This is a genomic window from Pseudomonas sp. MB-090624 (assembly GCF_003205245.1).
Taxonomy (GTDB): domain Bacteria; phylum Pseudomonadota; class Gammaproteobacteria; order Pseudomonadales; family Pseudomonadaceae; genus Aquipseudomonas; species Aquipseudomonas juntendi.
The window spans coordinates 1-57,211 of the sequence record NZ_QJRK01000031.1 but is presented as its reverse complement, the minus strand read 5'-3'; the positions used below and the strand labels follow the sequence as shown (position 1 = coordinate 57,211).

The 57,211-nt window shown below is 60.4% G+C and carries 48 protein-coding genes, 1 tRNA gene and 1 pseudogene (1 of these 50 cut by a window edge); 26 read left to right on the top strand and 24 right to left on the bottom strand.

The genetic code is table 11. The features are described from left to right. On the top strand, window positions 1–237 hold the 3' portion of the coding sequence (locus DMX12_RS17780) for a hypothetical protein (protein WP_110679048.1). It extends 54 nt beyond the left edge of the window; only the last 237 of its 291 coding nucleotides appear in the window; its start codon lies off the left edge, out of view; its stop codon occupies window positions 235–237. A gap of 12 nt (window positions 238–249) precedes the next feature. Here the strand turns inward: DMX12_RS17780 and DMX12_RS17775 are convergent, their stop codons facing one another. Beyond that, entirely contained in the window at window positions 250–711 is a 462-nt protein-coding gene (locus DMX12_RS17775) for an Lrp/AsnC family transcriptional regulator (RefSeq protein ID WP_029887892.1), read from the bottom strand. A 420-nt stretch (window positions 712–1,131) separates the two neighbouring features. On the opposite strand from DMX12_RS17775, the gene DMX12_RS17770 reads away from it, so the two are divergent. The 7 genes from DMX12_RS17770 (at window position 1,132) to DMX12_RS17740 (ending at window position 7,612) form a co-directional block, all read left to right on the top strand. Beyond that, window positions 1,132–2,553, top strand: a complete 1,422-nt coding sequence (locus tag DMX12_RS17770; RefSeq protein ID WP_110679030.1) for an integrase — start codon at window positions 1,132–1,134, stop codon at window positions 2,551–2,553. Window positions 2,554–3,033: 480 nt separating this feature from the next. Continuing rightward, entirely contained in the window at window positions 3,034–3,249 is a 216-nt protein-coding gene (locus DMX12_RS17765; protein WP_110679029.1) for an AlpA family transcriptional regulator, read from the top strand. Window positions 3,250–3,561: 312 nt separating this feature from the next. Next, window positions 3,562–3,876: a hypothetical protein gene (locus DMX12_RS17760; RefSeq protein ID WP_110679028.1), complete on the top strand. Its 315-nt coding sequence runs from the start codon at window positions 3,562–3,564 to the stop codon at window positions 3,874–3,876. Window positions 3,877–3,976: 100 nt separating this feature from the next. Beyond that, window positions 3,977–4,591, top strand: coding sequence for a hypothetical protein (locus DMX12_RS17755; RefSeq protein WP_110679027.1), 615 nt, complete (start codon window positions 3,977–3,979; stop codon window positions 4,589–4,591). Continuing rightward, entirely contained in the window at window positions 4,588–4,830 is a 243-nt protein-coding gene (locus DMX12_RS17750) for a hypothetical protein (RefSeq protein ID WP_110679026.1), read from the top strand. Before DMX12_RS17755 ends, DMX12_RS17750 begins: the two co-directional genes overlap by 4 nt. Next, on the top strand, window positions 4,827–5,843 hold the full coding sequence (locus DMX12_RS17745; RefSeq protein WP_256598898.1) for a toprim domain-containing protein: 1,017 nt from the start codon (window positions 4,827–4,829) through the stop codon (window positions 5,841–5,843). Before DMX12_RS17750 ends, DMX12_RS17745 begins: the two co-directional genes overlap by 4 nt. Further along, window positions 5,840–7,612 (top strand): DUF927 domain-containing protein, encoded by a 1,773-nt coding sequence (locus DMX12_RS17740; RefSeq protein WP_110679024.1) that lies wholly within the window; start codon window positions 5,840–5,842, stop codon window positions 7,610–7,612. Before DMX12_RS17745 ends, DMX12_RS17740 begins: the two co-directional genes overlap by 4 nt. Before the next feature lie 427 nt (window positions 7,613–8,039). Here DMX12_RS17740 and DMX12_RS30010 read toward each other — a convergent pair whose 3' ends face one another. Together DMX12_RS30010 and DMX12_RS17730 are read right to left on the bottom strand one after the other, a co-directional pair. Continuing rightward, window positions 8,040–8,252 (bottom strand): hypothetical protein, encoded by a 213-nt coding sequence (locus DMX12_RS30010; protein ID WP_110679023.1) that lies wholly within the window; start codon window positions 8,250–8,252, stop codon window positions 8,040–8,042. Next, window positions 8,249–8,506, bottom strand: a complete 258-nt coding sequence (locus DMX12_RS17730) for an ogr/Delta-like zinc finger family protein (RefSeq protein ID WP_256598901.1) — start codon at window positions 8,504–8,506, stop codon at window positions 8,249–8,251. The genes DMX12_RS30010 and DMX12_RS17730 overlap by 4 nt, the downstream gene beginning before the upstream one ends. Before the next feature lie 127 nt (window positions 8,507–8,633). Here DMX12_RS17730 and DMX12_RS17725 point away from each other — a divergent pair. The 3 genes and pseudogenes from DMX12_RS17725 to DMX12_RS17715 all read left to right on the top strand — a co-directional run. Next, window positions 8,634–9,092 (top strand): annotated as a pseudogene (locus DMX12_RS17725) (GPO family capsid scaffolding protein); the annotation flags it as partial. 174 nt (window positions 9,093–9,266) lie between these two features. Beyond that, entirely contained in the window at window positions 9,267–9,992 is a 726-nt protein-coding gene (locus DMX12_RS17720; RefSeq protein WP_110679020.1) for a hypothetical protein, read from the top strand. A 627-nt stretch (window positions 9,993–10,619) separates the two neighbouring features. Beyond that, window positions 10,620–11,315, top strand: a complete 696-nt coding sequence (locus DMX12_RS17715) for a hypothetical protein (protein WP_110679019.1) — start codon at window positions 10,620–10,622, stop codon at window positions 11,313–11,315. An 83-nt stretch (window positions 11,316–11,398) separates the two neighbouring features. Here the strand turns inward: DMX12_RS17715 and DMX12_RS17710 are convergent, their stop codons facing one another. The 7 genes from DMX12_RS17710 to rpsU all read right to left on the bottom strand — a co-directional run bounded on the left by DMX12_RS17710 (window position 11,399) and on the right by rpsU (window position 21,645). Further along, entirely contained in the window at window positions 11,399–11,839 is a 441-nt protein-coding gene (locus DMX12_RS17710) for a hypothetical protein (RefSeq protein WP_110679018.1), read from the bottom strand. Window position 11,840: 1 nt separating this feature from the next. Continuing rightward, window positions 11,841–12,740, bottom strand: a complete 900-nt coding sequence (locus DMX12_RS29145; RefSeq protein WP_146226848.1) for an endonuclease/exonuclease/phosphatase family protein — start codon at window positions 12,738–12,740, stop codon at window positions 11,841–11,843. Window positions 12,741–13,096: 356 nt separating this feature from the next. Then, a tRNA-Ile gene (locus DMX12_RS17705) sits at window positions 13,097–13,173 on the bottom strand. A gap of 16 nt (window positions 13,174–13,189) precedes the next feature. Further along, the gene (locus DMX12_RS17700; protein WP_110679015.1) at window positions 13,190–16,933 is read right to left on the bottom strand and encodes a bifunctional diguanylate cyclase/phosphodiesterase; all 3,744 of its coding nucleotides are present in this window, start codon (window positions 16,931–16,933) and stop codon (window positions 13,190–13,192) included. Between the two features lie 296 nt (window positions 16,934–17,229). Further along, window positions 17,230–19,080 (bottom strand): RNA polymerase sigma factor RpoD, encoded by a 1,851-nt coding sequence (gene rpoD / locus DMX12_RS17695; protein ID WP_009682803.1) that lies wholly within the window; start codon window positions 19,078–19,080, stop codon window positions 17,230–17,232. Between the two features lie 67 nt (window positions 19,081–19,147). Beyond that, entirely contained in the window at window positions 19,148–21,127 is a 1,980-nt protein-coding gene (dnaG, locus tag DMX12_RS17690) for a DNA primase (RefSeq protein ID WP_110679013.1), read from the bottom strand. Between the two features lie 302 nt (window positions 21,128–21,429). Beyond that, window positions 21,430–21,645 (bottom strand): 30S ribosomal protein S21, encoded by a 216-nt coding sequence (rpsU, locus tag DMX12_RS17685; protein ID WP_003255575.1) that lies wholly within the window; start codon window positions 21,643–21,645, stop codon window positions 21,430–21,432. Between the two features lie 204 nt (window positions 21,646–21,849). Here rpsU and tsaD point away from each other — a divergent pair, with 204 nt between their 5' ends. Then, window positions 21,850–22,875: a tRNA (adenosine(37)-N6)-threonylcarbamoyltransferase complex transferase subunit TsaD gene (gene tsaD / locus DMX12_RS17680; RefSeq protein WP_009682801.1), complete on the top strand. Its 1,026-nt coding sequence runs from the start codon at window positions 21,850–21,852 to the stop codon at window positions 22,873–22,875. Between the two features lie 16 nt (window positions 22,876–22,891). On the opposite strand, the gene plsY is transcribed toward tsaD, so the two are convergent. Continuing rightward, the gene (gene plsY / locus DMX12_RS17675) at window positions 22,892–23,461 is read right to left on the bottom strand and encodes a glycerol-3-phosphate 1-O-acyltransferase PlsY (protein WP_110679011.1); all 570 of its coding nucleotides are present in this window, start codon (window positions 23,459–23,461) and stop codon (window positions 22,892–22,894) included. 74 nt (window positions 23,462–23,535) lie between these two features. Here plsY and folB point away from each other — a divergent pair, with 74 nt between their 5' ends. Then, on the top strand, window positions 23,536–23,892 hold the full coding sequence (gene folB / locus DMX12_RS17670) for a dihydroneopterin aldolase (protein ID WP_009682799.1): 357 nt from the start codon (window positions 23,536–23,538) through the stop codon (window positions 23,890–23,892). Further along, the gene (gene folK / locus DMX12_RS17665; protein WP_054911844.1) at window positions 23,883–24,392 is read left to right on the top strand and encodes a 2-amino-4-hydroxy-6-hydroxymethyldihydropteridine diphosphokinase; all 510 of its coding nucleotides are present in this window, start codon (window positions 23,883–23,885) and stop codon (window positions 24,390–24,392) included. Before folB ends, folK begins: the two co-directional genes overlap by 10 nt. Window positions 24,393–25,001: 609 nt before the next feature. On the opposite strand, the gene DMX12_RS17660 is transcribed toward folK, so the two are convergent. The 12 genes from DMX12_RS17660 to ltrA form a co-directional block, all read right to left on the bottom strand. Beyond that, on the bottom strand, window positions 25,002–26,108 hold the full coding sequence (locus DMX12_RS17660; protein ID WP_110679009.1) for a multifunctional CCA tRNA nucleotidyl transferase/2'3'-cyclic phosphodiesterase/2'nucleotidase/phosphatase: 1,107 nt from the start codon (window positions 26,106–26,108) through the stop codon (window positions 25,002–25,004). A 55-nt stretch (window positions 26,109–26,163) separates the two neighbouring features. Continuing rightward, a complete protein-coding gene (locus DMX12_RS17655) occupies window positions 26,164–27,732 on the bottom strand; it encodes a SpoVR family protein (RefSeq protein ID WP_110679007.1) in 1,569 nt (522 codons plus the stop codon). Continuing rightward, on the bottom strand, window positions 27,729–29,003 hold the full coding sequence (locus DMX12_RS17650; protein WP_110679005.1) for a YeaH/YhbH family protein: 1,275 nt from the start codon (window positions 29,001–29,003) through the stop codon (window positions 27,729–27,731). Before DMX12_RS17650 ends, DMX12_RS17655 begins: the two co-directional genes overlap by 4 nt. 175 nt (window positions 29,004–29,178) lie before the next feature. Then, window positions 29,179–31,101: a PrkA family serine protein kinase gene (locus DMX12_RS17645; RefSeq protein ID WP_110679003.1), complete on the bottom strand. Its 1,923-nt coding sequence runs from the start codon at window positions 31,099–31,101 to the stop codon at window positions 29,179–29,181. 284 nt (window positions 31,102–31,385) lie between these two features. Continuing rightward, window positions 31,386–31,718, bottom strand: a complete 333-nt coding sequence (gene glpE, locus DMX12_RS17640) for a thiosulfate sulfurtransferase GlpE (RefSeq protein WP_009685234.1) — start codon at window positions 31,716–31,718, stop codon at window positions 31,386–31,388. Window positions 31,719–31,732: 14 nt separating this feature from the next. Then, on the bottom strand, window positions 31,733–32,599 hold the full coding sequence (locus DMX12_RS17635; protein ID WP_009685235.1) for a symmetrical bis(5'-nucleosyl)-tetraphosphatase: 867 nt from the start codon (window positions 32,597–32,599) through the stop codon (window positions 31,733–31,735). Then, entirely contained in the window at window positions 32,599–32,979 is a 381-nt protein-coding gene (gene apaG / locus DMX12_RS17630; protein ID WP_029885942.1) for a Co2+/Mg2+ efflux protein ApaG, read from the bottom strand. Before apaG ends, DMX12_RS17635 begins: the two co-directional genes overlap by 1 nt. 204 nt (window positions 32,980–33,183) lie before the next feature. Next, window positions 33,184–33,987 carry a 16S rRNA (adenine(1518)-N(6)/adenine(1519)-N(6))-dimethyltransferase RsmA gene (gene rsmA / locus DMX12_RS17625; RefSeq protein ID WP_054911841.1) on the bottom strand — a complete coding sequence of 268 codons (804 nt, stop codon included), beginning with the start codon at window positions 33,985–33,987 and terminating at the stop codon, window positions 33,184–33,186. Continuing rightward, entirely contained in the window at window positions 33,984–34,973 is a 990-nt protein-coding gene (gene pdxA / locus DMX12_RS17620) for a 4-hydroxythreonine-4-phosphate dehydrogenase PdxA (RefSeq protein ID WP_009685238.1), read from the bottom strand. The genes rsmA and pdxA overlap by 4 nt, the downstream gene beginning before the upstream one ends. Further along, window positions 34,970–36,289, bottom strand: a complete 1,320-nt coding sequence (gene surA, locus DMX12_RS17615) for a peptidylprolyl isomerase SurA (RefSeq protein WP_110679047.1) — start codon at window positions 36,287–36,289, stop codon at window positions 34,970–34,972. Before surA ends, pdxA begins: the two co-directional genes overlap by 4 nt. Further along, complete coding sequence (locus DMX12_RS17610) at window positions 36,270–39,077, bottom strand: LPS-assembly protein LptD (RefSeq protein WP_110679001.1); 2,808 nt, start codon at window positions 39,075–39,077, stop codon at window positions 36,270–36,272. Before DMX12_RS17610 ends, surA begins: the two co-directional genes overlap by 20 nt. Window positions 39,078–39,220: 143 nt before the next feature. Beyond that, the gene (gene ltrA / locus DMX12_RS17605; RefSeq protein WP_110678999.1) at window positions 39,221–40,927 is read right to left on the bottom strand and encodes a group II intron reverse transcriptase/maturase; all 1,707 of its coding nucleotides are present in this window, start codon (window positions 40,925–40,927) and stop codon (window positions 39,221–39,223) included. A 1,123-nt stretch (window positions 40,928–42,050) separates the two neighbouring features. Here ltrA and DMX12_RS17595 point away from each other — a divergent pair. From DMX12_RS17595 to DMX12_RS17585, 3 genes are read left to right on the top strand one after another with little or no spacing between them, the layout of a single operon-like run. Continuing rightward, entirely contained in the window at window positions 42,051–43,070 is a 1,020-nt protein-coding gene (locus DMX12_RS17595; RefSeq protein WP_110678995.1) for an aminoglycoside phosphotransferase family protein, read from the top strand. Then, entirely contained in the window at window positions 43,067–43,738 is a 672-nt protein-coding gene (gene murU, locus DMX12_RS17590) for an N-acetylmuramate alpha-1-phosphate uridylyltransferase MurU (RefSeq protein WP_054906105.1), read from the top strand. Before DMX12_RS17595 ends, murU begins: the two co-directional genes overlap by 4 nt. A 1-nt stretch (window position 43,739) precedes the next feature. Beyond that, window positions 43,740–44,507 (top strand): TerB family tellurite resistance protein, encoded by a 768-nt coding sequence (locus tag DMX12_RS17585; protein WP_009685244.1) that lies wholly within the window; start codon window positions 43,740–43,742, stop codon window positions 44,505–44,507. A gap of 427 nt (window positions 44,508–44,934) precedes the next feature. On the opposite strand, the gene DMX12_RS17580 is transcribed toward DMX12_RS17585, so the two are convergent. Continuing rightward, window positions 44,935–45,933 carry an alpha/beta hydrolase family protein gene (locus DMX12_RS17580; RefSeq protein ID WP_110678993.1) on the bottom strand — a complete coding sequence of 333 codons (999 nt, stop codon included), beginning with the start codon at window positions 45,931–45,933 and terminating at the stop codon, window positions 44,935–44,937. 94 nt (window positions 45,934–46,027) lie between these two features. Here DMX12_RS17580 and DMX12_RS17575 point away from each other — a divergent pair, with 94 nt between their 5' ends. The 9 genes from DMX12_RS17575 (at window position 46,028) to trpE (ending at window position 56,921) form a co-directional block, all read left to right on the top strand. Beyond that, complete coding sequence (locus DMX12_RS17575; RefSeq protein WP_110678991.1) at window positions 46,028–48,415, top strand: PAS domain S-box protein; 2,388 nt, start codon at window positions 46,028–46,030, stop codon at window positions 48,413–48,415. 10 nt (window positions 48,416–48,425) lie between these two features. Beyond that, a complete protein-coding gene (locus tag DMX12_RS17570) occupies window positions 48,426–49,055 on the top strand; it encodes a response regulator transcription factor (protein ID WP_009685247.1) in 630 nt (209 codons plus the stop codon). Window positions 49,056–49,292: 237 nt separating this feature from the next. After that, entirely contained in the window at window positions 49,293–50,417 is a 1,125-nt protein-coding gene (locus DMX12_RS17565; protein WP_110678989.1) for an ABC transporter ATP-binding protein, read from the top strand. Window positions 50,418–50,457: 40 nt separating this feature from the next. Continuing rightward, a complete protein-coding gene (locus tag DMX12_RS17560; RefSeq protein ID WP_029885951.1) occupies window positions 50,458–51,492 on the top strand; it encodes an ABC transporter substrate-binding protein in 1,035 nt (344 codons plus the stop codon). A 60-nt stretch (window positions 51,493–51,552) separates the two neighbouring features. After that, window positions 51,553–52,800 (top strand): ABC transporter permease, encoded by a 1,248-nt coding sequence (locus DMX12_RS17555; protein ID WP_009685250.1) that lies wholly within the window; start codon window positions 51,553–51,555, stop codon window positions 52,798–52,800. 11 nt (window positions 52,801–52,811) lie between these two features. Further along, window positions 52,812–53,639 (top strand): ABC transporter permease, encoded by an 828-nt coding sequence (locus tag DMX12_RS17550; protein WP_054911832.1) that lies wholly within the window; start codon window positions 52,812–52,814, stop codon window positions 53,637–53,639. A gap of 241 nt (window positions 53,640–53,880) precedes the next feature. Next, a complete protein-coding gene (gene rpe / locus DMX12_RS17545) occupies window positions 53,881–54,555 on the top strand; it encodes a ribulose-phosphate 3-epimerase (RefSeq protein ID WP_029885954.1) in 675 nt (224 codons plus the stop codon). Beyond that, window positions 54,552–55,370, top strand: a complete 819-nt coding sequence (locus tag DMX12_RS17540; protein WP_029885955.1) for a phosphoglycolate phosphatase — start codon at window positions 54,552–54,554, stop codon at window positions 55,368–55,370. The genes rpe and DMX12_RS17540 overlap by 4 nt, the downstream gene beginning before the upstream one ends. A 69-nt stretch (window positions 55,371–55,439) precedes the next feature. Further along, window positions 55,440–56,921, top strand: a complete 1,482-nt coding sequence (trpE, locus tag DMX12_RS17535; protein ID WP_009685254.1) for an anthranilate synthase component I — start codon at window positions 55,440–55,442, stop codon at window positions 56,919–56,921. Window positions 56,922–57,211 lie beyond the last annotated feature (290 nt).

The following is a 57,211-nucleotide window of genomic DNA, read 5'->3' as shown; positions in this document are numbered from 1 at the left end:
CCCTTCTGCAACTGCGAAGCCAGCCACCCGCCGCTCTTCGCCATCCGCCCCGGCATTGACGCCGCCGACGCCTGGGTCCACGCCTGCCTGCTAGCCCGTGGCCTCAACCAGATTGCCTCTGACTACGCGCAACACCACGCGCCCGAGCGCAGCCGTGACATTGTCTGGTCGATGCAGCATTCTGCCGAAAGCCTGTCGGCCATCCTCGATGGCCTGCTCGACGGTCAGGAAGCCTGACCGCCAGCCCGCTCACAGCGGCTGACCGCGGTCCACCTTGCTGCTGAGGATGATCGACGTGGTGGTTTTCTCCACCCCGTCGACACTGCCGATCTGGTCAAGCAACTGATCCAGTTGTTCGGGTGAGTCCGTGCGCAGCCAAGCCACGTAGTCGAATTCGCCACTTACCGCGCACAACTGCTGCACTTGCCCCATGGCACTCAAACGCCGCACCACGTCCTTGCCGGAGCGCGGTTGCACCTTGATCCCCACATACGCTTGCAGCCCGCCACCGATCACACTTTGCCCAAGGCGCACACCGTAACCGGCAATGACCTTGGTCTTCTCCAGCCGCTCCAGGCGTGAATTGACCGTGGTACGGGCGATACCCAGCTGACGCGCGAGGTTGGCCACGCTTTCACGGGCGTTGATCTGCAGCAGAGCGATCAGCTGGCGATCGATTTCATCCAGGGTGATAAGGCGGGCATCCGACATGGCGAGTCTCTACGGTTGGCCCGCTAGCCTAGCCAGCCAATGCCAATCAGGGCAAGGCCAGCCGCCGCCGACGCGGTCCCTGTAGGAGCGGCCTTGTGTCGCGAAAGGGGTGCGTAGCGCCCCCAGGATTTGTGAATCAAGCAGATATCGCCGGGGCCAGAGCATGCTCCGAACATATAGCCAGGCACGAAAAAGCCGCGCATTCGCGCGGCTTTTCAGTAGCTGGTGGGCCCACACGGACTCGAACCGTGGACCAAAGGATTATGAGCGAGCTAAGGTGGCGTTTCTCGGTGTCGCGTAGCGTTCCTGCTATTCCATAAAATCCAGTAAAAACAGCTAGTTTCCACGTTCCTTTGTTTTCCGGCGTTTCAGTCAGTACCCTAGTTTTTCGTCCGAAACGGGGAAGGAACGGGGAAGGCAATGGCAAAACGTGCAAGATTGACCGACCTGGAAGCTCATGCGGTCAAGACCAGGAAGTCGGAACCAGTCGGTTCGCGAGGCAAAGGAACGTTGCTCCTGGAGCGCAAGGCATCCGGTGCCATTAACGCCTACTACCGTGAGAGAACGCCCACCAGCGATCAGCGTCTGCCGCTTGGCACGCTAGCCCGCAAGCCCCGGCCAGGAACAGGCGAGCGAACATTAGATGAGCTGAGGTCAGATGCTATGCGCCTGGCTGGCGAGGTAGGGGCCGCAGGCGGTATTGGAAAGTACCTGGAACACCTGGCAGAGCATAGCGCGGCGATGGAGGTGGAAAGGCTTAGGCTACAGCGCCAGGCGGAGGCTTTGGCGCGGCGGGGCACCTTTGGTGATCTGCTGGATAGCTACGTGAGCAAAATGGTGGCAGAGGGCAGGGTAAGCGCCAAGGAAATCGACAACATGTTTCGACTACATGTGAAGGACTACCATCCGGGGCTGGTAGACCGTGTGGCTGCCGACATCGAGCCAGAGGATATACAGCTCATCTTGGCAGGCGTGCTGGGTCGTAAACCTAAGGGGCGGGGGATTGGCCATAAGGCTGCGGGGACATCGGCCAACGGCATGCGCACGACGTGTGACAAGCTACGCCGCTACCTGCAAGCCGCCTTCAGCCATGCTGCAAAAGCCCACCTTGCTCCTGAGCGGATAGCCAATGAGGGCAAGGTCTTTTCGATCCGCTCCAACCCAGTGAGAGACATTCCTGTCACTCAAGGCACTGGGGCCGGTGACACCGAGTCGCTCACACCTGATGAGTTGGGAGCCCTTCTGAGGCACCTCGACACACTGCCCGTCAGGCACACGGCGATCACCAAGGCAGCCATTTACCTGGGTGGTCAACGCCTCACCCAGCTATGCACTGTGCCATGGGAGGCTGTCACAGACGACACGCTGTGCCTTATGGACGGGAAAGGGCGCAAGCTCCAAGCGTGGGAGCATTTGCTACCGATCACCGAGCGAATCGGCCAGATCCTCGAGCCGCTGCTAGATGACCGCATTGGCCCTGGGCCTTTCTCACTGACGCTCGGGAAGTCTGCTAATCCAAATACTGTCTCGGCCATGTTTATCGATGCAGGTCGATCACTTTCGGCAGCCGGTAAGTCCCGTGCGTTCACCTGGAAGAATGTCCGCGTGACGGCTGAATCACTCCTGGCACACCTGGGCGTCGGTGCTGAGGTGCGGGCTTGGCTGCTATCACATGGCCGCAGTGGAGTGCAGGCAAAGCACTACGACCGTTATAGCTACCTGCCGGAGAAGCGCGCGGCCCTGGAGCAGTGGGGTAGGTACTTAGATGGCCTGGTCAACGGCGATTCACCTGCCAATGTGGTGCTGTTAACCCGTCGTTCAAAAAAATCCGACGAACGGTAATTTCGTCTCGGTTAATGGATATGTGGCCCACATATCCGTGCATATCCCTCAGAGTGATAACCAGAAAGCTAAAACCCTTCTAAATCAGCTGCTTGACCGTCTTTTCTGCGCTCTATGCGCATTGTTTTAAGTGAGAAACCGTAGATACCATTCGATCACTGGATGACCTCCACGAACAGCTCTGAAACACCCGAATTAGACAGTGATGACCTGAGTGACTTCGTGGATATGTGTGTACTGCAGGCAAAAGAAACCCCGGTATTTGCCGTACCGGGGCTTATCAGATGAAGGCGATATCAGCGCCCTCCTGCGTACATGGAAAAACCAGTACACGTTCCGAGAGGTGAAGCGGTTGCAGAGATTTCGACTTGGGTCGTAAGCCCAGCCGGAACTTTATTGCGAGTGGGAGGGCCATGCAACATCTGCCATCCACCCGTGCTCCACCGTCTCGGTTTTTCATAGCGCTTAGAGAAATCGACGATGACGCCCGCCATTGACAATGCACCTGTTCCGAACGTTCCGCGTGCTGGTATCCGTGCCACCACCGAGCAGCTATGCACTCTTTACCAGATAAGCCGCACTACCTTCTGGCGCTGGACGAAAGCCGACAACTTCCCCGTACCTATCCGTGCTGGTCGCGTCCTGCGCTGGGATGCAGACGCCGTAGACGCCTTCCTCACAAACAGGAAGGGTTGAGCCATGCCGATTCGCACAGCGACCCCTCCGAGGGTTGCAAAGTTACGCGTGCGCCGCTATCGTTCTCTCGTCGCTGCCAATTCAGCGACCGGGTTTGGCGACCCGATTACTGTTAGGCGCACAGGCGCCCCCATCACGATTGCAGGCGCTTTTTTTGTGCCCGTACATCTTGTTTATGGTGGCTGTGCGCGGGAGACCCTCGGGTCTGCCGGGTGCCTAACGTCCCGGTTCGCCAACCTGCGCACAGCTGCCACCCTAAATCGTTTGGCGACGATCAGTGGCAGCTCCAACGCTACGTTAGGAGTACCACCAATGAAAGCCCTCATTCCGCCTGCAATCCGCGCACTCGCTCACCGTCGCATGGCTTTGAGCGCCCTCCGCGCAAATTCATCTCTCTCTGTACGTCTCAAGCGCTACAACGCCCACATGAACATTGTTCGAACCCTGGAAAGCCAAGGGTGCGCAATGAGCAAGCACCAAATCAACAACCCTGATGCCTTCGCCCCTACGGGGCTCAGCTCGCTACGCTCGACTCTTTACCAGCGTGGGCTGCTCGCCCACACCCCGGCAGGGCAGTGCCCTGCACCCATGGGCTGCAAATCGCCGCGGCTAAATCAGGCCGATTGATCACCTGGGGCACTGGTTGCCATTGATTTGAGCTGTTGCGAAGCGGGTTACAGGCGTATCAGCCCTGTGATCTTCCTCCCCTCACTACGGGACGATTGAGATGAACATTTTCCAAGAGCGCAGTGATGCGCTGAAGGGTTCGGCTTGCCTGGAAAAAGCCTTTGATGTGCTGCACCTGGACGCTCACAGCGCCCAAGTTGGGTATGTGAAGCCTGTTCGGACATATCGCTTGGTCGGCGACCAAGATAGCGTCCAGGCAGGCGACTACGGAATAGCAATTGGCGGAGACAGTGGCACTGCCATGACCGGCGAAAGCGGAACGGCAGTGGTAGGAGACAGGGGCTCAGCGCTGGCAGGAATGTTCGGGACAGCAAGTGCAGGGGAGTGGGGACGTGCCAGCGCAGGGGACGGTGGTGTGGCCTCTGTTCTTACTTGCGGTATCGCCATTGCTGGTCATTGTGGGGTAGCAAATGCCGGTGATTACGGTACTGCCTCTACCGGTGCCAAGGGTACGGCCAGCGCAGGAATCGGGGGAGCGGTCTGTGCCGGCGAGCAGGGGGAAATTCGCCTCAAGTATTGGGATGGTCGGGCGCAGCGCTATCGGACTGCTGTTGGTTACATAGGTGAGAAAGGTTTAGTAGCCGGAGTTTTTTACAAGCTGGACAAAAACCATCGCTTCATCGCCGTGGGTGCTTCCCAAGGGGGTGTCCAATGAAAATTGGCGTTAAAAGCTCCCCGCTTACGATAGAGCAGCTATCGCAGCTCTCTGGACAGTCCATCTCTTCTATCCGTCGTGAGATCAAGAATGGGGCCTATCGCACCATTCCAAAGACTGACGGCACAAAAGGCGTGCTCATCGACATGGAAGACTTGGCGCAGCAAGCAACGCAGCAAGCCGAAGAAGCTCTACGCCAAGCGCGAGGGACAAGCCTTCTCCGAAAGGAGCAGAAATGATGAGCCACTTGCGACCTGTTGAATTGATCCGTCATGCAGCAGCTGGAGCCCTGAGTGCGGCTGATGTGCTTTTGGCCGAGTGGCTTCCTGAAGGCAAGCGTAAAGGCCGCGAATGGGTGGCGGCGAACATCGCTCGCGGGGATCGGCAAGCCGGTTCCTTCGGTGTATCGCTCGACACAGGCCGGTGGAATGATTTCGCTGACAGCGGTGCCCATGGTGGCGACCTGGTGTCGCTGCTGGCCTATCTGCGCGGATGCGGTCAACTGGATGCGGCCAAGGAAGTGGACGAGCGCCTGGGCCTGGGCCTCTTCAAGCTTACGGTTACGGATGCTCAGCAGCTACAGGAACGCCAACAAGTGTCCGAGCGCGAGCGTGCCTCTTGGCGCCTGCGTGAACAACAGCTCCAGGAGGAAAAGCAGCTCCAGGCTGCCCGTGAAGCCGCGCAGCTCTGGAAAGTAGCGAAGGCCGCTGATCCACTGCACACCTACCTGTTGGCCAAGGGGGTGAAACCGCACTTGGTGCGCCAGTTGGGGCAAGGGAGGTTGGTGGTGCCGCTCTGTGATAACGGGCGCTTGGTGAACCTGCAGATCATCACGCCGGATGGCAGCAAACGCTTTCTGATGGGGGGGCGTGTCCAAGGTTGCTATTCGCCACTGGGCAAACTCTCCGAGGGATGCCGCCTGTATGTGTGTGAGGGTTGGGCAACGGGCGCCACGCTGCACCAAACCACCGGGTGTGCGGTGGTCTGTGCGATGAATGCCGGAAACCTTAAGGCTGTAGCCATGGCCATGCGTGAGCGCTATGGCGCCACGATTGACCTAGTTATTGCCGGTGACGATGACCGCAGCACGGCTAGTAATCCGGGAAAGCGTGCTGCCAACCAAGCCGCTCGTGCTGCCGATGCTCGTGTGGTTTTCCCTGAGTGGCCCTCTGACGCCCCCACCGCCCTATCCGATTTCAACGACCTGCACCTCTGGCTTGCGGGTCAATCCAACAAGAGCTGCAAGCCATGAGCACACATGAAAAGCCCCCGACCTTGAGTCTGGTGGGCGAGCCACAAGCACCTGCATTCGAAAAGCTGGAGCGGCCCCGCTACGCCGTTTACGAGCACCCTTGCACTGTGGAGGGCAAGCTCTACAAGGCCGGCACCTGGTATCACGGATTGAAGCAAAGCGGGCCTGACGAGAAGGCCATTCCAGTCGATCACTGGATCTGTGCCCCCTTGAATGTGGAAGCTGAAACGATTAATTCAGAGGACGGCACCATAGGCCGCTTGCTGTCGTTCACTCACCGGGGACGGCGCATCGAATGGGTCATGCCTATGGAGGCACTGGGGGGGAAGGGTGATGAGGTACTGAAGGTGCTGCTGAGTCGCGGCCTGGTCATCGAGCACCACCAGCGCCGACAAATCGTGCCCTACTTGGCCAGCCACCAGTCACCTGAGTTGGTGATCGCTACGACCAGCAAGCCGGGCTGGCATGAGTCGGGGGCGTTTGTACTGCCGTCTCGAGTCATTGGTGGGGACAACGTGCGTTTCCAAGACTCTGGCAGGGCGGCCAACATCTTCACCAGCAAAGGCACCGTCGACGGCTGGCAGGCCGAAATTGCCGCCCGGTGTGTGGGCAACCCCGTGTTGATCCTGTCAGTTTGCTGTGCCCTGGCGGGCCCTTTGCTCGCCAAGGTGGGGGTGAATGGGGGCGGCGTGCACCTGGTGGGTGATTCGTCGAGTGGTAAATCCCTTGCCCAGCTCCTCGCAGCGTCCGTATGGGGCAATCCTGGGGCGTTCGCCGCGTCCTGGGACGTATCGAAGGGCGGTATCGAGATCGAGGCCGCATCGCGTAATGACACCATCCTGATCCTGGACGAAATCAAGCGGGCTGACCCAAAGCGGGTTCAGGAAATGGCGTATGCCATCGCCAACGGCATGGGTAAGGGCACCATGACCAGGGAGCGAGAGGGTCGTGCCAAGTTGACCTGGCGTGTCCTGGCGCTATCCAGCGGGGAGCGTTCACTGTCAGACCACGCCGCGATTGGTGGCAGCAACGCCCACGCCGGTGCCGAGCTGCGTATGGTGGATGTCAATGCGGGTACTCGCGCACACCGCGCTTTTGATGACGTGCATGGGTTGACGGGGCAAGAGTTTCACCGGGTTGTGAGCGATGCCGTCACCCAGCATTACGGCCACGTAGGCCCGGCGTTCGTGGAGTCGCTGATTCAGCATCCGGAAGATCTGCACAGCGCGTTCCGGCAGGTACGGGAAGCCTTTACCACCGAGAGTTCACAGGCAGGCCGAGTAGCGGATCGCTTCGCAATCATGGCGCTGGCTGGTGAATCGGCTATTCGCCGCAAACTGCTGAAATGGCCGAAAGGGACTGCCATCAAGGGCTGCCAAACGCTGTTCAACGAATGGCTGCAAACTATGGGTGACGGTAGTGCAGAAGATCGTCAAATACTTAGTGGTATTAGCGAGTTTATCGCCCTGCACAGTGATAGTCGTTTCTCAGACATTTACGCCGAACATGCCAATGTAACTGTTCGTGAACGTGCTGGTTATTACCAGGTCGACTCCGATAAGCGCCTTTACTTGTTTAATCCACCTGGTCTTAAAGAGGCAGCATCTGGATTTAGCCAGGCTCGAATAGTACGCGCCTTGATCGGCGTGGAAGCCTTGGTACAAATGGATAGTGAAGACAATCGGTGGACGAAAAAGCGACGCACGCCAGGTGGTGGGAATTCCCGTTTTTACGTGATTGACCCCGATAGGCTAGAGAAAGAGGGGTAAGCCGGCCGCGCTCCCCTATAAGTCACGAGCGCAGTGCTGTTTTTGATCGGGAACACCGGGAACATCGGGAACGGCCAGAGAATACGGGGCTTCTGGCGTTCCCATTTAAAACACAAGAGTGGGAACATGGGAACACAACTCTGTTTAATAGGGTACGTCCCACCCATTCTGTTCCCGGTCAAAAAAATGCGGGAACAGAAAAATGCTCTGGAGGCCCCATTCTAGAAGGGTTTTCCCGAAAATCCCGCGTTCCCCGTTTTTTGAAATCAGACGCGGTAAATAGGGGGTGTCGGTGGTTTTTGTTGACAGATATCTGAAGCTTTGACCTACGCGAGCGTTTTGCACGCCAGGTGGTGGGGTTGACGCAAGCTACCGACCGGGGCCCCCACCCCCTTGGCGAGCCGCTTTGAGCCGTTGCCGTCTGGCATCAAATGATATCTGCACCGTACTTATCATCGCTGCCCGGTTTGATGCCGCCCGCCTGATTGATGAGATCGATAGTTGTCCAGGGGCCAGAGCGACCACGGAATATCCTTACCCCTTGACCTATTAAGCACCGCTCAACATCGGAGCGCCGTTGATAACCTGTAACCAGCTGAAGGTCCTGGAATGTCAGCACACCAGGTACGGCCCTAGTCATGGCAATAGGTCCAGCTGCTGGAGTATGTGTCTTTGCTGTTCCTCAGTGAGTTGCAAGATTCGATCAATAACTGTGCTCCCTACTGTCTTTAAATTTGAAGGCTTTAGAGTATGAGAAAAACTGAACTCTGAAACAAAGCTGTGCCCGCAGTGCGGCTCAAGACACATGCAATAGAGTTTTGCGTAGGTTGGTGATTCTTCTTCAATCCTGGAAATACGTGCCTTATTCCCACAAGATCCACAATAAATCCGCATTAGTTGCGCCTCAAAAGGACGGATAGCTGTCTGCTGTATGTTAATATTAACATGTTGGTGCGACATGCTGTGCATGTTTCCAGTGATGCACTTTTAGACTAACTACCTTCGCTAAGTGAGGCTCTTAATGCCCCGATCACTTGTTACTTCCTGGAAGCGTGTCGCTACGAGTGGCCCGACTGCTGACGGGCGAGAAATCAAAGCGCAGGATTTACGTGACTGTGCCGAAACCTATTCGCCATCTAAATACACCGCTGTTATCTGGGTCGATAACCAGCGCGGCAGTGGAGCGCACGGTACAGTTTACTCTGTACGCTTGGTCGATAATGATACTGGGCTTGCAAAGGGCCAAGTAGCATTAGAAGTACAGATGAAGCCAAACGCCCGCTTGCTCCAGTTGAATCGCGACGGAGAAAAGTTGTTTTCTAGCGTCGAGATAACGCCAAATTTTGCTGGGTCTGGTCGGGCTTATATGACAGGCCTTGCTGTTACTGATGAACCCACCAGTCTCGGAACCCAGGAACTCTATTTCTCCAAGAAAGCGAATAATGCCACCTATCGCACAAAGACCGTGCCGATGCGTACTGCACCCATGAGCAAGGTGCTGGCCGCAAGCCTGAAGCGCGTTACGCGGGAGGTTAGCGTTCAGGTGAGGGCCTTCAAAGAACGTAAGTATCAAGTCAGGTCAACCAAACGAGTGCTCTAACCGAACTTTTATATGGTTGCGTTAAATCTCACATAAACATTTAGGAGTAATTCTGTGGAAGCTAAAGCCTTTGATATCGAAAACCTGACACCTGAATTGCAGCGTCGCGTAAATTGCTTTGAAGCTAATAAAACTTCGTATGTCGATCTGCAAAGTGAGCTCGTGGAAGTCACGCAAGAGAACCAGCGTCTGCTACAGAAAGCCGCTGAGCTTGAAGGGCAAGCTAATCGTACTGATGCGTCTTGGAAAAGGCTCGCAGGAATGGGGGGTATCGACCATGCCAAAGTCAATGAAGAAATTGAGCGCGCCGAAAAGCTTAGAAAGGAAGCCAAAGCCATGCGTGCCACTGTTGAGGCGCGGGCCAGTCTTGAGAGAAGTTTGATTCTGCAATTGGCAGAGGTGCGTAATAAATTTGGCAATGAGCATAATTCACTTAACAATGCGTATTGGCAAGCACAGCTTGCAAGTATGCTTGCCCGTGACGGCTTGCGCGAAGAGCTGATGCAAATTTTTGCATTGACCAGAGCGCTATCTATCCGCGATCTGGAAGTGAATGACGGTTTGTTGCGTAACTGTAGCGGCTCGCGTGAGAGAGAAGAAAAGAAGAATGAACTTGTCTGGAGGGCATTCGGGAAAGAGTTCGAGAAGCTGTTTGGCGGTGCTGAGAAGGTCGCGCCACCGCCAGCCTTGGTTACTGTTCCTGGTTCACTCTCGAAAGAGGTGGCAGTGAACTCGCCCGCTGCGTTGCACAAGCTCAAGACCCTGAGCGCCAAACCCTGAGCCTACCCCCCACCTGGCGAGCAAAGCTGTTAGCACGATAGCTGCCGGGTCCGAGTGATCGGCCTCGGTGGCATTCGCGAATTTTTCGCAGTGTCCTTTAAGCGAGCCAAACTCATCATTCGGCGTCGCCGCAATCACCCCTGACGTGCAGTTGAGTGCAACTGCCCAATCCCTAGCGTCAGGCCTGAAACCCCTGCCACCACGGGCGGCGCTCGATTCATCAGCGCCCATTGGATCAGAAAAAGCAACGCCAAAATTGAGCGGTGCATTCTGAAAAAATCCGAGCGCACCCCTACTGCCATTGAGTCTAATGCCGCAGAGCGCGGCTACGAGCTGCCAGTTTCTCGTGCAATGGCTTTGCATTCCATTGCAAAACTTTGCACTCAGTGCAATAGCCGATCAGCTGCCAGAGCCCGTAGCGGGCCTGGGCTGGGCGTTCAATTGCACTACCCACGGCCATTGCACTTTTTTGCGACGGGTAGTGCGTCGGCGGGAGGGGGATAAGTGATTTTCCGACCAATTTTTTTTCCAAATGAGATTTTACGAGCGGGGCACCTCCCTCCCTCCCTTCCGCCAGCGAGCGCGTATGGCATACTGCCGCCTCTAGACCAAAGTAATGGTAGGAATATGGATATTGAAAGTTTCGCTCAGTGCTTGCAGTTCATAGATTTGAACAGTACGGCAAAATCATCGTTGGATAAGTATCTGCCGATAATAACTACGCTGCTTGGGACTGGAGTGGGCTTTGGACTAAACCAAATAGTGACTTTGCGCAAGGAGGGTAAAACTAAAAGCAATAAAGTAGATTGCTGTTATGAAGATATTCATGAACTGCAAGATATTTGCAAGCATATGCTTAGGGAACTGTCGGAAATATCCGAGCATTTAGAACGGAAGAGTCGTCCTAGTGGACACAATTTGCATTCCAGCATAAGTTTGCCTTTGCTTGAAAAGTACTACCCTGAGATTTCGCATACGTTTACTGTAAATCAAAGATATTGGGTTAAGGTAATAACCAGAAAGTTGGGAGAGGTGAATGAGGGGATTGATTCGCTTCTGGCTATGCGCGATGAAAAATCGCTATATCGAGTCTCGATAGATGTAATAAATTTGCAGGCTAGTTTTTTGGAGTTGTTGAAGCTAAGTCTGTGGGTCTTGGCTGGAGAGCAGCTTGAGTTTTCTGAGGAGTATGAAATGCTCTCAGAGCTGGATATTAGTGAAAATAGAATAAAAGCTTTGAAAAGGCTTAAAGAGAATGCGGAAAAGGATGACTCGGTCTTAGGGCTCTCGGCATACAAAAGCGCGGCTGCGGGAGCGAAATAGGGGATTTATCGTGCACTTTACTAAGAGAGATATTTGCGCACAGAAACCCGTCGTCTGACGGGTTGCTCTGGATTGTGCGGAGATCAAGCGTCAGGCTTCAGCTTTCGCTTCATCAGAGAGTAGAGTTTTTCTCCAACATCGGGGCGACTGAGTAAGTGCTGAAGCGCCTGTTCAAGTGCTTCCTTGTTCTCACAGTAGTTTTCAGATTCATCGCTTACAATTTTGCAAGGATAACCATTAGGGTCTAACTTCCAGCCAGCGATTTCAACGGCATCCTTGTTTTCAGCAAGTGGATTTTTTGCGCCGATAAACTGATAGTCAGGTTTTGGCTGCCCCCCTGAAATTCCTACTAAAACTGAGAAAGGATTTGTTTTAGTGTATATGTGGATCTCTAGTTTTCCATCAAATGCCTGGAGGAGTTGATCGTTCAAGTTGCTAAATACTGAGCGAATCTCAGCTTTATTCCTTTCCGCCTGTTGGGCGGCTCCTAAGCCTTTTTCTAGAGAACTAATAAAATCAACCATGTTAAGCTACCCTTTCAATTGTTCCATATACCGGTAAGTGGTCAAATTTTGAGGACGAGTCTTTTACCAGTTGAGTGTAGTCCGAAAATTCGAGGATGTGCTCACAGTCGTTTGCTAAGCGCCACTCTCTCGCATCTACAAACGCATGTGAAAAAATCACTTGGTCAAAGGTGTGCCAACGGGTTACTTCTCCGGATTTATAGTAATAGCTTCCAGCAATTGGGCTCTCACTTTGAGGTTTGGATAAATATTTCCAAAATGGATTGTAAAGCAAATGTTGCCTACGATGGACTAGATCTATATCTCGAGAAGCCATCAATTGTTGGCTCATCGATTCATCAAAGGGTTCATCGTTGTAATCGCCAAGCAGCACAACGAAAGGGTTTGCCGATCCACTAACAATTATGTCATCTATACTGTCGCGCAATCTCATGCCGAGCAAGTGTCGCTTGGCATCATGCTGGTGGCACCACAGTCTACTTGGCCAGTGAGAAATATAGATATGGAACAGTGATTCGGAGCCAGAGACGAAAAGCTCTAGTTTTTTTGCTACTTTTAGGGTTGAGCTCCCACGGTCCGAGGTGATGTCTTTTGATGAGTAAATATAGATTTTCTTACTGTTGTAAATGTAGCAAACATCGAAGCTCGATCTCCCTGCCTTGGAGATCTCATTCACGAATATATAACCCTCAGTTTTACATTTTGAAGATATGTAAGCGAAATCCTCGTTAGACATCTCACCTAAAGCTATCAAATCGGCGTGGCTTACTGCCATAAGGTACAGAATCACAGAGCAGGCCACATCTCGTTGCTCTAGAGTTGAACGAGTAACAGCCGATGGAGCCAAACTTGTGTTCCACCAGGCAAAGGTAATTTTCTGTTGAGCATCATCAGAGCTCATTTCTCTACAATCCATGCTCACCCAGTCCATCGGCGGGTTACTAGCCCCGCATCAGCCAAATCTGCATTTATTGACGATCGGAATGATACGCCGCAGGCTCGCACTAAAGGAACCCAGCTGATTAGCTCATCATGATGAGGAATCGAAGATTCTGCAGGCAAAAGGGAGGTTAGATCCTCAAGCGGAGGTAGGAGACGTGCGTTGGGGGCTCTTGTTGCTCGCTGTCTTTGCACAAGCATAGGCAGCGGTTTCCGCGGTCGCAGCGTAATGTGGACGAAACGGGGACGAAACGGGGAAAATTATGACCCAAAAACACCAATGGCCTACGGTTTTTAGACGTAAGCCATTGATTTTATTGGTGGGCCCACACGGACTCGAACCGTGGACCAAAGGATTATGAGTCCTCTGCTCTAACCGACTGAGCTATAGGCCCTCAGTAAGTGGCCGGATTATAACGAGGGTTTCGCACCTGTGCCATCTGAAAGATCCGATAGTGCTATGCGAAGGAACGAAGCGGCGAATTCCTCTGGCGGCAGTGGCAGGCTGACGATGTAGCCCTGGATCTGCTCGCAGCCTTCCGCTGCCAGGAAACGCTGCTGCGCCTGGTTTTCCACCCCTTCGGCAATGATGGTCAATTGCATGCTGCGGCCCAGCGCGATGATCGCCCGGGCGATGGCTGCATCGTGGGGGTCGTCAGGTAGGCCGCGGATGAACGACTTGTCGATCTTGAGGATATCCAGCGGCAGGCGCTTGAGGTAACTCAGCGATGAATAGCCCGTGCCGAAGTCGTCAATGGCCAACTGCACGCCCAGTTTCTTCAGCTGGTGGAGCACGACCAAGGCTTCTTCGGCCTGGCTCATGATGAAGTTCTCGGTAATTTCCAACTGCAGGTCGCCCGCCTTCAGGCCGTAGGTCTTGAGTAATTGCTCGATGCGCTTGGCCAGGCCGTGATGGCGCAATTGGGCGCCTGCCAGGTTGATCGAAAGCGGGCCGAACGCTTCATAGTCCCGCTTCCAGCGATGCATCTGCCGGCAGGCCTGCTCCAGTACCCAGTCACCCAACTGCAGGATGGTGCCGTTCTCTTCGGCCAGGTGGATGAAGTGCTCGGGCGGCACCTCACCGAAGGTCGGGTGGCTCCAGCGGATCAGTGCTTCGGCGCCGACCAGGCTCTGGGTCTTGAGGCTGAGCTTGGGCTGGAAGCACAGGCTCATTTCATTGCGCTCCACGGCGCGGCGCAGTTCATGCTCCAGGGCAATGCGTTCGCTGGCCTGGGCGGTGAGGTCGCGGGTGTATGCCTCGACGCGGTTGCGGCCCTTGGCCTTGGAGCGGTACATGGCGGCATCGGCGTTGCGGATCAGCGTGGCGACGTCGCTGCCGTCTTGTGGATACAGGCTGATGCCGATACTGGCGCTGGTGAAGAACTCGTGTTCGCCAGCCTGGAACGGTGCGTTGAAGCAAGCCAGCAATTTGTTGGCGATGGAGCTGGCGTCGCTGGGCTTGTGCAGGCCGGGCAGCAGGATGATGAACTCGTCGCCACCCAGGCGGGCCACGGTGTCGACGTCACGGACCTGCTCTTTCAGGCGCTGGGCGATGCCTTTGAGCAGCAGGTCGCCGACAGGGTGGCCGAGGCTGTCGTTGATATGCTTGAAGCGGTCAAGGTCAAGGAACAGCACCGCACCCTGTCGGTTGGACACCTGCGCACAGGCCAGTGCAGCCTGTAGGCGGTTCTCGAACAAGGCGCGGTTGGGCAGGCCGGTCAGTGGGTCGTGGTGGGCCTGGTAGTCGAGCTTGGCCTGGGCATGCTTGAGGCTGGAAATATCAGCGAACACTGCGACGAAATGGGTGATTTCGCGCTCGGTGTTGCGCACCGCGCTGATGGTCAGCCAGCTGGGGTAAAGCTCCCCGCTCTTGCGTTTGTTGAAGATCTCGCCTTGCCAGTGGCCTTCAGCGGTCAACTGGTGCCACATGGCGGCGTAGAAGGCACTGTCGTGCTGGCCAGAGGCGAGCAGGCGCGGCGTTTGGCCGAGGGCTTCGATTTCGCTGTAGCCGGTAATTTCGCTGAACGCACGGTTGACCGCGCTGATGCGCTGGTCGATGTCGGTAATCAGTACGCCCTCGGCAGTGTTCTCGAATACCGTGGCGGCCAGTTGCAGTTTTTCCTGCATGAGGTGGCGTTCGGTAATGTCGCGGGCGATGGTCAGCATGCAGTCGATCCCGGCAATCGGCAGTGGCCTTGCCGAGAGTTCGCACAAGCGAATTTGCCCGTCGCTGCGGCGAATGTGGCAAGTGAAATCACGCACGAAGCCGTCGCGGTTCAACTGGTCGACCAGGCGTTTGCGCTCGTTGAGGTCGACCCAGATGCCAAGGTCCAGCGACGTCTGGTCGATGGTCGGGTTCAGATCGTAGCCGGTCAGGCGGCAGAAGCCTTCGTTCACCTCCAGCAGCAAGCCGTCACTCTGGCGCGACAGCAGCAGCCCGTCGGGTGAGGCATGGAAGGCCTTGGCGAATTTTTCTTCAGAGGTTTGCAGTTGCTGCTGGGTTTCCTTGAGCTGGCTGATGTCGCGTACCGCCACTACCAACGCGGGGGTGCCGTCGAGCTCGAAGGTTTCCGCCGAGGTCAGGCCGGTAAACAATTGGCCATTGCTGCGGCGGAAGGTCATTTCCAGGTTGCGGATACCGCCTTGGTGCAGGCGCTCCAGCACCCGTGGTCCGCTGCCTTCCACGCCCCACAGGTTGAGCTCGGTAGCGGTACGGCCGATCACCTGGTCCGGCGCCAGGCCGATCTGTTCCTCGAACGCCTCGTTCACCTCCAGCAGGCAGCCATCGCTGTGGCGTGCGATAAGCAGGATGTCGGGGCATTGCTGGAACACCGAGGCGAATTTTTGCTCGGACAACCGCAGGGCGTCCTCGGTGCGCTTGGTTTCGCTGATGTCGATCATCAGGCCGCGCATCACGGGGTGGTGGCCATGTTCGATCATGCTGACGATGTTGCGTACCCAAAGCGCTTGGCCGTCGGCGCGGATGACTCGGTAATCGAGGCTGTGGTCGCGCCCAGCGGCGGTTTCGCTGTCGCAGTACGCCTGGGCCCACAGGGCATCTTCCGGGTGCAGTATGCTGCGCCAGAAGCCCGGTTTCAGCCAGTCGGTCAGCGGGTAGCCGAGCAGGCCCTCGGCGTGGGGTGACACATAGCTGTAGGTATAGTCATTGGCGTCGGCTTCCCAGGCAATGGCTGAAAGGCTTTCGACCAGCCCACGGTAGTGGTATTCGCTGCTGCGCAGCTCCTGCTCCAGGGCAATGCGGCGGGAAATTTCCGAGCTGAGCCGGCGGTTGATGCGGATGACAATGGCCAGTACGCCCATCAGGAACAGCACGGTTGGCAGGCCGTACACCAGCAAGTCGGACCAGAACATCCGCTGGTCAACCACATTGCCCACCCAGCGCTGCTGGATCTCGCTGATTTCGCCGCTGCTCATGTCGGCCATCACTTTGTCGAGAATGCCGACCAGTACGGGATTGTTGCGCGGCACGGCCATGGCCAGCTGATAGCGATAGGGTGTTTCACCGCTGACATACAGGCCATCGAGCTTCAGCTGGCGCAGGCTCCAGATACTCGATGCCAAGTCCCCGACCACAGCATCCACCTGGTCGGTGGCCAGGGCCTGCAGCGCCGAGCTGACGTTAGGCAGTGCCACCAGGTTGAGGTCTGGGTGGTGGGTGCGCAGCAACTCATGTGGCGCATAATTTTCGACTACGGCAATTTTCAGCCCATACAGGTCTTGCAGGTTGCGCGGTTGAGCGCCGCCCTTGTGGGCGAGGATCACGATGGGAAAGTCCAGGTAGGGCCTGGTGAAGGACAGGTAGGCCTGGCGTTCTGGGGTCGACATGATGCCGGGCAGCAAGTCGATACGGTTTTCGCGTGCCTGTGCCAATACCTCGGTCCAGTTACTGGGCTCGACCGGTTTCAGTGTCACGCCCAGGCGTTGCTGGATCTTGGCGATGTAATCGGCGGCCAATCCCTGGTAGCGGCCCTCCTGGTCGCGAAACTCGAACGGCGGCCAGGAGGCATCTACGCCCAGGCTCAGCTGCGGGTGGGCAGCCAGCCAGGCTTGCTCCTCGTCTGTCAGGGTAAGGGCGCCGGCCGTTGTGCTCCAGACAATCAGGATCAGCAACAGGATGGCCGGCTTCAGGGGCATGACGGCCTCGCTTTCAGGTGGTCTGAAGTCGAGTGTAGACGGGCATTGCTGCTGGTGTGCGGAAGAACAAAAGGCCTTTTGTCAGATACAACAGTGCCTTGAGAAAAAACCAGGCCTGGGCCTAATGCGAGTCAGTTAAGTAATTTGGGGTCGCTTTGCGACCCTTCGCGGGCACGCCCGCTCCCACAGGGGATCGCGCATTTCTTGAGTGGGAGCGGGCGTGCCCGCGAAGGGCTGCAAAGCAGCCCCAGTAACGCTTAACTAACAGGCATTAGGCCTGGGCCGGGGTTTGTTCATCACTCGTCGAGGAAGGAGCGCAGGTGCTCGCTGCGCGTCGGGTGGCGCAATTTGCGCAACGCCTTGGCTTCGATCTGACGGATCCGCTCACGGGTCACGTCAAACTGCTTGCCTACCTCTTCGAGGGTATGGTCGGTGTTCATGTCGATACCGAAGCGCATGCGCAGCACCTTGGCTTCGCGTGCGGTCAGGCCCGAGAGCACGTCACGGGTGGCTTCTTTCAGGCTCTCGACCGTGGCTACATCGATCGGGGACTGCATGGTCGAGTCCTCGATGAAGTCGCCCAGGTGCGAGTCTTCGTCGTCACCGATCGGGGTTTCCATGGAAATCGGCTCTTTGGCGATTTTCAACACCTTGCGGATCTTGTCCTCAGGCATTTCCATGCGCTCACCCAGCTCTTCCGGGGTCGGTTCGCGACCCATTTCCTGCAGCATCTGCCGGGAAATACGGTTGAGCTTGTTGATCGTCTCGATCATGTGCACCGGAATACGAATGGTGCGAGCCTGGTCAGCGATCGAACGGGTGATTGCCTGGCGAATCCACCAGGTGGCGTAGGTCGAGAACTTGTAACCACGACGGTATTCGAACTTGTCCACCGCCTTCATCAAGCCGATGTTGCCTTCCTGGATCAGGTCGAGGAACTGCAGGCCACGGTTGGTGTACTTCTTGGCGATGGAGATAACCAGACGCAGGTTCGCCTCGACCATTTCTTTCTTGGCGCGGCGGGCCTTGGCTTCACCGATCGACATGCGACGGTTGATTTCCTTGATCTCGGCAACGGTCAGGCCGGTTTCGGTCTCAAGGTCGATCAGCTTTTGCTGGCAAGCGACGATGGCGGCGTCCTTTTCACCCAGGGCAGCAGCCCATTTGGTGTTGCGCTTGGCCAGGTCACCGCTCCAGGTCTGGTCGGTTTCGTTGCTTGGGAACATGCGCAGGAAGTCGGCGCGCGGCATGCGGGCGTCACGCACGCACAGCTGCATGATGGCGCGTTCTTGCTGGCGCAGACGGCTCAAGGCGTCACGCACGCGCTCGACCAGTACCTCGAACTGCTTCGGTACCAGTTTGATCGGCATGAACAGGTCAGCCAGGGCCTGCAGGGCCTCGATGCTTTCCTTGTGGTTGCGACCGTGTTTCTTCAGAACCTTATTGGTGACCTGAAGCTGGTCGTTGACCGCACCGAAACGCTGTGCGGCGACAACGGGGTCGGGACCGCTTTCGGTCTCTTCTTCGTCGTCACTGCCTTCGCTTTCTTCGTCTTCCTCGTCCGACTCTTCCTTGGCCGCTGGGGCCTTGGCGCCGATGACTGGCACCTCGTCGGTAGGCGCTGCAATATTGTCGTCAGGGTCGATGTAACCGCTGAGAACATCGGACAGGCGGCCACCTTCGGCGGTGACACGGTCATATTCGCCGAGAATGTAATCGACAGTGCCCGGGAAGTGGGCGATGGCGCCCATGACTTCACGAATGCCTTCCTCGATACGCTTGGCGATTTCGATCTCGCCTTCGCGGGTCAGCAGCTCGACCGTACCCATTTCGCGCATGTACATGCGCACCGGGTCGGTCGTGCGGCCGATATCGGTTTCAACTGCCGCCAACGCAGCAGCGGCTTCTTCGGCCGCGGCTTCGTCGGTGTCGGCTTCCGCCAACAGAAGGGCATCCGCATCCGGAGCACTCTCGAATACGTTGATCCCCATGTCGTTGATCATGCGGATGATGTCTTCCACCTGTTCCGGATCTGAAATATCCTCAGGCAGGTGGTCGTTGACCTCCGCGTAAGTCAGGTAGCCCTGCTCACGACCGCGGGTGATCAACTCTTTGATACGAGACTGCTGTTGCGCTTTTCCGGACATAACACCCTATCCACTGAAGGTCTTGGCGGGCAAAAAACAAGCCGAGGATTATACCCGAGCATGGGCCTCACGCGCCAGATGAGGTCGGCGTTTGTGCGGGAACATTCCGGCTCAGCAAGGCGAGGAGCTGGGTTTTTTCCTCGCTGGTCAATTCGCTTTGACGTGATTTCCTGAGCAGTTGTTCCAGGCTGCGCTCGCGTTGGCGGGCGGACAAGCTAGTAATGGTGTCGAAAAACTGTTGTTCAAGGTTGTCGGCCACGATCAGCCATTCCTTTTCTGCCAAGGCCCGCAGCAGGCGGCCCTGTTCGGTGCCATGCCAGCGTGCAATCAGCTGCATTGAGCTTAGCCCAGGATTTTTCTGTGCGGCTTCGATCAATGCCACCAGCAGTTGGCTGTACAGGTGCTCTTCGTCGGCAAAGTGGCTGGCATCTTCCACCTTGCCCGCCAGCAGCGGGTGGTGCAGCAGGGTGCGCAGGGCCGCCAGGGTAGGTGGTTCGACCGGCGCCGGCACCCGTGGCGGCGCTTCATCGCGCTGCCAGTTTTTCCCGCCCTTGCGGTTCTTGTCCCATGGTTTGTCGCCCCACGGCTTCTTGCCGCCGCCCTTGTTGGGCTTCCAGGCCTGCTCCTGCTGGAACGGCGCCGGCTCGAACTGCGGCATGTCACCATAGTCGGGGGTGTAGCTGGCCATGGCGTCGTAATCGTAGCCAGGGTCGTAGTCCGGCATGCTGGTGGGCGCGGGTGCATGCTGGGCCAGTTGCTCGACCTGTTGAGGGTCGAGGCCGGTGATTTCTCTCAGGCGGTTGCGCATCAGCTGGCGCAGGTTGGCGCCGGGAATCTTTTCGATCAACGGTGCGGCCAGGGTCGCCATGTGGGCCTTGCCTTCCAGCGAGCGCGGGTCGGCTTCGACGCCCAGTTGCTCGAAGAAGTAGTCGGCCAGCGGCTGGGCGTGCTGGTTGATGCGGGCCATGAAGGCGTCGGTGCCTTCGGCGCGTACCAGGCTGTCTGGGTCTTCGCCTTCAGGCAGGAACAGGAAGCGCGCCCGACGGCCGTCCTGCAGATTGGGCAGCGCCGATTCCAGCGCGCGCCATGCCGCTTTGCGCCCGGCCTGGTCGCCGTCGAAGCAGAACAGCACGCTGGGCACCACGCGGAACAGGCGCTTGAGGTGTTCTTCGCTGGTGGCGGTGCCAAGGGTGGCCACGGCATTGCGCAAGCCTTGCTGGGCGAGGGCGATGACATCCATATAGCCCTCGACAACGATGATTTCGTCGAGGTTGCGGTTGTGCTTGCGCGCCTCGTACAACCCGTACAGTTCCTGGCCCTTGTGGAATACCGGGGTTTCCGGGGAGTTCAGGTACTTGGGTTTGTCGTCGCCGAGCACCCGGCCACCGAAGGCGATGATGCGCCCGCGGCTGTCACGGATGGGGAACATTACCCGGTCGCGGAAGCGATCGTAGCGCTTGCCGCTTTCGGCGTTCTCGATCAGCAGGCCGGCATCGATCATCACCTTCTGCTGCAGGGCGTCGGCGCCTAGGTGCTTGAGCAGGTTGTCCCAGCCGGGCGGGGCGAAGCCCAGGCAGAAATCGCGGGCAATTTCCCCGGACAGGCCACGGCCTTTGAGGTAGTCCACCGCCGCCTTGCGGGTCGGGTGGCTGCGCAACGCCTGGCGGTAGAACTCGGAGGCTGCATCCAGCAGTGGGTATAGTGGCGAATCGGTGGGCTGGCGTGGCTTGTTGTCACGGCGCCCTTGTTCGCGGGGCACTTCCATGCCGGCGGCGCGGGCCAGCTCCTCGACGGCCTGGGGGAAATCCAGGTTGTCGTGGTCCATGACAAAGCCCAGGGCGTTGCCACCGGCGCCGCAGCCGAAGCAGTAGTAGAACTGCTTGTCGGGGCTGACCGTAAAGGAAGGGGTTTTTTCCTTGTGGAACGGGCAGCAGGCGGAGTAGTTCTTGCCGGTTTTTTTCAGCTGGACGCGCGAACTCACCACATCGACGATGTCGAGGCGGTTGATCAGGTCGTCAATGAAGCTCTGGGGAATCAGCCCGGCCATGGCAGTCTCGTCATCTGGCAACTGGCAAGTCTAATCGCTCGCGCGCCGAATGGGGCGGGTGCCGCTTGATATGGTGCGAGGAAATGTGTGCTCGCCGCCGGCCACTAGGGGCCCGTCAGTCTGACGTGCACGTCTGGTCATGGAACAGCGAAGACCAGCTCTGACGTTTCAGGCAGGTTGCCCGTATGCAGTTCGCGTGAAGCTTGTGCGGGGCCTTGGGCTGGCTGCCCAAGTGTAAAACGACCACTGCCATCGCCCGGCGTTAGCCGGGCAGGGCAGAAGCTTTGCGTTGAACGCCTGTATTAGTACAGACGAACGGCGCGGCGCTGTTCGCGCTGAACTTTCTTGGCGTGACGCTTAACAGCAGCAGCTGCCTTGCGCTTACGCTCTGCGGTCGGCTTCTCGTAAAACTCGCGGCTACGAACTTCAGCCAGTACACCGGCTTTTTCGCAGGAGCGCTTGAAACGACGCAGAGCTACGTCGAAGGGTTCGTTCTCTTTAACTTTGACGGCTGGCATCCAGGGCTACCTTAATTCATTACCGGGGTAGACGTGCTCCTGGCAAAACAAAGGTGTGCTGGAGAACGTCGGTTTTCAAGGGTTGCGGATGTTAACCCTTAGCAAGCCGGAATGCAAAGCCTCTGATCGAAAACCGCTGGTCGGCACTCGGCACGGGGACTATCATGCGCGGCTTCGAATTCAGCCCCCACAAGGGACGAGCCCATGCTAGTACTGGGATTGGAAACATCCTGCGACGAAACTGGCGTCGCATTATACGACAGCGAACGCGGTTTGTTGGCCGACGCGCTGTTCAGCCAGATCGACCTGCACCGCGTGTTTGGCGGTGTGGTGCCCGAGCTTGCCTCGCGTGACCACGTCAAGCGCATGCTGCCCCTCATCCGCCAGGTGCTGGACGAGGCGGGCTGTGTCGCCACCGAAATCGACGCCATCGCCTATACCGCCGGCCCCGGCCTGGTCGGGGCCTTGCTGGTGGGGGCGTCGTGCGCCCAGGCGCTGGCATTTGCCTGGGACATTCCGGCAATTGGCGTACACCACATGGAAGGCCACCTGCTGGCGCCCATGCTGGAGGAGAACCCGCCCGAGTTTCCGTTCGTCGCTTTGTTGGTGTCCGGCGGCCATACCCAGCTGGTTCGGGTGGATGGCATCGGCCAATACGAGCTGCTGGGCGAGAGCCTGGACGATGCCGCTGGCGAAGCCTTCGACAAGACCGCCAAGCTGATTGGCCTGAATTACCCGGGTGGCCCGGAAATCGCGCGCCTGGCCGAGCAGGGCGTGCCTGGGCGCTTTGTGTTCCCCAGGCCGATGACCGATCGCCCTGGCCTGGAATTTAGCTTCAGTGGCCTGAAGACGTTCGCCCTGAACACCTGGCAGCAGTGCAAGAATGCTGGCGACGACGGCGAGCAAACCCGTTGCGACGTGTCGCTGGCATTCCAGCAGGCCGTGGTAGAGACTTTGACCATCAAGTGCAAGCGGGCCCTCAAGCAGACGGGCCTCAAGCGCCTGGTCATCGCCGGTGGCGTAAGTGCCAACAAGGCCTTGCGCGCCTCGCTGGAAGAGATGCTGGCCGGCATGAAGGGCAACGTATATTACGCGCGGCCGCAGTTCTGCACCGACAACGGCGCGATGATCGCCTATGCCGGCTGCCAGCGGCTGCTGGCCGGGCAGCAGCAGGGCCTGGGGATCAGCGTGCAGGCACGCTGGCCGATGGAGCAACTGCCACCGCTGTAACGGTGGGCGGCAAGGTTCAGAAGTGGCGTTCGCGCCCGGCAAACAAATCGCGCAGGTTGCTGCGGTGGCTCCAGACGATCAAGGCGGTGAGCACCGTGATCGGCAGCAGGGCTTCCGGCTCGCGCCAGGCCAGCAATGGCAAGGTCAGCGGGGTGGCGATCAGCGCGGCCAGCGAGCTGGTACGGGTGAGGTAGAAAATCAGCAGCCAGGCGCCAACCGCCAGCAGCGCGGCGGGGAAATACAGGCCCATGAGCATGCCGGCAGCCGTCGCCACGCCTTTGCCACCCTGAAAGCGGAAGTACACTGGAAACAGGTGGCCCAGCACTGCATACACGCCTACCCAGGCCTGTTCTTGCAGGTCCAGCCCGGCGAGGCGGGCGAGCAATACTGGCAGCAGGCCCTTGAACAGGTCGCCAAGCAGGGTCAGGATCGCCATTTTACGGCCTGCCAGGCGTAGCATGTTGGTAGCGCCGGCATTGCCTGAACCACTGGAACGCGGGTCCGGGCTGCCTGAGAGGCGGCTGAGAACAATGGCGAAGGACAGCGAGCCGAGCAGGTAGGCGAGCAACGCCAGTAACCAAAACATGCTAACTATTCCGGGCGAGGACGCCCTGATTCTAACGGCGCCAGTCGCCCTTGTCGTGCTGTGGAGAGAAGTGCTTGGACAGAGTGTTCATCGAAGGCCTGGAAGTCGATACCGTTATCGGTGCCTATGACTGGGAGCGGGATATTCGCCAGTGCTTGCGCCTGGACTTGAGCTTTGCCTGGGACAACCGCCCCGCGGCGGCCGGCGACGACCTGAACCTGGCCCTGGATTACGCCAGCGTTTCGGCGCGTATCCAGGCATTCGCCGAGCAGGCCCGTTTCGAGCTGGTGGAAACTTTTGCCGAGCGCCTGGTGGCTGCCTTGATGGAAGAGTTCCACATCCCGTGGGTGCGGTTGAAGCTGACCAAGCCTGGCGCGGTGCCGGCGGCCCGTGGCGGTGTTGGCGTGGAGATCGAGCGCGGATGTCTCTGAGCACGGTTTACCTGGGCCTTGGCAGCAATGTCGACCGTGAGGCGCATTTGTGTGCCGGGCTTGATGCGTTGGCCGCGATTCTCACCGACATGCGCTGCTCTCCGGCTTTCGAAAGCCAGGCGGTGGGGATCAAGAGCGGGCCATTCATCAATTTCGTGGTCAGCGGGCAAACCGCGCTGCCGTTGATCGAACTGGACCGCAGGCTGAAGTTCATCGAGGCCGACAATGGCCGTTATGCGCCTGACCGCAAAGGGTTGCCGCTGGATATCGACGTGCTGATGTATGACGACCTGCATGGCAACTTCGATGGGCTGGTACTGCCCCGGGCAGAGATCTTGAAGAACGCCTTCGTGTTATGGCCGCTGTCGCTGCTGGCGCCGGAACTGGTGCATCCGGGGGCGGGCAAGACCATGGGGCAGTTGTGGCAGGACGCGCAGATCGACCAAGTGCTGGCACCGGTTGCCTTTGAGTGGCGTGGGTTGCAGTTGACGCCGGCGTAAGCCTATTCCGGCCTTTTCGCGGGCTTGCCCGCTCCCACAGGTGAATCGCGCAGGCTTCTAATTTTGAGAAAGACAGTTGCTCGTGCAAGTCCGGCGGCAACTTCAAGCCAGCGCAGGCCCCTGTGGGAGCGGGCATGCCCGCGAACACCGGCGGAGCCGGTGCCAGGCACAGCGTCGCCTGCTTCGCGGGCAAGCCAGCTCCCACGGGGATCGCATCAGGGCTGACAGGTGTTTGCCACAAGGTATGCAGCGCCTGTTAGAGCGAGCGCCGCCCGCGCGGCGCATCGCGAGCTGCGCTCGCTCCTACGTTTGTTTCGGGCCAATTATTCCTGTGGGATTTGCGCGCGAACGCCTTGGCGCATGCCTCAAAATCGCGTCGTACGAACAAGGCGGCCGCGCGCATCTGGCACAGGGGTTACTGGCCCGAAACAAACGTAGGAGCGAGCGCAGCTCGCGATGCGCCGCGCGGGCGGCGCTCGATCTCACAGGCGCTGAAGGTGCTGCGGCTACCCTTGCCAGAAACCATAGAATCTCCCACAGGGGCTGTGTTGCCTTCACGTTGGCGCGCTACCTATGGGAGCGGCTTTGGTCGCGAAAGGGCCGGTAGCACTAGCGGTGCCGGTAAGCCTCAAGCGCTTTCAGCCGCTGCGCTTTGAGCGCTTCGCCCAGTGCCTGGCCAGTCAGCCCAGCCTGCACAAGCGGCTTCACATCCACCGCCCGCGCCGCTGCCGCAGCGCCACGCAAATACTCGCCCTGTGGATAACCCGCTTTGCAATTCCCCAGTGCCACCATCTCGCAGGCAGCCAGGAAATCCTCAAACCGCTGCGGGCGCCGGTACACATCGAACTTCTGCAACAGCGCCAGCAGTGACATGGCAGGCAGCTGCAGCGCCTGATCAGCCTGCACCAGGCACTCACCCGTCAGCAGGGCCAGCTCCTGGCATTCCCGCGGCGCCTTGAGGCGTTGGTTGACGGTCTTGATCGAGGCGGGGGGCAACTGGTGCAACAGGCAGGCCCAGCGCACGTGCAGGGGCTGGTGATGCGCAGCTGCTTGTCCCAGCGCAGCCAGGGCTTGGGGGGCGCTATCAAGCTCAGGCAACAGTTCCCGGAGGGCGGCGCACGCATGCAGGACCTGGAAGAACACCTGCGGCTGCGCCTCCATCAGCGCGCGCTCGATCTCCTTCCAGCTGCGCTCTGCAGTCAAGGCCTGCAATTCGCCCGAGGCACTGATCTGGCGCATCAGCTCCAGGGTTTCATCGGCGACCCGAAAGCCCAAGGGTGCATAGCGCGCAGCAAAGCGCGCCACCCGCAGCACACGCAGGGGGTCTTCAGCGAACGCTGGGGAAACGTGGCGTAACAGGCGTTGGTCCAGGTCCCGCGCGCCCTGGTAAGGGTCATGAACCTGCCCGGCCTCATCCTCGGCCATGGCATTGATGGTCAGGTCGCGGCGGATCAGGTCTTCTTCCAGGGTTACGTCGGGGCTGGCATGGAAGGTGAAGCCACCGTAGCCGCGCCCGCTTTTGCGTTCGGTACGGGCCAGGGCGTATTCCTCGCCGGTTTTCGGGTGCAGGAATACCGGGAAGTCGGCGCCGACCGGGCGGTAACCCTTGGCCAGCATTTCCTCGACGCTGGCACCGACCACCAGCCAGTCGATATCGCTGACCGGTCGGCCGAGCAGGCGGTCACGTACGGCACCGCCAACCTTGTAAATGTGCATGAGCAACTCTCCATAACTGCCGACAGCATAACCCGCCGGCAGTCATGGCGTGGCTTCAGAGATGGTGAATCACCGCCAGGTCCATGCGGCCGTATTCGCCGCCGTCGCCGTGCTCGCCGCGTGGCGGCATGTGGTGGGTCTTGACCACCTGCTCGCCTTGCACGGTCTCCAGGTGGATATCGAAGCCCCACAGCCGATGCAGGTGCTTGAGGACTTCGTCGGTCGAGTCGCCGAGCGGTTTGCGGTTGTGCTGCTGGTGACGCAGGGTGAGGGAGCGGTCCCCACGGCGGTCGACACTCCAGATCTGCACGTTCGGCTCACGGTTGCCCAGGTTGTACTGGGCTGCCAGCTGCTCGCGAATGAGCCGGTAACCCGACTCGTCGTGAATGGCCGGTACCAGCAGATCGTCCCGTTGGTCATCATCGAGAATGCTGAACAGCTTGAGGTCGCGCATTACCTTGGGCGACAGGTATTGCAGGATGAAACTCTCGTCCTTGAAGCTGCTCATGGCGAACTTGATGGTAGAAAGCCAATCACTGCCGGCAATGTCGGGGAACCAGTGGCGATCCTCTTCGGTTGGGTTCTCGCACATGCGGCGGATGTCGGTGTACATCGCAAAGCCCAGCGCGTAAGGGTTGATGCCGCTGTAGTACGGGCTGTCGAAACCAGGCTGGAACACCACACTGGTGTGCGACTGCAGAAACTCCATCATGAAGCCTTCAGTTATCAGCCCCTCGTCGTACAAGTCGTTCATCAGGGTGTAGTGCCAGAAGGTTGCCCAGCCTTCGTTCATCACCTGGGTCTGGCGCTGCGGGTAGAAATACTGGGCTATCTTGCGCACGATGCGCACCACTTCCCGTTGCCAGGGTTCCAGCAGCGGGGCGTTCTTTTCGATGAAGTACAGGATGTTTTCCTGCGGCTCGGCGGGGAAGCGCCCTTCATCGCGGTCATTGCCCTTTTCGGCGCTTTTCGGGATGGTCCGCCACAGGTCGTTGATCTGCCGCTGCAAGTGTTCCTCGCGCTCCTGTTGCCGGCGCCGCTCCTCTTCGGCAGAAATAGGGTAGGGCCGCTTGTAGCGGTCTACGCCGTAGTTCATCAGGGCATGGCAGGAGTCGATCAGATCTTCCACGGCGTCGATGCCGTGGCGTTCCTCGCACTGCGCGATGTACTGCTTGGCGAACACCAGGTAGTCGATGATCGAGCTGGCATCCGTCCAGGTGCGGAACAGGTAGTTGCCTTTGAAGAAGCTGTTATGCCCATAGCAGGCATGGGCGATCACCAGTGCCTGCATGCACATGGTGTTTTCTTCCATCAGGTAAGCGATGCAGGGGTCGGAGTTGATCACGATCTCGTAGGCCAGGCCCATCTGACCACGGCTATAGGACTTTTCCGTGCTGAGGAACTGCTTGCCGTAGGACCAGTGGTGATAGCCCAGCGGCATGCCGACGGAAGCGTAGGCGTCCATCATCTGCTCGGCCGTGATCACCTCGATCTGGTTGGGGTAGGTGTCCAGGGCGTAGCGCTCGGCCAGGCGGCTGATTTCCCGGTCGTAGGTCTGGATCAGTTCGAACGTCCATTCGGACCCGGTGGAAATGGGTTGGCGTCTCTGTGCTCTGGCGGTCATGTGGCTAACCTGCGCTGGAAGAGTTCACGGAAGACCGGGTAGATGTCGCCGGCCGATACCAACTGCTGTTGGGCAAACGTGTCGGGGAAGGCCTCGCCGATGCGTTCGTATTCGTACCACAGCGCCTGGTGCTCACGGGGGGTGATTTCGACGTAAGTGTAGTACTGCACGTGCGGCATGATCTGCTTGGCCAGGATATCGCGGCAGATTGGCGAGTCGTCGTTCCAGTTGTCGCCGTCGGACGCCTGGGCAGCATAGATGTTCCAGTCACTGGCCGGGTAGCGTTCAGCCATGATCTCCTGCATTAGCTTGAGTGCGCTGGAAACGATGGTGCCCCCGGTTTCCCGCGAGTAAAAAAATTCTTCCTCGTCCACTTCGCGGGCACTGGTGTGGTGGCGAATGAACACGACTTCGATGCGGTCGTAATTACGCTTGAGGAACAGATACAGCAGGATGAAGAAGCGCTTGGCGATGTCTTTGGTCGCCTGGGTCATCGAACCGGACACGTCCATCAGGCAGAACATCACCGCCTTTGAGCTGGGGTTGGGTTGCTTGACCAGCAGGTTGTACTTGAGGTCGAAGGTGTCGAGAAACGGCAGGCGGTTGATGCGTGCCTTGAGGCGCTCGATTTCCTGTTCGATTTCCTGGATATCGGTGAAATTGTCCGGTTCCTCTACGCGCAGGCGCGCCAGCTCTTTCTGTGCTTCGCGCAGCAGGGCACGGCTGCTGCCGGTCAGGGCGATACGTCGGGCGTGGGCCGAGCGCAGGGTGCGCACGATGTTGATGCGCGACGGGTTGCCTTCGTTGGCGATACCGGCGCGCACAGTTTTGAAGGTGTCGGCACCGGTCAGGTGGCGTTTGACCAGGTTGGGCAATTCGAGGTCTTCGAACATGAATTCGAGGAACTCTTCCTGGGTGATCTGAAAGACGAATTCGTCCATGCCTTCGCCGGAGTTGCCGGCCTTGCCACGGCCGCCGCCCCCCCCGCCGCCGCCTTGCGGCCTGGGTATGTGTTCACCGGCAGTGAACTCCTTGTTGCCGGGGTGCACGATCGTCTGTTTGCCCCCGCGGCCATGGTGCAGCACCGGTTCGTCGATATCACGCCCGGGAATGCTGATCTGTTCGCCGTGTTCCATGTCCATGATGGAGCGGCGGCTTACCGCCTCTTCGACGGCCTTCTTGATGTGTTCGCGGTACCGCCGCAGGAAGCGCTGGCGGTTGACCGTGCTCTTGTTCTTGCCGTTCAGGCGGCGGTCTATAACGTAGCTCATGGTCCCTCCGGTAGCTGGAGCAGCTGCAAGCCACAAGCCCTGGACGCCAAGCGGTAAGCTTCAAGCTGCAAGTAAAAACAGCCATCGCTGCCGCAGATGCTGGCGCCTGGCATGCGCCGGCGCCAGCCAGCTTGTGGCTTGCAGCTTGTAGCTTGGCACTAGGCGGCTTGCCGCTTTATTGCGATTTCCTGACCCGCAGGTACCACTCCGACAGCAGGCGCACCTGCTTGTCGGTATAACCACGCTCCACCATTCGGGTGACGAAGTCGTTGTGTTTCTTCTGGTCCTCTTTGCTGGCTTTGGCATTGAAGCTGATGACCGGCAGCAGGTCTTCGGTGTTGGAGAACATTTTCTTCTCGATCACCACCCGCAGTTTTTCGTAGCTCAGCCAGCTTGGGTTCTTGCCATTGTTGTTGGCGCGTGCGCGCAGTACGAAGTTGACGATCTCGTTGCGGAAGTCTTTCGGGTTGCTGATGCCGGCCGGCTTCTCGATTTTCTCCAGCTCTTCGTTGAGCGCGATGCGGTTGAGGATCTCGCCGGTTTCCGGGTCGCGGTATTCCTGGTCCTGGATCCAGAAGTCGGCGTACAGCACATAGCGGTCGAAGATGTTCTGGCCGTATTCGCTGTAGGACTCCAGGTACGCTGTCTGGATTTCCTTGCCGATGAACTCGATGTAGCGCGGTGCCAGGTACTCCTTCAGGTAGCGCAGGTAGCGTTCGCGCACTTCTGCAGGGAACTGTTCCTGTTCGATCTGCTGCTCCAGCACATACAACAGGTGCACGGGGTTGGCGGCAATTTCGTGTGGGTCGAAGTTGAACACCTTGGACAGGATCTTGAAGGCGAAGCGGGTCGACAGGCCATTCATGCCCTCGTCGACGCCGGCCGAGTCGCGGTATTCCTGAATCGACTTGGCCTTCGGATCGGTGTCCTTGAGGTTTTCACCGTCGTACACGCGCATTTTCGAATAGATATTGGAGTTTTCAGGCTCTTTGAGCCGCGACAGCACCGTGAATTGCGCCAGCATTTTCAGCGTGTCCGGTGCGCAATGGGCCTTGGACAGCGAACTGTTGACCAGCAATTTGTCGTAGATCCTGATTTCGTCGCTGACGCGCAGGCAGTACGGCACCTTGACGATGTAGATCCGGTCGATGAACGCTTCGTTGTTCTTGTTGTTACGGAAGGTGTGCCACTCCGATTCGTTGGAGTGGGCCAACAGGATGCCGGTGTACGGGATGGCCCCGAGGCCTTCGGTACTGTTGTAGTTACCTTCCTGGGTGGCGGTGAGCAAGGGGTGCAGGACCTTGATCGGCGCCTTGAACATTTCCACGAATTCCATCAGGCCCTGGTTGGCCCGGCACAGTGCCCCCGAGTAGCTGTAGGCGTCGGCGTCGTTCTGTGGGTATTCCTCGAGCTTGCGAATGTCGACCTTGCCGACCAGAGCAGAGATGTCCTGGTTGTTTTCATCGCCCGGTTCGGTCTTGGCAATGGCGATCTGGTTGAGGATGGAAGGGTAGAGCTTGACCACTTTGAATTTGGAAATATCGCCGCCGAACTCCTGCAGCCGCTTGGTGGCCCAGGGCGACATGATGGTGTTGAGGTAGCGCCGCGGGATGCCGAACTCTTCCTCGAGAATGGCCCCGTCTTCGTTGGCGTTGAACAGGCCCAATGGCGATTCGAACACCGGTGAGCCCTTGATGGCGTAGAAGGGTACGCGCTCCATCAGCTGCTTGAGTTTTTCCGCCAGCGACGATTTACCGCCACCTACCGGGCCCAGCAGGTAGAGGATCTGTTTCTTTTCCTCCAGGCCTTGGGCGGCGTGGCGGAAGTAGGACACGATCTGGTCGATGCACTCTTCCATGCCATGGAAGTCGGCAAAGGCTGGATAGCGGCGGATCACCTTGTTGGAAAAAATGCGCGACAGCCTGGAGTTGGTAGAGGTGTCGATCAGCTCTGGCTCACCGATGGCCAGCAACAGCCGTTCGGCCGCCGATGCGTAGGCACTGCGATCCTCTTTGCACAGCTCGAGGTACTCCTGCAGCGAGAGTTCTTCCTGGCGCGTTGACTCGAAACGTTGTTGGAAGTGGCTAAAAATACTCATGACGTCACCTCGCTCGATACGTGGAGACGACGCCGGATCAGTCAGCTGATGCTGGCAAGCAACCGGGTTCGCCAGTTGCTTTATACCCCCCAGAACACCCTGTTACGCTACCGATGACCCGCACGCCGGTGTACCGGCTCTCCCCTTTTTTGGATGGCCTGAGCTTAAGCGTAGTTGGTTATCTGCAAGGTCAAGGGGCGAGGAGTGCAGAAGTTACGAACGACCGTTCGTCAGGTAAGCCGCAAGCCCGCGCAGGACGCGGGCTGCAGTAAAAATGAAAATATTTATTCGGCAGCGCCTTGGGCTGTCTCGGCCGGGTAGGTGGTGCGCCACAGTTCAAACCCACCGTCGACGCTGTACACGTCCGAGAAGCCCTGGCCTACCAGGTAGGCGGCAGCGCTCTGGCTGGAGTTGCCGTGGTAGCAGACCACCAGGGTGGGGGCGTCGAGGTCGGCATTGCGGATGAACTCGGCAACCGAATGGTTATCCAGATGCCGGGCGCCGGTAATGTGGCCGGCAGCAAAGGCTTGCGAGTCACGGATATCGACCACGACCGCACCTTCTTGCTTGCGAAGCTCCAAGGCCTGCTCGGGAGGGATGCGCTTGAATTCGCTCATGGGTACTACTTCCTTCAGGTGTGGTCATTGAGTGTAGTGGGTTGTGCCGGCTGGCGCAGGGTGCCGTCGGCGGCGCAGTCGCAGCGGTGGTATTGGCCGCTGTCGAGGTTGTACAGGGTCATGGCGCCGCCCCACACGCAGCCGGTGTCCAGGGCGATGACGTCAGGCTGGTCGACGCGCCCTTCAAGGGCGGCCCAGTGGCCGAAGATGATCTTCACGTGCCGCGAGCGGCGGTCCTTGTGGGCAAACCAGGGTTTGTAGCCTTTGGGCGCGGTGCCCAGGCCTTCCTTGCTTTTCAGGTCGAGTTTGCCTTCTGCGGTGCAGAAGCGCATGCGCGTGAAGTAGTTGGTGATGACCCGCAGGCGCTCGATACCGGTGAGGTTCTTGCTCCACTTGTTCGGCTCGTTGCCGTACATGCCATCCAAGTACAACTTCAGGCGAGTGTCATCGCGCAGCACCTGTTCCACCTCGTCTGCCAGCTTCAGGGCCTGGCCGAGCGTCCACTGCGGCGGGATGCCGGCATGAACCATGGCAACGCCCCGCGCCTCATCGTAGTGCAGCAGCTTTTGCTGGCGCAGCCAGTCGAACAACTGATCCGCATCTGGCGCTTCGATGATCTCGCGCAAAGTGTCGCTTTTCTTCAGGCGCTCGACGTTGTGCCAGGCGGCCAGCAGGTGCAGGTCGTGGTTGCCCAGCACGCAGACCAGGGACTGGCGCATGGAGTACAGAAAGCGCAGCGTTTGCAGTGACTCGGGGCCGCGGTTGACCAGGTCGCCCACCAGCCACAGGCGGTCCACGGCGGGATCGAAGCGTACGCGTTCGAGCAGGCATTTGAGTGGCTGCAGGCAGCCCTGCAGGTCGCCGACGGCGTAAGTGGCCATCAGTGCAGGGCCCCGGGCACCGCTAGGCGAAACGGGGCGATCTCGGCATCGAAACGTTTACCGTCTTCGGCAAACATCTGGTAGCTGCCCTGCATGGTGCCTACGCGGGTGCTGATGACAGCCCCGCTGCTGTAGGTGTGGCTCTGGCCCGGCTCGATATTGGGCTGCTGGCCGACCACCCCGGCGCCGCGCACTTCTTCGACCTTGCCGTCACCGTTGGTGATCAGCCAGTGGCGCGACAGCAGTTTGGCTTTCAGCGAGCCGTTGTTCTGCACAGTGATGGTGTAGGCGAAAGCGAAACGACTGTTTTCCGGGTCGGATTGCTCTTTGAGGTAGCGGGTCACGACGCTGACGTCGATTTGATAGCGGGGGTCGGACATGCAAGGGCCTTGGGCGAACTGACGCAATAATGCAGTCTAGGCCATTGGCGGGGGGGAGGGCCAGCGGTGGAAGGGCTGGGGGTTTTGTGTTGTCTGGGCTGGCCTCTTCGCGGGCAAGCCCGCTCCCACAGGATTCCACCGCATTTGAGGGGTGATTTACCTGTGGGAGCGGGCGTGCCCGCGAAGAGGCCGGATCAGGTCGAATCAGGCTCTGGGCTGATCGGCCAACTGATCGGCCAGGCGCACGAAGGCGGCCAGGTCCAGCTGCTCCGGGCGCAGGCTGCCATCTACGCCGGCAGCTTCGATGGCCGCGCTGTCGAGCAGGCCCTTCATGGTGTTGCGCAGTGTTTTGCGGCGCTGGTTGAACGCGTCACGCACCACCCGCTCCAGCAGTTGTGCATCTTTGGCCGGGTGAGGCAGCACTTCGTGCGGCACCAGCCGCACGATGGCCGAATCCACTTTCGGTGGCGGGTTGAACGCCCCAGGGCCAACGTTGAACAGGTGTTCCACGCGGCAGTGGTACTGCACCATGATCGACAACCGCCCCCAATCACCACCGCCAGGGCCGGCGGCCATGCGCTCGACCACTTCCTTCTGCAGCATGAAGTGCATGTCGCGGATCAGCCCGGCATGGCTGAGCAGGTGGAAGATCAGCGGCGTGGAGATGTTATAGGGCAGGTTACCCACCACCTTGAGGCTGCGCGGCGGGACGCCCAGCTGGTTGAAGTCGAACTTCAGGGCGTCGCCCTGGTGCAGGCGGAAATTGCTGCGGTCGGCGAACTTGTGCTGCAGGATCGGCACCAGGTCCTTGTCCAGCTCGACCACGTCCAGTTGCGCGCCGCTGCCCAGCAGGCCCTCGGTCAGGGCGCCCTGGCCCGGGCCGATTTCCAGCAGGTGTTCGCCAGGCTTGGCGTGGATAGCGCGCAGGATACGGTCGATGATGCCGGCGTCGTGCAGGAAGTTCTGGCCGAAGCGCTTGCGCGCTCGGTGTTGGTATTGCTCGTTCATGGTCGGTTCTCGGCCATCTGGTAGGCGGTTTCCAGCGCGACGCGCAGGCTGCCGGTGTCGACCTTGCCGCTGCCGGCCAGGTCCAGAGCGGTGCCGTGGTCAACCGAGGTACGGATGATCGGCAGGCCCAAGGTCACGTTCACGGCCGCACCAAAACCCTTGTACTTGAGTACGGGCAGGCCTTGGTCGTGGTACATCGCCAGCACCGCGTCGCAGTGCTCCAGATATTTGGGGGTAAACAGGGTATCGGCCGGCAGCGGCCCGCGCAGGTCCATGCCTTCAGCGCGCAGGCGGGCCAGGGTCGGCTCGATGATGTCGATTTCTTCGCGGCCCAGGTGGCCGCCTTCACCGGCATGCGGGTTGAGGCCGCACACCAGGATGCGTGGGGCGGTGATGCCGAACTTGTCGCGCATGTCTGCATGCAGGATGCGGGTAACCCGCTCGACGCGCTCGGCAGTGATGGCGTCGGCGATGTCCCGCAGCGGCAGATGGGTGGTAACCAGGGCCACGCGCAGGCCGCGGGTAGCCAGCATCATCACCACTTGTGCGGTTTGGGTCAGTTCGGCGAGGAATTCGGTGTGCCCGGAAAAGGCGATGCCGCTCTCGTTGATCACACCCTTGTGCACGGGGGCGGTGATCATCCCGGCGAAGTGCCCGTCCAGGCAGCCCTGGCCAGCACGGGTCAGGGTTTGCAGCACGAACGCGGCGTTGGCCGTGTCGAGCTGGCCCGGTGTTACCGGGGCCGCCAGCGGGGTATCCCAAACATACAGGCTGCCCGCTGGCGCTGGCTGCTCGGGCCATTGGCCCGGGGCAACCGGCAACAGGTCGACAGCCAGCCCCAGCTGGGTGGCCCGCTCGGCGAGCAGGTCACGGCTGGTGATGGCAATCAGGGGGTGGGGCTGGGCGTCTGCGGCGAGCAGCAGGCACAGGTCAGGACCTATGCCGGCCGGCTCGCCGGGGGTGACGGCGAAGCGCAGGGGCTTCACTGGGCGGCCTGGTCGGCGCCAGGCAGCTTGATTTCAACGTAGGCTTCGTCGCGGATCTGGCGCAGCCAGGTTTGCAGCTCTTCGTCGTATTTGCGGTTACGCAGCACGTTCAGGGCCTGTTGCTCACGCGCCTGCTCGGTGCTGTCGGTGGCCCGACGGCCCAGTACTTCCAGCACGTGCCAGCCATACTGGGTTTTGAACGGCTTGGTCACGACGCCTTGCTGGGCGTTGGCCATCTGTTCGCGGAACTCAGGCACCAGGCTGTTCGGGTCGACCCAGTTGAGGTCACCGCCGTTGAGCGCTGAACCCGGGTCTTCCGAGAAGCTCTTCGCCAGTTCGGCGAAGTCTTCGCCGTTCTTGATGCGTTCGTACAGGCGCTCGGCCAACTGCTCGGTGGCCGCGTCGCTGCGGATCTCGCTTGGCTTGATCAGGATGTGGCGCACGTGCACTTCGTCGCGCAGCACGTTCTCGCTGCCGCCACGCTTCTCTTCCAGCTTGAGGATGATGAAGCCGTTGGGGATGCGGATCGGCTGGGTGATTTCACCCACCGGCATGCTGCTGAGCATCTTGGCGAAGTCTGGTGGCAGCTGGGCCGCTTTACGCCAGCCCATTTCGCCGCCTTCCAGGGCGTTTTCGCTGGCGGAACGGGCGATGGCCAGCTGGCCGAAGTCCGCGCCTTGCTTGAGTTGCTGGTACACCTCGCCCACCTGGCGTGCAGCCTTCTGGATGTCTGCCGAGTTGGCGGCTTCCGGGGTGGGGATCAGGATGTTGGCCAGGCGGTACTCTTCCGACATCTGCATCTTGCCCATGTCGGAGTTGAGGAAGTTCTTCACTTCCTGCTCCGACACCTGGATGCGCTCGGCCACGCGGCGTTGGCGCACGCGGCTGATGATCATCTCGCGCTTGACCTGGTCGCGGGCGTCGTCGAACGACAGGCCGTCATGGGCCAACGCTGCGCGGAACTGGTCCAGCGACATGCCGTTGCGCTGGGCAATGGTGCCGATGGCCTGGTTCAGTTCTTCGTCGGTGATGCGAATGCCGGAGCGTTCGCCAATCTGCAGTTGCAGGTTTTCGACGATCAGGCGTTCCAGTACCTGCTGTTCCAGGGCGCCGGCGGGCGGCACGCTGCCGCCGCGCTTGGCAATGGTTTGCTGAACCTCATGCACGCGCTGGTCCAGCTGGCTTTGCATGACCACGTCGTTGTCGACGATGGCCACCACGCGATCAAGCGGCTGTACCGCGGCATGCACCGCGCCACTCAGCAAAGCGACGCCCAGCAGCACTGGGCGCAGTCGATCAATAAGCTTGGTCTTCACGTTCACGGTAACCTTGAATGCCTTGGTCGAGGAAAGATTCGACCTTGTTGCCAACTACACCACCGAGGCCTTTCAGGACGATCTGAAGGAAGACACCGTGGTCGCCTTTTTCGTTCTGCGGAAGGGCCTGGCTGAAATCGTCGTAGTCGATCCAGTACCGGTTGACCAGACGCAGCTTCCAGCAGCAGTTGTCGTATTCGAAACCACCCATGGCTTCCAGGGTGCGGTTGCGGTTGTAGTCATGCTGCCAGCGGGCAATCACGCTCCACTGTGGCACGATCGGCCAGATGACCGAGAAATCGTGCTGCTGGATCTTGTAGTAATCCTTGATGTAGTTCGGATCGCCTGGGGTGCCATAGTCACCGCCGCCCACCTTCCAGGTACCCGTTGTCGAGTCGTAGGCGATGGTGTCGTTACGGTAGCGGTAGCCGAGGTTGACGATCTTGTTCGGGTTGTCTTCAGGCTGGTAGTGGAACATCGCACTGCCCGAGCGGGTGCTGCGGCTGTCCGGGTCCCAGTTGAAGTCCGAATTGAAGCGCCAGTCGCGGTTGAAGTAGTAGTTGTACACCAGGGCATATGGCGACACGTCGGACTGCGAGTCTTTGCGGGTGCGGTAGTCGATACCCGGCAACTGTACCTTGCGGTCTTTGAAGTAGTAGGCCTGGCCGATGCTGAAGTTCTGGCGCTCGAAGCCGTTGTCTTCGATCCAGCGTGTGGTGACACCCAGCGACAGCTTGTTCTCGTCGCCGATGCGGTCGGTGCCGCTGAAGCGGTTGTCGCGGAACAGCGAATCGTAGCTGAACAGGGTTTCGCCAGTATCGAACAGCGGGATGTCCTTCTGGTCCTTGTACGGGACGTACAGGTAGAACATGCGTGGTTCGAGGGTTTGACGGTAGTTGTTGCCGAACAGCGAGGTATTGCGGTCGAAGTACAGGCCGCTGTCGACGCTGAAGATCGGTACATCGCGGCTTACGGAGCTGTCGTAGCTGCCGTAGGCGGCTGGATTTGCAGCTTCCAGGGCGATTGCATCGGCCTTGCCTTTGCTGTCGAGGTCCAGGTCGTACTGGGTGTAGGCATATTTCAGCTTGGGCGTCAGGAACCCATAGCTGGCCGTCATCGGGTAGCTGATGGACGGCGCCACATTCAGGCGCGTGCCGTTGGCCCGCTCGATGCCTTGAATGTTCTGATCAAGGCGACGACCTTCTGGCCCGGCTGTGAGGTCGAGGTTGCCATCCTTGTCGAACACGGTGTCGTTCTTCAAGTCACGCTCGAAGCGTACCGCTTCGGTCTCGTAACCCAGGTTCAGGCCGCCTGGCTGGAATGGCAGGGTACCGTTCAGGGTCAGCTGCGGCAGGCGGTCATACGGCGTGATCTGCGAAATGGTCGCCATTTCGTAGGCATGCACGTTCAGGCGCGCGGTGTAGCTGTCGCCACGGTAGGTCAGCGCGCCTTGCTGGTTCAGCACGTCGCGGCTTTCCACGCCGATCTGATCGGACTCCAGGTCCTGGAAGTAGAACGGGTCGCTGATGTCGGTGTAGTCCACCTCGGTCATCAGGCGTTCGTCCAGGCCACCCTTGTGCTGCCAGTTGACCATCCAGCGCTGGTCTTTGTAGTCCGTCTGGTCTTTGCGGTCGTCGTTCTTGTCGTTCAGGTACGCGCCGCCGAACTGGCCTTCGCTGGACTTGGTCAGGTAGCGGAATTCGCCTTCCATCAGCAAGCCGCGCTTGGTCATGTAGCGCGGGTACAACGTGGCGTCGTAGTTCGGCGCCAGGTTGAAGTAGTACGGCGTGACCAGCATGAAGCCGGTGTCGCTGCTGCTGCTGAACGAAGGTGGCAGGAAGCCGGACTGGCGACGATCGTCGATCGGGAAGTAGATGTACGGTGTGTAGAACACCGGGAAATCCTTGACCCGCAGGGTGACGTTGGTCGCGGTGCCGAAGCCGGTGGCCGGGTTCAGGGTGATGTTGTTGCCCTTCAGCTGCCAGGCGTTGCTGCCCGGTTCGCAGGTGGTGTACGTACCGTCCTTGAGGCGGATGATGGCGTTTTCGCCACGCTTGGCGTACAGGGCGCTGCCGCGGATATGCGACTTGTGCATCACGTATTCGGCGTTGTCGACCTGGGCTTCGCCCGTGTCGAGCTGAATCTGTGCCTGGTCACCGACTACCAGCGAGCCGTTGTCACGGATCTTGACGTTGCCTTTGAGCTCGCCACGGTTTTCGGCCTGGTACAGGTTGGCCTCGTCCGCTTCGGCCTGCATGCTGCCCTGGCGCATGACCACGTCACCGGCGAGGGTAGCGATCTGCTGCTCCTGCTGGTACTTGGACACCTTGGCATTGATGTAGGTCGGCGACTCGTCCTTGGGCGTGGTGTCGGCCATGCCTGGGCGAGTTGGCTCGATGTAGGCGCCACCGCAGTACGGGCCGGTTTCGGCCAGCTGTGCAGCAGTGAGCTTTTCACGCGGCACCCAGTCGAGGTGGCTGTAGTCTTCGCTGCGCGACTTCAGGCCGCGGCCTTTGGCCTCGGTGACCAGCATCGGCCGGTCCGCAGTTTCGCCTTCGCTCGCGGCTTCGGTGCCGCCGCTGACGGCGGCACCTTCGTGCACCGGGCGTGGCGGCAGGTTGCTGGCTGGGGTCTTGGGCTTGCAGTCCCAGCCGCCGGCGGCGGACACTTGGCAGTCAAACTGCTCGGCTGCCACCACGTACGATGTGGCCAGAGGTTGCAGGGCCAGCAGACCGCCGGTGACCAGCAACGGAAACTTTCTACGAAACGCGGGGGATTTCAATGCCATCTTATTAGTCCGGGCTTCCTGCGTGCCATCTGCCCGCGTGTGGGGCCGCACGCCTCTCGATGGTCTGAAAGTCGGGTGGGAACTGGCCATTGCTGGCCAATTCCCCCCTAAGAACCGTACGTGCGCCTTTCAGCGCATACGGCTCAAGCCTTTACGAAGCTCCCAGAGGGAGCCGGTTTGCTCACGTGCAGACCACGCGTGTGGAGCTGGTTGTGACAATTGGGGTGCAAGAGTACCCGATTGCCTAGTTCATCGCCACCGCCCAGAGAGCGGTAAGTGATGTGGTGATCGTGCCACCCCGTTTCCCTAGTAATCGGTTGCCCGCATAGCTGACATAGACCGCTTTGGCTGGAGAATAGGGTGCCGATCTGTTTCCGGTATTTCAGCTGTTTCAGCATCCGGTCAGTCCTCAGTTTTTCACCCATAGCCTCCATGGTTGGGTCGTAGGGGTTGTAGTCCCCACTCACCTTCTTATGTCGCTCGATCGGTGTACTCGCAAGCGTGTACAGCTCGACCTCCCGTTTTGTTCCAGCTTCATCAGTTACCGTGGTGGCGAACACCCAGTTTCTATCGCCTGAGGATCGGAAATATTTCTTCCTCACCCAATCTAGGGTCTTGTTTGGGTGTCGCCTTTTCGCCCAACGCCAGAGTTTGATAAACACCCTGTAATCCATTCGGCTGTACGCCTGCTTCGCGACTACTGGTTGGTGGTACAGCGCCCAGCCTCTCAGTTTCAGGTTGAGCATTCGGATCAGATCCTCCTGCCTGACCGTCTTATGAGAGTCGATCGCCTCTCTGATCTTGCTGTAGAACGCCTTGACGTTCTTCTTGCTCGGCTTGATCAGTAACGTTCCATCGTATTTCCGGAAACTCCATCCAAGAAAGTCGAAGCCTTCGTCGATGTGGACGATCCGCGTCTTTTTGAGTGAAAGCCGCAGCCCGCGCGTTGCGAGGAACTGCTCTACCCAAGGTTTTACTTCATTCTCCAGCACCTCCGGGGAGGTGCCGGTGATTACGAAGTCGTCGGCGTATCGCACCACATTCACCTTCAGCTTCTTCGCCCTTGTCACCCCCAAGTGTTCCTTGAGGAGTGTTTCCAGACCGTCCAGTGCCAGATTTGCCAGCGTTGGGGAGATAATTCCCCCCTGTGGCGTACCTGCGTTCGTCGCGTGCAGCTGCCCCTTGTGAATGACTCCAGCTTTTAACCACTGCCGAAGCATCCGTGTATCCGTGGGGGCGTTCCTTAATAGCCATTCGTGGTTGATGTTGTCGAAGAATCCCTCGATGTCCGCGTCTAATACCCAGCAAGCCGAGGCCCGCTTGGATAGGCACAAGAACAACTGCGCCATCGCATCCGCCGTACAGCGTTCGATCCTAAAGCCGTAGCTGTTCGGATCTCCTTGGGTTTCGGCGATGGGAGACAGGGCCAGCATGTACAGCGCTTGCATGGCTCTGTCCGTCATGGTCGGTATGCCCAATGGGCGTTCCCGTCCGTCCGACTTTGGGATGTAGACTCGCCGTAGTGGCCGAGCCTTGTATCCCCGCGTCTTCAACTGACCAACCGCAATCCATTTTGCGTTGGGTGTATCCCAGAGTTGCTTATCGACTCCCGCCGTGCGGCTCCCCTGATTTTCCGTGACTCTCCGTACAGCCAGGTATCTGGCCGACTTCGAGCGGGTGAGCATCCGTTGCAGAGATTTGACTCTGCGCCATTTGCCTTCCCGACAAGCCTTCGCAATTCGCATCTGCATTCCCCGGACGTTCCGCTGGACTCGGCGCCAATCGACGTCGTGCCACTGTTGCGGAGTGTCGGAAAGCGCAGACTCACCTTGCTGGCTGAGCTCTTTCATGCTGCTTTCCTCTCAAAGTGAAACCACCCGAGCGGAAGGCGCACGTACCCCCTGAGGGGTGCATGCACCCCGTCAGGGTAGGATTATCAAGGGCCAATGAAGCTAGGCCCTGAGGTTAATGAGACGGTCTCAGTCAGAGTTATTGCAACGAAAGACCACGCAGAAGTCTGCCCGGTTTCCCGTGGGGTGATGTTCCAACCCCTATCCAAGCCATTACAGCCTGGCGTTCGCTTTCTCTGCGATCCCATACCCGCACCGCCAACAGTGTTCCTTACGGTTCACCTGCCCAAAGGGCAGCGATACGGGCTTACCACGTTCCCTCTCTGTCACACGACTGGGTTAGGCCCCGCCTTTTCACCGGAGGTTCTGATGGCGACGTATCCCCACATCCCACAGGGATATCCAACCTCGTACCATTTTGGTTCATGCCTAACAGCAGTTTTGGCATGGTTATCCTTACGGTGTTTATCAGCGATTCACTTGTGTTGGCCGTACCAGCCAGCCTAGCGCCTCAACCCGGTACTGCTCCGAGTCTCTGCATTCCTCCTCGCGGAAGAGATGCACCCATATGGGGGCTACGTTGTCTGACGGGCTTCACACACCACCGTTGCCAGTGATGCATGCCGTCGTAGGCTACCGTTGGTCGCACAACGAGTCCGCTACTGCTCCATAGAGGCGGCAGTTGGACAATGACAGACAGAGCTTTCGCTCATGCCTCCTGAAAGACCGAACCAAGACAGCAAGATAGCCGTTGGTCGGAAATTAGATGCCTCCTGGTTCAAAATGAGCAGGAGGAGACCCCTGCGGGGGTCAGATCCCCCGCTTGGGTTGGTATGTAGAGGGCTCTCCAAAACCGGATGTTGCTGGTTTTGCGGTCGTGCTACCGAGAGCTGAACGACCTTGGGTTTTGCCATCCGCCGCAGCGGTAAGTTCTTGAAGGCAATGAACTTCTGGGCTGGTTTTGTTTCTTGGGGATGGATACCCAAGTATTCGATTTCCTCCCGGAAATCCCATCAAGCTGACCATACAGCTTGGTGGAGGAGACACGCTACGCGTGTCGCACAAGATGCTGGATAATAAAGCATGACCCGCTTGACGGCTAGGGCCGTCGGAGACCCTTGTAATGCCTGAACACGATGTACGCCTGCAACAGCTGACGGTCTGGCTCGCCGAGCAGCTCGATGAACTTTTCCGCAGCAAGGCTTGGGGCGAGGTGCCCGAAGGCCGCCTGACCGCGGCCAGCAGCGATGCCAGCTTCCGCCGTTACTTCCGCTGGCAGGGGGCTGGGCGCAGCCTCGTGGTCATGGACGCGCCCCCGCCGCAGGAGAACTGCCGACCGTTCGTCGCCATCGACCACCTGCTGGCCAGTGCCGGTGTGAATGTGCCGCAGATCCACGCCCAGGACCTGGAGCGCGGGTTCCTGCTGCTGGGTGACCTGGGTCACCAGACATACCTGGATATCATTGATGCCGATAATGCCGACAGCCTGTTCGCCGACGCCATCGAGGCGTTGCTGAAGTTCCAGCGCCTTCCGATGGACGCCCAGTTGCCCAGCTACGACGACGCCCTGCTGCGCCGCGAGGTTGAACTGTTCCCCGAATGGTACGTAGGGCGCGAGCTTGGCCTGGCCCTCAACGATAGCCAGAAAGCTGCCTGGCAGCGCATCAGCCAACTGTTGATCGACAGCGCCCTGGCCCAGCCGAAAGTGCTGGTGCACCGCGACTACATGCCGCGCAACCTGATGCAGAGCACCCCGAACCCTGGCGTGCTGGACTTCCAGGATGCGGTGTACGGCCCGGTCACCTACGACATTACCTGCCTGTTCAAGGATGCCTTCCTCACCTGGCCACAGGCGCGCGTCGAAGGCTGGTTGCGTGCCTATTGGGAGCGGGCAGTGGCGGCCGGTATCCCGGTTCATGCTGAGTTCGAGGCGTTCCAGCGTGCCAGCGACCTGATGGGCGTGCAGCGCCATTTGAAGGTGATCGGCATTTTTGCCCGTATCTGCCACCGCGACGGCAAGCCGCGCTACCTGGGGGACGTGCCGCGTTTCTTCGCCTATATAGAAGAAGTGATCGGTCGCCGGCCCGAATTGGCGGAGCTGGGTGAGCTGATTGCCGAGCTGCAAGCCGGAGCGCGTGCATGAAGGCAATGATCCTGGCGGCGGGGAAGGGTGAACGCATGCGCCCGCTGACGCTGCATACCCCCAAACCGTTGGTTCCGGTCGCCGGCCAGCCGCTGATCGAGTACCACCTGCGTGCGCTGGCGGCTGCGGGTGTCCGCGAAGTGGTGATCAACCATGCCTGGCTCGGCCAGCAGATCGAAGAGCACCTGGGCGATGGCGGCCGCTTCGGCCTGCGCATTTGCTACTCGCCGGAGGGTGAGCCGCTGGAAACCGGCGGCGGCATCTTCAAGGCGCTGCCTTTGCTGGGCGACGATCCCTTCCTGCTGGTGAACGGCGATGTCTGGACCGACTACGACTTCACCCGCCTGCAGGCCCCGCTGCAAGGCCTGGCGCACCTGGTGCTGGTCGATAACCCTGGCCACCATGGCCGTGGCGACTTCCGCCTGGCGGACGGGCAGGTGGTCGATGGCGACGACGCGCCGGGTACGCTGACGTTCAGTGGTATCTCGGTCCTGCACCCGGCGCTGTTCGCGGGTTGCCAGGCTGGTGCCTTCAAACTGGCGCCGTTGTTGCGCCAGGCCATGGCGGCTGGCCGGGTCACGGGCGAGCACTACCGCGGGCACTGGGTGGACGTCGGGACGCTCGAGCGCCTGGCCGAGGCCGAGCGGCTGATCGGCGAGCGCGCCTGACATGTGGTGGCCAGGCACACTGATTGGCGCTGGCGCGGGCTTTGCCGTGGCCAACATCCCCGGGGCGCTGTTGGGGCTGCTGCTCGGCCAGGCCCTCGACCGCCGCTTGCGCCTGCAGGGCTGGGATGACATGCGCGACCGCCTGAGCGGGCGCCCGGCGCTGGCTGACGATGAGTTGCTGTTCGTGATGCTGGGGCGCCTGGCCAAGAGCGATGGCCGGGTGGCCGAGCAGCATATCCAGCAGGCGCGCCAGGAAATGTCGCGGTTGGACCTGGCGGAGCCGGCCCGCTTGCGCGCCATCAAGGCGTTCAACCGTGGCAAGGCCGGCAAGGACCGGCTTGGCGGCCACTTGCGGCGGATTCGCGAACAGCCGCATGCGGCCGAAGGCACCTTGCGCGCCTGTTGGCGCATGGTCTGGGCCGACGGCAAGATGGGCAACAAGGAGCGTGAGCTGCTGCTGGACTGGGGGCAGAAGCTGGGCCTGAGCCGGCGCCAGGTGCAGGCCATGTCGGTGGAATACGAGCCGCGCAGGGCTGCTCGGCCGGAAGGGCTGGCCATGACCTATGCGGCGGCGTTGCGCTTGCTGGCGGTAGAGGCGGACACCGAAGCTGACAAGGTCAAGCAGGCGTATCGCCGGCTGGTCAGCCGGCACCACCCGGACAAGCTGGCAGGCACCGGCGCCAGCGAGGCACAGGTGCGTGAAGCGACCGAGCGCACGCGGGAGTTGCACCAGGCCTATGCCATGATCCGCAAGCGGCGGGGCCTTTGAGGGCCTCATCGCCGGCAAGCCAGCCCCAGGGATCGCAGCAGGGCTGGCAGGTGTTTGTCAGAAGATATGCAGCGCCTGAGACATCGAGCGCCGCCCGCGCGGCGCATCGCGAGCTGCGCTCGCTCCTACGTTTGTTTCGGGCCAGTGAGGCCTGTGAGGGGCGCGCGCGACCGCCTGATTCATACGACGCGATATTGAGGCATGCGCCAAGGCGTTCGCGCGCAAATCCCCCAGGCATAATTGGCCCGAAACAAACGTAGGAGCGAGCGCAGCTCGCGATGCGCCGCGCGGGCGGCGCTCAATCTGACAGGCGCTGAAGATGCTGCGGCAAGCACCCGGCAACCCTGATGCCATTGCCAGAAACCATAGAGTCTCCCACAGGTAATACACAACGCCTGAATATTGTGGCCTACCTGTGGGGGCAACCTTACCCTTGCGGGTTCATCCAGCCTCGCACGCGGCGGAACAACTGCTCTTGCTCGGCGGGCTGGTTGCCGGGCATGGCGATCAACGACAACTGCCGGTACTGGCTGTCTTTCTGCCGCTTGCTGGCCTGCAAGCGCAGCGCGGCGGCGCTGCGGTCAGCACTGCGGGTGGCGTAGTAGATGTCGGCGGTGGGCACCTTCAACGTCGGCGCCAGGCTTTCCAGGTCATGCTCCACGCGCGCCGGCGTCTGCGCCGCCACCATGACCAGCTTGTGCACCTGCGGCGGCTGTTTTTCGCTCAGGTAGCGGGCAGCCCAGTACGCACCGCTGCCATGGCCGATCAGCACGATGCTGCGGGCATTGCGCTGCTGGGCAAACGCCACGGCAGCGTCGAGGCGGGCGAAAATCCGCTCGGCGTCGGCCGGGTCGCTCTGTTCGCTGGCCAGTTCGGCATCGGTGCTTTCTGCGGTGTCGGCATCGGCGGCGGTGGCCTGGGCGACATTGGCATTGGCGTCGGCTGGCACATCCTTGACCGGTGCACGCTCACCCTGGGCTTGGTCCGTTGCGGCCTTGGGCTTGGCTTCTACCCGGGCTTGCGGGCTGTCGGCGAGCAGGTCAGGCAGGCTGATGCTCAGGCTGTGCCAGCCGACATCAGGGAATTTTTGCCGCAGCGGGCCAACGGCATTTGGCCAATCGGCGTTTTCGCCGGCACCCGGCACGATGATCACGGCACCTTGCGGATCACTGTCGTTGGCCGGCTTCCACAAGGCCAGGAAACTGTCGGCACCTGCCTGTAGCGTCTGTTGCTCGGCCTTGGGTACCAGCCGCTCGAGTGCCAGGGCATCCTCTTGGCTGCGCTCGAGCAGCGGCGGGCGCGGTGTTTCGGCTGCCGGTGCCGCATTGGCCGCCGGCGGTGTTTCGGCATCGGCGGCCAAGGCGCCGAGTGGCAGGAGCGAAGCCAGGCAGCACATTGCCAGCGTCGTGCGATAAAGTGTGGACATGCGTCAACCCAAGGCCAGAATGATACCGGCAGCCTAATAGTATTTGTCCGTGACGGCCATGCTGCATGGCCGCCTTGCCAAGACGAGCGTATAGATGAAGCGAGTGCGTCGCCTGTTGGTTATCGGCTGCTTGTGGCTGCCCTTGATTGCCTTTGCCCGGCCCGAGGCGCCGGCCACTGTTGCGCTCGAGCCGGCCCAGCAGCAGTGGTTGGACGCGCACCGCAGCCTGCGTGTGGGCCTGGTGCTGCAAGCACCCTATGCTCAGTTCGACCGGCGCCTGCAGCAGTTGTACGGTGCCAACGTCGAATTGGTCAGCAACCTGGCACACGTGCTGCGCCTGGACCTGACCTGGCGCCATTTCAGTGACCAGGCCAGCCTGGAGCATGCCCTGCAGAACGGCGAAATCGACTTCGCCCCCGGCCTTACCCAAACCCCGGCCAGCCTGCGCCTGTGGTTGTTCAGCGACCCGTACATGCGCGTGCCGCAATTGGTGGTAGGGCCACGCACCGGGGCCATGGCGGTGGAGCTGGAAAAGCTCGACCGCGAGCAGCGCGTGGCCGTGCGCATGCCCAGCCAACTGGCAGAGTACTTGCGCGGTAACTACAGCAACCTGAACCTGCAGGGGGTGCCCAGCGAGCGCGAGGCCTTGCAGCTGGTGGTGGGCGGCCAGGCCAGCTTCGCCGTGCTGGATGAGGCGCAACTCAGCCGCCTGTCACGCGAGAGCGAGTTCGGTGAGCTGGCCGTGGTGGGCGATATTGGCCTGCCGCAGTTGCTGCGGCTTGGCTCGCGGCGTGACTGGCCGGTGTTGGCCGATGTGCTCGAACAAGGCTTGCAGGCCCTGCCTGCCAAGGAGCTGGAGCAACTGCACCAACGCTGGTTGCAGCCCAAGTACCCGCGCCTGAGCGAGTCGCCCGGGTTCTGGCAGAACCTGGCGCTGCTGTTCGGCCTGCTGCTGCTGTGCGCCCTGGCTACCCTGGTGTGGCAACGCCGGCAACAGCACCAGCTGGAGCGTAGCCTGCTGGCTGCGCGGGAAAGCCTGGTGGAGCGCCAGGTGCGTGAAGAGGCCCTGCGCCTGAGCCAGTTCGCGATTGACCAGAGTACGGTGGGTATTCTGTGGGTCAACTGGGACAGCCATGTCCGGTACGCCAACCACGCCGCTGAACGCATGCTCGGTTATGCCGAAGGCGAGCTTCTGGAGCGGCCGCTGAGCGACTTCGAGCCGAGCCTGAGCATGGACCGCTGGCTGGAGCTGTGGAAAGGCGCCCGCGCCGGGGCTGGCGGTGTCGGCCAGTTCGAGGCGCAGTGCAAGCGCGCGGACCACAGCTTGCTGCCGGTAGAGTTGTCGTTGAGCTTCTTGCGCTTTCGCGACTCGGAGTACCTGGTGGTGTACCTGGCCGACGTTACCGAACGGCACCGGGCCTTGGCGGCTCTACGCGAAAGCGAGGCGCGGCTAAAGGGCATTGCCGGCAACGTGCCGGGGCTGGTGTTCCGCCTGGAGCGGGACCCGGCCGAGGGCGAGCTGGAGTTCCCCTATATCAGTGAAGGCAGCGAGGCCCTGGTCGGGTATGCGCCCAGCGAGATCCAGCACCCGCAAATGGGCCTGCGCAACCTGGTACACCCCGATGACCGCGCCGATTACCACCGGGTCCAGGACCTGGCCCTGGCCAGCGACCAGGACTGGTCCTGGCAGGGGCGTATTCTCACCCGCCAGGGTGAACAGCGCTGGGCCGACATCAAGGCCAGTACCCGGCACCTGGGCAACGGTCAGGTGGTATGGGACGGCGTGGTGTGGGATATCACCCAGGGCAAGCGCGCCGAACTGGCGCTGGCCAAGTCACAGGAGCAGCTGCGCGAGCTGTCGGCCCACCTGGAAAGCGTGCGCGAGGAAGAGAAGGCCCGCATCGCCCGCGAAGTGCATGATGAGCTGGGGCAGATGCTGACCGTGCTCAAGCTGGAAGTGTCGATGTGCGAGCTGGCGTTTGCCGAGCTGGACCCGGGGCTCAACGAGCGCCTGGCCAGCATGAAGCGCTTGATCGCCCAGTTGTTCCAGTTGGTGCGTGATGTGGCCACTGCCCTGCGCCCGCCGATTCTCGACGCGGGCATCGCCTCGGCCATCGAATGGCAGGCCAGGCGCTTCGAAGCCCGTACGCAAATCCCCTGCCTGGTGCAGGTACCGGATAATCTGCCAGCATTGAGTGACGCCAAGGCCACCGGGCTGTTCCGCATTCTGCAGGAGGCGTTGACCAATGTGATGCGCCATGCCCAGGCGCACAGCGTGGAAATCGAGCTGGTTCATCAGGGCGGGCAGTTACGCCTGACAGTCAGTGATGATGGCCAAGGCTTTTGCCGTGAGCAGACCCGGCCCACCTCGTTTGGCCTGGTCGGCGTACGCGAGCGGGTACTGATGTTGGGCGGCAGCATGGTGCTGGACAGTCAGCCGGGCGCGGGCACCAGCCTGAGCGTGGCCATACCGTTGGAGTAGGAGAGCAAACGTGATTCGAGTGCTGGTAGCCGAAGACCACACCATTGTCCGTGAAGGCATCAAGCAGTTGATTGGCCTGGCCAAGGACATGCAGGTGGTGGGGGAGGCCGGGAATGGCGAGCAGTTGCTCGAGACCCTGCGGCATACGCCGTGCGAAGTGGTGCTGCTGGATATCTCGATGCCGGGCGTGAGCGGGCTGGAGGCGATCCCGCGGATTCGCGCGCTGCTCGACGCGCCGGCGATCCTGATGCTGTCGATGCATGACGAGGCGCAAATGGCCGCTCGGGCGCTGAAGGCCGGTGCGGCGGGCTATGCCACCAAGGACAGTGACCCGGCGCTACTGCTGACGGCGATTCGCCGGGTGGCTGCTGGCGGGCGCTATATCGACCCGGCGTTGGCTGACCGCATGGTGTTCGAAGTGGGCCTGACCGAGTCGCGGCCGTTGCACACCCTGCTCTCGGAGCGGGAGTTTTCCGTGTTCGAGCGCCTGGCCCAGGGCGCCAACGTCAATGACATTGCCCAGCAACTGGCGCTGTCGAGCAAGACCATCAGTACACACAAGGCGCGGCTGATGCAGAAGCTGAAGGTGAACTCGCTGGCGGAGCTTGTGAAGTACGCCATGGAGCACAAGCTGGTCTGATTGCGACCCCGGCGGTATCTGCGGTGCAGCGGGAATTCTGGGGCCGCTGCGCGCACCATCGCGACACAAGGCAGCCCCCCAGGGGCAAGGCTGTTCTGAACGCGCCATCCTTGTAGGGCAATCCCTACATCAAATCTTCCATCCGGATGATGGCATTCTCTCAGCACCCCCGATTTTCCGGCGCTTGCGCCTCTTTTACGCTTTGCCCACGCAGTCATCCAACAAGAAGGTGCAGGCATGAGCGAGGCGAAGTCGAACGCTGCAACCAGCGAAACGCTGGTCAGCTTCCGTGGTGTGCAGAAGAGCTACGACGGCGAGTCGCTGATCGTCAAAGACCTTAACCTGGATATCCGCAAGGGCGAATTCCTCACCCTGCTTGGCCCTTCTGGCTCCGGCAAGACCACCAGCCTGATGATGCTGGCGGGGTTCGAAACCCCTACCGCCGGGGAAATCCACCTGGCCGGGCGCTCGATCAACAATGTACCGCCGCACAAGCGTGATATCGGCATGGTGTTCCAGAACTATGCGCTGTTCCCGCACATGACGGTTGCGGAAAACCTGGCCTTCCCGCTGACCGTGCGCAATTTGAGCAAGACCGATATCAGCGAACGGGTCAAGCGCGTGCTGAGCATGGTGCAACTGGATGCCTTTGCCAAGCGCTACCCCGGCCAGCTTTCTGGCGGCCAGCAACAGCGCGTGGCGTTGGCCCGGGCGCTGGTGTTCGAGCCCCAGTTGGTGCTGATGGACGAGCCGCTCGGGGCACTGGACAAGCAGCTGCGTGAGCACATGCAGATGGAGATCAAGCACATTCACCAGCGCCTGGGGGTGACCGTGGTGTACGTGACCCACGATCAGGGCGAAGCGCTGACCATGTCTGACCGGGTGGCGGTATTCCACCAGGGTGAGATCCAGCAGATCGCCGACCCGCGCACGCTGTACGAGGAACCCTGCAACACCTTCGTCGCCAATTTCATCGGCGAGAACAACCGCCTCAACGGCACGCTGCTGGCCAGCGACGGCAAGCGCTGCCAGGTGCAGCTGCCGCGCGGCGAGCGGATCGAGGCACTGGCAGTGAATGTCGGCCAGGCCGGCGAACCGGTCACCCTGTCCATCCGCCCCGAGCGGGTACGCCTGAACGGCCACAGCGAAAGCTGCGCGAACCGCTTCTCGGGCCGGGTGGCGGAATTCATCTACCTGGGCGACCACGTGCGGGTGCGCCTGGAAGTTTGCGGCAAGGGCGATTTCTTCGTGAAACAGCCCATTGCCGAACTCGACCCGGCCCTGGCCGTGGGCGATGTGGTACCGCTGGGCTGGGAGGTGGAGCACGCCCGCGCGCTCGATCCGATTGCCGAAGCCCATTGATGGATTGCTTCACCAACCCTGTACTGTGGAGAGAACAAGAATGCGCAAGCAGTTGAAACTGACCGCCCTGGCCCTGGGGCTGTTCACCGCCGGCCAGGCCATGGCCGCAGACCTCACCGTGGTCTCGTTCGGCGGTGCCAACAAGGCCGCCCAGGTCAAGGCGTTCTACGAGCCGTGGGAAAAGGCTGGGCATGGCAAGATCGTCGCAGGCGAGTACAACGGCGAAATGGCCAAGGTCAAAGCCATGGTCGATACCAAGAGCGTGTCGTGGAACCTGGTGGAGGTGGAGTCGCCAGAGCTGGCCCGCGGCTGTGACGAGGGCATGTTCGAAGAGCTCGACCCCGCCCTGTTCGGCAACGAAGCCGATTACGTGCCGGGCGCCATCCAGCCTTGTGGCGTGGGCTTCTTCGTCTGGTCCACGGTATTGGCCTACAACGCGGACAAGCTCAAGACCGCGCCGACCAGCTGGGCCGACTTCTGGGACACCAAGAAATTCCCTGGCAAGCGCGGCTTGCGCAAGGGCGCCAAGTACACACTGGAATTCGCCCTGATGGCCGACGGCGTGGCGCCCAAGGACGTTTACCAGGTGCTGGGTACCAAAGAGGGCGTGGACCGCGCCTTCAAGAAGCTCGACGAACTCAAGCCAAGCATCCAGTGGTGGGAAGCGGGTGCCCAGCCACCTCAGTACCTGGCCTCGGGTGACGTGGTCATGAGCTCGGCCTATAACGGCCGCATCGCGGCGGTGCAGAAGGAAAGCAACCTCAAGGTGGTGTGGAATGGCGGCATCTATGACTTCGATGCCTGGGCCATCCCGAAAGGTGCCAAGGATGCCGACCAGGCGAAGAAATTCATCGCCTTCAGCGTGCAGCCTGAGCAGCAGAAGATCTACTCCGAGAACATCGCCTACGGCCCGGCCAATTCCAAGGCAGTGAGCCTGCTGTCGGACGAGGTGAAGAAAGACATGCCGACCACGCCTGAGAACATTGCCAACCAGGTGCAGATCGACGTGGCCTTCTGGGCCGACAACAGCGAGCAGCTGGAGCAACGCTTCAACGCCTGGGCGGCGAAGAAGTAACCGACCAGCGCAAGGGGCCGCCATGCGGCCCCAATTTCAGTTCGTATCGCGGAGTTTGCCATGGCCATTGCAGTGCCACTCAAAGAAGGCGCAGGTCAAAGTCTGAAGCAGCGCCTCAAGCATGCCGAGCGGGTCAACCGCTGGAAGGCGCAAGCGCTGATCGCGCCGCTGGCGCTGTTCCTTCTGCTGGTGTTCCTGGTGCCGATCGCGGCGCTGCTGTACAAGAGCGTCGGCAACCCGGAGGTGGTCGGTGGCCTGCCGCGCACGGTCGACGTCATCAGCCAGTGGGACGGCAAGAGCCTGCCTGGCGAGGACGTGTACAAGGCGCTGAGCCAGGACCTGGCCGAGTCGCGCAAGAACCAGACCCTGGGCGACCTGTCCAAACGCCTGAACATGGAACTGGCCGGCTACCGCAGCCTGCTGGCCAAGACGGCGCGCGCATTGCCGTTCAAGAGCGAGCCCGCCTCTTACAAGGATGCCCTGCAGGCCCTGGACGAACGTTGGGGCGACCCGGCCTACTGGCAGGCGATCCGCCGCAACACCAGCACGCTGACCCCGTTCTACCTGCTGGCTTCGCTGGACCACCGTATCGATGACCTTGGCGAACTGGCCAAGGCGACCCCGGACCAGGCCATTTACCTGGATATCTTTGCCCGCACCCTGTGGATGGGCGTGGTGATTACCGCCATCTGCCTGGTGCTGGCCTACCCGCTGGCGTACCTGCTGGCCAACCTGCCGACCCGGCAGAGCAACCTGTTGATGATTCTGGTGTTGCTGCCGTTCTGGACTTCGATCCTGGTGCGGGTGGCAGCGTGGATCGTACTGCTGCAGTCGGGCGGGCTGATCAACAGTGCGCTGATGGCCATGGGCATCATCGACCAGCCGCTGGAACTGGTGTTCAACCGCACCGGCGTGTACATCTCGATGGTGCACATTCTGCTGCCGTTCATGATCCTGCCGCTGTACAGCGTGATGAAAGGCATTTCGCCAAGCTACATGCGCGCGGCGATTTCGCTGGGTTGCCACCCGTTCGCCAGTTTCTGGCGGGTGTACTTTCCCCAGACGTATGCCGGTGTCGGCGCCGGCTGCCTGCTGGTATTCATCCTGGCCATTGGTTACTACATCACCCCGGCACTGCTGGGTAGCCCGAACGACCAGATGGTCAGCTACTTCGTGGCCTTCTATACCAACACCAGCATCAACTGGGGCATGGCCACCGCACTGGGCGGGCTGTTGCTGCTGGCGACCGTGCTGCTGTACCTGATCTATAGCTGGCTTGTCGGCGCCAGCCGCCTGCGCCTGAGCTGAGGAGCCTTGTCATGCTGAGCCCTTACATGTCGCCCGTGGAGCGGGTGTGGTTCTACAGCCTGCGCATTCTTTGCGGCCTGATCCTGCTGTTCCTGATCTTGCCGGTGCTGGTGATCGTGCCCTTGTCGTTCAACAGTGGCAGCTTCCTGGTGTACCCGCTGCAGGGCTTCTCGCTGCAGTGGTACCAGGACTTCTTCAACTCGGCCGAATGGATGCGGGCGCTGAAGAACAGCATCATCGTTGCCCCTGCGGCCACGGTGCTGGCCATGGTGTTCGGCACGTTGGCGGCCATCGGCCTGACCCGCGGCGACTTTCCCGGCAAGTCGCTGGTGATGGCACTGGTGATTTCGCCGATGGTGGTGCCGGTGGTGATCATCGGGGTGGCCAGCTACCTGTTCTTTGCCCCGCTGGGCATGGGCAACAGCTTCACCTCGCTGATTCTGGTGCATGCGGTGCTGGGCGTGCCGTTCGTCATCATCACGGTGTCGGCAACCTTGCAGGGCTTCAACTACAACCTGGTGCGCGCGGCAGCCAGCCTGGGCGCTTCGCCACTGCTGGCCTTCCGCCGGGTGACCCTGCCGCTGATCGCCCCCGGGGTGATTTCGGGGGCGCTGTTCGCCTTTGCCACGTCGTTCGATGAGGTCGTGGTGACCCTGTTTCTCGCCGGCCCGGAACAGGCGACCCTGCCGCGGCAGATGTTCAGCGGTATTCGCGAGAACCTGAGCCCGACCATCGCTGCCGCGGCGACGTTGCTGATTGCGTTTTCGGTGATCCTGCTGCTGACCCTGGAGTGGCTGCGCGGGCGTAGCGAGAAGCTGAGAACCCAGCAGCCTGGCTGATTTTCCAGTAGCTGTACGGGCCCTATCGCCGGCAAGCCGGCTCCCACAGCGTTCTGCACAAGAGTCATGAGATGCACATACCTGTGGAGATCCCATGTAGGAGCCGGCTTGCCGGCGATAGGGCCCGTACAGGCACTACAAGGCTTTTGGTCACTGGTCGACACCCATTGATGCCAATCAGCCCTCACGCCTTTCCCTGAGTTACAATGCGCGCCACCGTGATTCTGCCAACAGGTGCGCCATGCAGCCCTACGCTATTGCCCCCTCCATTCTTTCTGCCGATTTCGCCCGCCTGGGCGAGGATGTCGACAAGGTACTGGCGGCGGGTGCCGACATCGTCCACTTCGATGTCATGGACAACCACTACGTTCCCAACCTGACCATCGGCCCGATGGTGTGCACTGCCCTGCGCAAGTATGGCGTCACCGCCCCGATCGATGTGCACCTGATGGTCAGCCCGGTCGATCGCATCATCGGCGACTTCATCGAAGCCGGCGCCACCTACATCACCTTCCACCCGGAAGCTTCGCAGCACATCGACCGCTCGCTGCAACTGATCAAGGATGGCGGCTGCAAGGCCGGCCTGGTGTTCAACCCGGCCACCAGCCTGGACGCCCTGAAGTACGTCATGGACAAGATCGACATGGTGCTGCTGATGAGCGTCAACCCGGGTTTCGGCGGGCAGAAGTTCATCCCTGGCACACTCGACAAGCTGCGTGAAGCGCGTGCGTTGATCGACGCCAGTGGCCGTGATATCCGCCTGGAAATCGACGGTGGCGTCAACGTCAACAACATCCGCGAGATCGCTGCCGCTGGCGCCGACACGTTCGTGGCCGGCTCGGCGATCTTCAATGCCCCGGACTACCAGGAAGTCATCGCCAAAATGCGCGCCGAACTGGCCCAGGCTCGCCCATGAGTGGCTTCGAGCAGCTGTTTCCGGGGACACTCCCCAGGCTGGTGATGTTCGATCTGGACGGTACCCTGATCGATTCCGTGCCAGACCTGGCCGCCGCCGTGGACCGCATGCTGCTCGAACTGGGGCGCCCGCCTGCTGGCCTTGAGGCGGTACGCCAATGGGTCGGCAATGGCGCCCAGGTGCTCGTGCGCCGCGCCCTGGCCGGTGGCATCGAGCATGAAACCGTGGACGATGCGCTGGCTGAACAGGGCTTGGCGCTGTTCATGGAAGCCTACGCCGAAAGCCATGAGCTCACCGTGGTTTACCCCGGGGTCAAGGACACCCTGCGCTGGCTGCACAAGCAGGGCGTGGAAATGGCCTTGATCACCAACAAGCCTGAGCGCTTCGTCGCGCCCTTGCTGGACCAGATGAAGATCGGCCGGTATTTCCGCTGGATCATCGGCGGTGACACCCTGCCACAGAAAAAGCCCGACCCGGCGGCGCTGCTGTTCGTCATGCAAATGGCGGGCGTGAGCCCGCAACAGTCGCTGTTTGTCGGCGACTCGCGCAGCGACGTGCAGGCGGCAAAGGCGGCCGGGGTGCAGTGCGTGGGGCTGACCTACGGCTACAACCATGGCCGGCCCATCAAGGACGAGTCGCCAAGCCTGGTGATCGACGATCTGCGTGCATTGCTGCCCGGTTGCGCAGACCCGGCCACTGGGATAACGTTGGCGGACCTTCAAGCCTCAGCAGACAGAGAGTCCACCGTGGCGGTTACTGGCAAATTCTGGATGAAAGTCATCAAGGCCTTGGCCCGTTGGCGTTGGCGCGCCTGACTTCAGCCTGCCGGCGCGTGCCGGCCCGTCCGTTTGCCTGACCCATTGCTGCTTGCCACGAGGCTACTCATGAACCACGAAGAATTCCTGCGCCTGGCTGCTGCCGGCTATAACCGCATTCCCCTGGCCTGCGAAACCCTGGCCGACTTCGATACGCCGCTGTCGATCTACCTGAAGCTGGCCGACCAGGCCAACTCGTACCTGCTCGAATCGGTGCAGGGCGGCGAGAAATGGGGCCGTTACTCGATGATCGGCCTGCCCTCGCGGACGGTGATGCGGGTGCACGGCTATCACGTCAGCATCCTGCAGGACGGTGTCGAGGTTGAACGCCACGATGTCGAAGACCCGCTGGCCTTTGTCGAGACGTTCAAGGAGCGCTACAAGGTCGCCGACATTCCCGGCCTGCCACGTTTCAATGGCGGCCTGGTCGGTTACTTCGGCTACGACTGCGTGCGCTATGTGGAAAAGCGCCTGGGGGCCAGCCCGAACCCAGACCCGCTGGGTGTGCCCGACATTCTGCTGATGGTCTCGGACGCGGTCGTGGTATTCGACAACCTGGCCGGCAAGATGCACGCCATCGTGCTGGTAGACCCTGCGCAAGATCAGGCTTTCGAGCAAGGCCAGGCGCGCCTGCAAGGCTTGCTGGAAACCCTGCGCCAGCCTATTACCCCACGCCGAGGCCTGGACCTGAGTGGCCCGCAGGCTGCCGAGCCGGCATTCCGCTCCAGCTACACCCGTGAGGACTACGAAAGCGCCGTTGGCCGCATCAAGGAATACATCCTGGCGGGCGACTGCATGCAGGTGGTGCCGTCACAACGTATGTCGATCGACTTCAAGGCGGCGCCAATCGACCTCTACCGCGCGTTGCGCTGCTTCAACCCGACGCCTTACATGTACTTCTTCAATTTTGGCGACTTCCACGTGGTTGGCAGCTCGCCAGAGGTGCTGGTGCGGGTCGAGGACAACCTGGTCACCGTGCGCCCGATTGCCGGTACCCGACCGCGTGGCGCAACCGAAGAGGCCGACCGTGCGCTGGAAGACGACCTGCTGTCGGACGACAAGGAGATCGCCGAGCACCTGATGCTGATCGACCTGGGCCGCAACGATGTCGGCCGGGTGTCCTCCACGGGCAGCGTACGCCTGACCGAGAAGATGGTGATCGAGCGCTACTCCAACGTCATGCACATTGTCTCCAACGTCACCGGCCACTTGCGCGAAGGGCTGACGGCGATGGATGCACTGCGCGCGATCCTGCCGGCCGGTACCCTTTCGGGCGCGCCGAAGATCCGTGCAATGGAGATCATCGACGAACTGGAGCCGGTCAAGCGTGGTGTATATGGCGGTGCCGTGGGGTACTTCGCCTGGAATGGCAACATGGATACCGCCATTGCCATTCGTACGGCGGTGATCAAGGACGGCGAGCTGCATGTGCAGGCAGGTGGCGGTATCGTTGCCGACTCGGTGCCGGCGCTGGAGTGGGAAGAAACCATCAACAAGCGCCGGGCGATGTTCCGTGCGGTGGCCTTGGCTGAGCAGACTTGCGCCAAATGAATTGAGCAGGGCTGCTGCGCAGCCCATCGCTGGCAAGCCAGCTCCCACAGAGTATCCTCGGTTCCCGACCTTGTGGCATTCCTGTGGGAGATTCTATGGTTTCTGGCAAGGGTAGCCGGAGCATCTTCAGCGCCTGTGAGATCGAGCGCCGCCCGCGCGGCGCATCGCGAGCTGCGCTCGCTCCTACGTTTGTTTCGGGCCAGTAACGCCTGTGACAGGCGCGCGCGGCCGCCTTGTTTGTACGGCGCGATATTGAGGCATGCACCAAGGCGTTCGCGCGCGAATCCCAC

Excerpts from the sequence above, each read along its gene's own strand:
- DMX12_RS17775 (WP_029887892.1), bottom strand. The coding sequence starts at position 711 with ATGTCGGATGCCCGCCTTATCACCCTGGATGAAATCGATCGCCAGCTG.
- DMX12_RS17770 (WP_110679030.1), top strand. The coding sequence starts at position 1,132 with ATGGCAAAACGTGCAAGATTGACCGACCTGGAAGCTCATGCGGTCAAG.
- DMX12_RS17765 (WP_110679029.1), top strand. The coding sequence starts at position 3,034 with ATGACGCCCGCCATTGACAATGCACCTGTTCCGAACGTTCCGCGTGCT.
- DMX12_RS17760 (WP_110679028.1), top strand. The coding sequence starts at position 3,562 with ATGAAAGCCCTCATTCCGCCTGCAATCCGCGCACTCGCTCACCGTCGC.
- DMX12_RS17755 (WP_110679027.1), top strand. The coding sequence starts at position 3,977 with ATGAACATTTTCCAAGAGCGCAGTGATGCGCTGAAGGGTTCGGCTTGC.
- DMX12_RS17750 (WP_110679026.1), top strand. The coding sequence starts at position 4,588 with ATGAAAATTGGCGTTAAAAGCTCCCCGCTTACGATAGAGCAGCTATCG.
- DMX12_RS17745 (WP_256598898.1), top strand. The coding sequence starts at position 4,827 with ATGATGAGCCACTTGCGACCTGTTGAATTGATCCGTCATGCAGCAGCT.
- DMX12_RS17740 (WP_110679024.1), top strand. The coding sequence starts at position 5,840 with ATGAGCACACATGAAAAGCCCCCGACCTTGAGTCTGGTGGGCGAGCCA.
- DMX12_RS30010 (WP_110679023.1), bottom strand. The coding sequence starts at position 8,252 with ATGACTAGGGCCGTACCTGGTGTGCTGACATTCCAGGACCTTCAGCTG.
- DMX12_RS17730 (WP_256598901.1), bottom strand. The coding sequence starts at position 8,506 with ATGCGGATTTATTGTGGATCTTGTGGGAATAAGGCACGTATTTCCAGG.
- DMX12_RS17715 (WP_110679019.1), top strand. The coding sequence starts at position 10,620 with ATGGATATTGAAAGTTTCGCTCAGTGCTTGCAGTTCATAGATTTGAAC.
- DMX12_RS17710 (WP_110679018.1), bottom strand. The coding sequence starts at position 11,839 with ATGGTTGATTTTATTAGTTCTCTAGAAAAAGGCTTAGGAGCCGCCCAA.
- DMX12_RS29145 (WP_146226848.1), bottom strand. The coding sequence starts at position 12,740 with ATGAGCTCTGATGATGCTCAACAGAAAATTACCTTTGCCTGGTGGAAC.
- DMX12_RS17700 (WP_110679015.1), bottom strand. The coding sequence starts at position 16,933 with ATGCCCCTGAAGCCGGCCATCCTGTTGCTGATCCTGATTGTCTGGAGC.
- rpoD (WP_009682803.1), bottom strand. The coding sequence starts at position 19,080 with ATGTCCGGAAAAGCGCAACAGCAGTCTCGTATCAAAGAGTTGATCACC.
- dnaG (WP_110679013.1), bottom strand. The coding sequence starts at position 21,127 with ATGGCCGGGCTGATTCCCCAGAGCTTCATTGACGACCTGATCAACCGC.
- rpsU (WP_003255575.1), bottom strand. The coding sequence starts at position 21,645 with ATGCCAGCCGTCAAAGTTAAAGAGAACGAACCCTTCGACGTAGCTCTG.
- tsaD (WP_009682801.1), top strand. The coding sequence starts at position 21,850 with ATGCTAGTACTGGGATTGGAAACATCCTGCGACGAAACTGGCGTCGCA.
- plsY (WP_110679011.1), bottom strand. The coding sequence starts at position 23,461 with ATGTTTTGGTTACTGGCGTTGCTCGCCTACCTGCTCGGCTCGCTGTCC.
- folK (WP_054911844.1), top strand. The coding sequence starts at position 23,883 with ATGTCTCTGAGCACGGTTTACCTGGGCCTTGGCAGCAATGTCGACCGT.
- DMX12_RS17660 (WP_110679009.1), bottom strand. The coding sequence starts at position 26,108 with ATGCACATTTACAAGGTTGGCGGTGCCGTACGTGACCGCCTGCTCGGC.
- DMX12_RS17655 (WP_110679007.1), bottom strand. The coding sequence starts at position 27,732 with ATGACCGCCAGAGCACAGAGACGCCAACCCATTTCCACCGGGTCCGAA.
- DMX12_RS17650 (WP_110679005.1), bottom strand. The coding sequence starts at position 29,003 with ATGAGCTACGTTATAGACCGCCGCCTGAACGGCAAGAACAAGAGCACG.
- DMX12_RS17645 (WP_110679003.1), bottom strand. The coding sequence starts at position 31,101 with ATGAGTATTTTTAGCCACTTCCAACAACGTTTCGAGTCAACGCGCCAG.
- glpE (WP_009685234.1), bottom strand. The coding sequence starts at position 31,718 with ATGAGCGAATTCAAGCGCATCCCTCCCGAGCAGGCCTTGGAGCTTCGC.
- DMX12_RS17635 (WP_009685235.1), bottom strand. The coding sequence starts at position 32,599 with ATGGCCACTTACGCCGTCGGCGACCTGCAGGGCTGCCTGCAGCCACTC.
- apaG (WP_029885942.1), bottom strand. The coding sequence starts at position 32,979 with ATGTCCGACCCCCGCTATCAAATCGACGTCAGCGTCGTGACCCGCTAC.
- rsmA (WP_054911841.1), bottom strand. The coding sequence starts at position 33,987 with ATGAACGAGCAATACCAACACCGAGCGCGCAAGCGCTTCGGCCAGAAC.
- DMX12_RS17610 (WP_110679001.1), bottom strand. The coding sequence starts at position 39,077 with ATGGCATTGAAATCCCCCGCGTTTCGTAGAAAGTTTCCGTTGCTGGTC.
- ltrA (WP_110678999.1), bottom strand. The coding sequence starts at position 40,927 with ATGAAAGAGCTCAGCCAGCAAGGTGAGTCTGCGCTTTCCGACACTCCG.
- DMX12_RS17595 (WP_110678995.1), top strand. The coding sequence starts at position 42,051 with ATGCCTGAACACGATGTACGCCTGCAACAGCTGACGGTCTGGCTCGCC.
- murU (WP_054906105.1), top strand. The coding sequence starts at position 43,067 with ATGAAGGCAATGATCCTGGCGGCGGGGAAGGGTGAACGCATGCGCCCG.
- DMX12_RS17585 (WP_009685244.1), top strand. The coding sequence starts at position 43,740 with ATGTGGTGGCCAGGCACACTGATTGGCGCTGGCGCGGGCTTTGCCGTG.
- DMX12_RS17580 (WP_110678993.1), bottom strand. The coding sequence starts at position 45,933 with ATGTCCACACTTTATCGCACGACGCTGGCAATGTGCTGCCTGGCTTCG.
- DMX12_RS17575 (WP_110678991.1), top strand. The coding sequence starts at position 46,028 with ATGAAGCGAGTGCGTCGCCTGTTGGTTATCGGCTGCTTGTGGCTGCCC.
- DMX12_RS17565 (WP_110678989.1), top strand. The coding sequence starts at position 49,293 with ATGAGCGAGGCGAAGTCGAACGCTGCAACCAGCGAAACGCTGGTCAGC.
- DMX12_RS17560 (WP_029885951.1), top strand. The coding sequence starts at position 50,458 with ATGCGCAAGCAGTTGAAACTGACCGCCCTGGCCCTGGGGCTGTTCACC.
- DMX12_RS17555 (WP_009685250.1), top strand. The coding sequence starts at position 51,553 with ATGGCCATTGCAGTGCCACTCAAAGAAGGCGCAGGTCAAAGTCTGAAG.
- DMX12_RS17550 (WP_054911832.1), top strand. The coding sequence starts at position 52,812 with ATGCTGAGCCCTTACATGTCGCCCGTGGAGCGGGTGTGGTTCTACAGC.
- rpe (WP_029885954.1), top strand. The coding sequence starts at position 53,881 with ATGCAGCCCTACGCTATTGCCCCCTCCATTCTTTCTGCCGATTTCGCC.
- DMX12_RS17540 (WP_029885955.1), top strand. The coding sequence starts at position 54,552 with ATGAGTGGCTTCGAGCAGCTGTTTCCGGGGACACTCCCCAGGCTGGTG.
- trpE (WP_009685254.1), top strand. The coding sequence starts at position 55,440 with ATGAACCACGAAGAATTCCTGCGCCTGGCTGCTGCCGGCTATAACCGC.